The organism is Phycisphaerae bacterium, assembly GCA_041652575.1.
GTDB lineage: Bacteria > Planctomycetota > Phycisphaerae > Sedimentisphaerales > UBA12454 > UBA12454.
In genome coordinates, this window is the sequence record JBAZHC010000019.1 from 1 (window position 1) to 54,018 (window position 54,018).

At 45.0% G+C, this 54,018-nt stretch carries 48 protein-coding genes and 1 tRNA gene; 33 read left to right on the top strand and 16 right to left on the bottom strand.

The features are described from left to right. Window positions 1–113: 113 nt before the first annotated feature. From WC496_11635 to WC496_11650, 4 genes are all read right to left on the bottom strand, one after another. Window positions 114–458 carry a hypothetical protein gene (locus tag WC496_11635; GenBank protein MFA5293666.1) on the bottom strand — a complete coding sequence of 115 codons (345 nt, stop codon included), beginning with the start codon at window positions 456–458 and terminating at the stop codon, window positions 114–116. Between the two features lie 78 nt (window positions 459–536). Continuing rightward, complete coding sequence (locus tag WC496_11640; protein MFA5293667.1) at window positions 537–716, bottom strand: hypothetical protein; 180 nt, start codon at window positions 714–716, stop codon at window positions 537–539. Between the two features lie 30 nt (window positions 717–746). Next, the gene (locus WC496_11645) at window positions 747–4,316 is read right to left on the bottom strand and encodes a carboxypeptidase regulatory-like domain-containing protein (GenBank protein MFA5293668.1); all 3,570 of its coding nucleotides are present in this window, start codon (window positions 4,314–4,316) and stop codon (window positions 747–749) included. Further along, complete coding sequence (locus tag WC496_11650) at window positions 4,313–4,888, bottom strand: RNA polymerase sigma factor (protein ID MFA5293669.1); 576 nt, start codon at window positions 4,886–4,888, stop codon at window positions 4,313–4,315. The genes WC496_11645 and WC496_11650 overlap by 4 nt, the downstream gene beginning before the upstream one ends. A gap of 446 nt (window positions 4,889–5,334) precedes the next feature. On the opposite strand from WC496_11650, the gene WC496_11655 reads away from it, so the two are divergent. From WC496_11655 to WC496_11705, 11 genes are read left to right on the top strand one after another with little or no spacing between them, the layout of a single operon-like run. After that, on the top strand, window positions 5,335–6,858 hold the full coding sequence (locus WC496_11655) for a hypothetical protein (GenBank protein MFA5293670.1): 1,524 nt from the start codon (window positions 5,335–5,337) through the stop codon (window positions 6,856–6,858). Between the two features lie 5 nt (window positions 6,859–6,863). Continuing rightward, window positions 6,864–7,403 carry a hypothetical protein gene (locus tag WC496_11660; protein MFA5293671.1) on the top strand — a complete coding sequence of 180 codons (540 nt, stop codon included), beginning with the start codon at window positions 6,864–6,866 and terminating at the stop codon, window positions 7,401–7,403. Between the two features lie 8 nt (window positions 7,404–7,411). Then, on the top strand, window positions 7,412–7,954 hold the full coding sequence (locus WC496_11665) for a hypothetical protein (GenBank protein MFA5293672.1): 543 nt from the start codon (window positions 7,412–7,414) through the stop codon (window positions 7,952–7,954). Next, window positions 7,951–9,744, top strand: a complete 1,794-nt coding sequence (locus tag WC496_11670; GenBank protein ID MFA5293673.1) for an ATPase, T2SS/T4P/T4SS family — start codon at window positions 7,951–7,953, stop codon at window positions 9,742–9,744. The genes WC496_11665 and WC496_11670 overlap by 4 nt, the downstream gene beginning before the upstream one ends. Window positions 9,745–9,773: 29 nt before the next feature. Beyond that, window positions 9,774–10,889, top strand: a complete 1,116-nt coding sequence (locus WC496_11675; GenBank protein ID MFA5293674.1) for a type II secretion system F family protein — start codon at window positions 9,774–9,776, stop codon at window positions 10,887–10,889. Beyond that, window positions 10,890–11,261: a PilZ domain-containing protein gene (locus WC496_11680; GenBank protein ID MFA5293675.1), complete on the top strand. Its 372-nt coding sequence runs from the start codon at window positions 10,890–10,892 to the stop codon at window positions 11,259–11,261. A gap of 19 nt (window positions 11,262–11,280) precedes the next feature. Beyond that, the gene (locus WC496_11685) at window positions 11,281–13,422 is read left to right on the top strand and encodes a hypothetical protein (protein ID MFA5293676.1); all 2,142 of its coding nucleotides are present in this window, start codon (window positions 11,281–11,283) and stop codon (window positions 13,420–13,422) included. Between the two features lie 6 nt (window positions 13,423–13,428). Next, on the top strand, window positions 13,429–13,890 hold the full coding sequence (locus tag WC496_11690) for a prepilin-type N-terminal cleavage/methylation domain-containing protein (GenBank protein MFA5293677.1): 462 nt from the start codon (window positions 13,429–13,431) through the stop codon (window positions 13,888–13,890). A 3-nt stretch (window positions 13,891–13,893) separates the two neighbouring features. Beyond that, window positions 13,894–14,274, top strand: coding sequence for a hypothetical protein (locus WC496_11695; GenBank protein ID MFA5293678.1), 381 nt, complete (start codon window positions 13,894–13,896; stop codon window positions 14,272–14,274). Further along, window positions 14,261–14,758, top strand: a complete 498-nt coding sequence (locus tag WC496_11700; protein ID MFA5293679.1) for a type II secretion system protein — start codon at window positions 14,261–14,263, stop codon at window positions 14,756–14,758. Before WC496_11695 ends, WC496_11700 begins: the two co-directional genes overlap by 14 nt. A 12-nt stretch (window positions 14,759–14,770) precedes the next feature. Beyond that, the gene (locus WC496_11705) at window positions 14,771–15,181 is read left to right on the top strand and encodes a hypothetical protein (GenBank protein ID MFA5293680.1); all 411 of its coding nucleotides are present in this window, start codon (window positions 14,771–14,773) and stop codon (window positions 15,179–15,181) included. Here the strand turns inward: WC496_11705 and WC496_11710 are convergent. Beyond that, window positions 15,178–16,506, bottom strand: a complete 1,329-nt coding sequence (locus WC496_11710) for an alpha/beta fold hydrolase (protein ID MFA5293681.1) — start codon at window positions 16,504–16,506, stop codon at window positions 15,178–15,180. The two genes, WC496_11705 and WC496_11710, sit on opposite strands and share 4 nt — an antisense overlap. A gap of 466 nt (window positions 16,507–16,972) precedes the next feature. On the opposite strand from WC496_11710, the gene WC496_11715 reads away from it, so the two are divergent. The 3 genes from WC496_11715 to mraY all read left to right on the top strand — a co-directional run bounded on the left by WC496_11715 (window position 16,973) and on the right by mraY (window position 20,909). Further along, window positions 16,973–18,412, top strand: a complete 1,440-nt coding sequence (locus WC496_11715) for a UDP-N-acetylmuramoyl-L-alanyl-D-glutamate--2,6-diaminopimelate ligase (GenBank protein MFA5293682.1) — start codon at window positions 16,973–16,975, stop codon at window positions 18,410–18,412. Beyond that, complete coding sequence (gene murF / locus WC496_11720; protein ID MFA5293683.1) at window positions 18,409–19,761, top strand: UDP-N-acetylmuramoyl-tripeptide--D-alanyl-D-alanine ligase; 1,353 nt, start codon at window positions 18,409–18,411, stop codon at window positions 19,759–19,761. The genes WC496_11715 and murF overlap by 4 nt, the downstream gene beginning before the upstream one ends. 98 nt (window positions 19,762–19,859) lie before the next feature. After that, entirely contained in the window at window positions 19,860–20,909 is a 1,050-nt protein-coding gene (gene mraY, locus WC496_11725; protein MFA5293684.1) for a phospho-N-acetylmuramoyl-pentapeptide-transferase, read from the top strand. Between the two features lie 86 nt (window positions 20,910–20,995). On the opposite strand, the gene eno is transcribed toward mraY, so the two are convergent. From eno to WC496_11740, 3 genes are all read right to left on the bottom strand, one after another. After that, window positions 20,996–22,282 carry a phosphopyruvate hydratase gene (gene eno / locus WC496_11730; GenBank protein ID MFA5293685.1) on the bottom strand — a complete coding sequence of 429 codons (1,287 nt, stop codon included), beginning with the start codon at window positions 22,280–22,282 and terminating at the stop codon, window positions 20,996–20,998. Between the two features lie 127 nt (window positions 22,283–22,409). After that, window positions 22,410–22,655: a hypothetical protein gene (locus tag WC496_11735; GenBank protein ID MFA5293686.1), complete on the bottom strand. Its 246-nt coding sequence runs from the start codon at window positions 22,653–22,655 to the stop codon at window positions 22,410–22,412. A 76-nt stretch (window positions 22,656–22,731) separates the two neighbouring features. Continuing rightward, entirely contained in the window at window positions 22,732–23,238 is a 507-nt protein-coding gene (locus WC496_11740) for a PH domain-containing protein (protein MFA5293687.1), read from the bottom strand. A 167-nt stretch (window positions 23,239–23,405) separates the two neighbouring features. On the opposite strand from WC496_11740, the gene WC496_11745 reads away from it, so the two are divergent. From WC496_11745 to pgl, 10 genes are all read left to right on the top strand, one after another. Continuing rightward, complete coding sequence (locus WC496_11745) at window positions 23,406–24,092, top strand: phosphatidylserine decarboxylase (protein ID MFA5293688.1); 687 nt, start codon at window positions 23,406–23,408, stop codon at window positions 24,090–24,092. Then, window positions 24,076–25,014 (top strand): phosphatidylcholine/phosphatidylserine synthase, encoded by a 939-nt coding sequence (locus WC496_11750; protein ID MFA5293689.1) that lies wholly within the window; start codon window positions 24,076–24,078, stop codon window positions 25,012–25,014. Before WC496_11745 ends, WC496_11750 begins: the two co-directional genes overlap by 17 nt. A 108-nt stretch (window positions 25,015–25,122) precedes the next feature. Then, window positions 25,123–25,965 carry a methyltransferase domain-containing protein gene (locus tag WC496_11755; GenBank protein MFA5293690.1) on the top strand — a complete coding sequence of 281 codons (843 nt, stop codon included), beginning with the start codon at window positions 25,123–25,125 and terminating at the stop codon, window positions 25,963–25,965. After that, window positions 25,966–26,946 (top strand): dihydrolipoamide acetyltransferase family protein, encoded by a 981-nt coding sequence (locus tag WC496_11760; protein MFA5293691.1) that lies wholly within the window; start codon window positions 25,966–25,968, stop codon window positions 26,944–26,946. Window positions 26,947–27,003: 57 nt separating this feature from the next. Beyond that, a tRNA-Arg gene (locus tag WC496_11765) sits at window positions 27,004–27,077 on the top strand. A gap of 233 nt (window positions 27,078–27,310) precedes the next feature. Beyond that, window positions 27,311–28,666 carry an alginate export family protein gene (locus WC496_11770; GenBank protein ID MFA5293692.1) on the top strand — a complete coding sequence of 452 codons (1,356 nt, stop codon included), beginning with the start codon at window positions 27,311–27,313 and terminating at the stop codon, window positions 28,664–28,666. A gap of 18 nt (window positions 28,667–28,684) precedes the next feature. Next, window positions 28,685–29,521: a substrate-binding domain-containing protein gene (locus tag WC496_11775; protein MFA5293693.1), complete on the top strand. Its 837-nt coding sequence runs from the start codon at window positions 28,685–28,687 to the stop codon at window positions 29,519–29,521. A gap of 37 nt (window positions 29,522–29,558) precedes the next feature. After that, window positions 29,559–31,442, top strand: coding sequence for an ATP-binding protein (locus tag WC496_11780; GenBank protein MFA5293694.1), 1,884 nt, complete (start codon window positions 29,559–29,561; stop codon window positions 31,440–31,442). Next, a complete protein-coding gene (locus WC496_11785) occupies window positions 31,411–31,863 on the top strand; it encodes a response regulator (protein ID MFA5293695.1) in 453 nt (150 codons plus the stop codon). The genes WC496_11780 and WC496_11785 overlap by 32 nt, the downstream gene beginning before the upstream one ends. 294 nt (window positions 31,864–32,157) lie before the next feature. Further along, window positions 32,158–32,913 carry a 6-phosphogluconolactonase gene (pgl, locus tag WC496_11790; protein ID MFA5293696.1) on the top strand — a complete coding sequence of 252 codons (756 nt, stop codon included), beginning with the start codon at window positions 32,158–32,160 and terminating at the stop codon, window positions 32,911–32,913. A gap of 8 nt (window positions 32,914–32,921) precedes the next feature. On the opposite strand, the gene WC496_11795 is transcribed toward pgl, so the two are convergent. From WC496_11795 to WC496_11820, 6 genes are read right to left on the bottom strand one after another with little or no spacing between them, the layout of a single operon-like run. Then, complete coding sequence (locus WC496_11795) at window positions 32,922–33,335, bottom strand: LysM peptidoglycan-binding domain-containing protein (GenBank protein MFA5293697.1); 414 nt, start codon at window positions 33,333–33,335, stop codon at window positions 32,922–32,924. Between the two features lie 3 nt (window positions 33,336–33,338). Continuing rightward, window positions 33,339–37,079 carry a protein translocase subunit SecD gene (gene secD, locus WC496_11800; GenBank protein ID MFA5293698.1) on the bottom strand — a complete coding sequence of 1,247 codons (3,741 nt, stop codon included), beginning with the start codon at window positions 37,077–37,079 and terminating at the stop codon, window positions 33,339–33,341. A gap of 57 nt (window positions 37,080–37,136) precedes the next feature. Then, window positions 37,137–37,550, bottom strand: a complete 414-nt coding sequence (yajC, locus tag WC496_11805) for a preprotein translocase subunit YajC (GenBank protein MFA5293699.1) — start codon at window positions 37,548–37,550, stop codon at window positions 37,137–37,139. Between the two features lie 14 nt (window positions 37,551–37,564). Further along, on the bottom strand, window positions 37,565–38,713 hold the full coding sequence (gene tgt / locus WC496_11810) for a tRNA guanosine(34) transglycosylase Tgt (GenBank protein ID MFA5293700.1): 1,149 nt from the start codon (window positions 38,711–38,713) through the stop codon (window positions 37,565–37,567). A gap of 14 nt (window positions 38,714–38,727) precedes the next feature. Further along, on the bottom strand, window positions 38,728–39,999 hold the full coding sequence (locus tag WC496_11815) for a SpoIID/LytB domain-containing protein (protein ID MFA5293701.1): 1,272 nt from the start codon (window positions 39,997–39,999) through the stop codon (window positions 38,728–38,730). Further along, a complete protein-coding gene (locus WC496_11820) occupies window positions 39,992–41,320 on the bottom strand; it encodes a DNA-directed RNA polymerase subunit alpha C-terminal domain-containing protein (protein MFA5293702.1) in 1,329 nt (442 codons plus the stop codon). Before WC496_11820 ends, WC496_11815 begins: the two co-directional genes overlap by 8 nt. 203 nt (window positions 41,321–41,523) lie before the next feature. Here WC496_11820 and ccsA point away from each other — a divergent pair, with 203 nt between their 5' ends. The 7 genes from ccsA (at window position 41,524) to WC496_11855 (ending at window position 49,757) form a co-directional block, all read left to right on the top strand. After that, complete coding sequence (gene ccsA, locus WC496_11825) at window positions 41,524–42,360, top strand: cytochrome c biogenesis protein CcsA (GenBank protein ID MFA5293703.1); 837 nt, start codon at window positions 41,524–41,526, stop codon at window positions 42,358–42,360. 33 nt (window positions 42,361–42,393) lie between these two features. Continuing rightward, window positions 42,394–43,422 (top strand): glutamyl-tRNA reductase, encoded by a 1,029-nt coding sequence (gene hemA, locus WC496_11830; GenBank protein ID MFA5293704.1) that lies wholly within the window; start codon window positions 42,394–42,396, stop codon window positions 43,420–43,422. Beyond that, on the top strand, window positions 43,419–44,336 hold the full coding sequence (gene hemC / locus WC496_11835; protein MFA5293705.1) for a hydroxymethylbilane synthase: 918 nt from the start codon (window positions 43,419–43,421) through the stop codon (window positions 44,334–44,336). Before hemA ends, hemC begins: the two co-directional genes overlap by 4 nt. Then, a complete protein-coding gene (gene cobA, locus WC496_11840) occupies window positions 44,329–45,792 on the top strand; it encodes a uroporphyrinogen-III C-methyltransferase (GenBank protein MFA5293706.1) in 1,464 nt (487 codons plus the stop codon). Before hemC ends, cobA begins: the two co-directional genes overlap by 8 nt. 69 nt (window positions 45,793–45,861) lie before the next feature. After that, window positions 45,862–47,064 (top strand): radical SAM protein, encoded by a 1,203-nt coding sequence (locus WC496_11845; protein MFA5293707.1) that lies wholly within the window; start codon window positions 45,862–45,864, stop codon window positions 47,062–47,064. Next, entirely contained in the window at window positions 47,033–48,001 is a 969-nt protein-coding gene (gene hemB / locus WC496_11850; GenBank protein ID MFA5293708.1) for a porphobilinogen synthase, read from the top strand. Before WC496_11845 ends, hemB begins: the two co-directional genes overlap by 32 nt. A gap of 100 nt (window positions 48,002–48,101) precedes the next feature. After that, a complete protein-coding gene (locus WC496_11855) occupies window positions 48,102–49,757 on the top strand; it encodes a radical SAM protein (GenBank protein MFA5293709.1) in 1,656 nt (551 codons plus the stop codon). A gap of 42 nt (window positions 49,758–49,799) precedes the next feature. On the opposite strand, the gene hisI is transcribed toward WC496_11855, so the two are convergent. Continuing rightward, entirely contained in the window at window positions 49,800–50,213 is a 414-nt protein-coding gene (gene hisI, locus WC496_11860; protein MFA5293710.1) for a phosphoribosyl-AMP cyclohydrolase, read from the bottom strand. Window positions 50,214–50,308: 95 nt separating this feature from the next. Here hisI and WC496_11865 point away from each other — a divergent pair, with 95 nt between their 5' ends. Then, complete coding sequence (locus WC496_11865) at window positions 50,309–51,337, top strand: lysylphosphatidylglycerol synthase transmembrane domain-containing protein (protein MFA5293711.1); 1,029 nt, start codon at window positions 50,309–50,311, stop codon at window positions 51,335–51,337. Window positions 51,338–51,652: 315 nt separating this feature from the next. Here WC496_11865 and WC496_11870 read toward each other — a convergent pair whose 3' ends face one another. Beyond that, entirely contained in the window at window positions 51,653–52,240 is a 588-nt protein-coding gene (locus WC496_11870; GenBank protein ID MFA5293712.1) for an AP2 domain-containing protein, read from the bottom strand. Between the two features lie 515 nt (window positions 52,241–52,755). On the opposite strand from WC496_11870, the gene WC496_11875 reads away from it, so the two are divergent. Continuing rightward, window positions 52,756–53,751 (top strand): sugar-binding domain-containing protein, encoded by a 996-nt coding sequence (locus WC496_11875; GenBank protein MFA5293713.1) that lies wholly within the window; start codon window positions 52,756–52,758, stop codon window positions 53,749–53,751. Window positions 53,752–54,018: the final 267 nt, after the last annotated feature.

Consider the following 54,018-nt stretch of genomic DNA (forward strand, 5'->3'; position numbering starts at 1 on the left):
ACGAGCCTCCATTGCAAAAAGGTTATTGCGAGCCGCAACAAGCGGGAACGCGTTAAATTTTTGGGACGTTGAATAACGATCCCGTATTATAACCGAGCTTGGAGGCTCCGGTTTCATAGCTTATCCGTGGTTTCAAGTTCAAGCAGTATCACCGGTAAATCCCCGACTACATCGACGATATATTTGCGAGCCACAGAGCTCACAGAGGACACAGAGGATTTATAGACGCGATTGCCTGCCGGGTCGTACTTTATGCTAATTGAATTTGCGCCGATGGCTGCGGAGCGGAGTTTGTTATCCCAATTGTATTCATAGTTCTGAGTGCTGAGTCCTGAGTTCTCAGTTTTAAGGTTGCCGTTTTCATCGTAAGAGATGTTATTGCTGTTAAGTGCTGTCATCTCATTGCCCAGGTAAGAGAAGCTGTCGGGACTGCCGGAATTTATTGTCCTTTCATTCATATCCCCGTTTTTCTGGTAATCATAATCTCCTGTCCAGCTATTGCCGCCGATATTGCCTATACTGGCGTAAGTTAACTGCTATAGGCTATCATAACCGAAGGAAAGCGAATGTTCAATAGTGGAGTTGTCGGGTTTTGTAAGGGTTTCAAAGGCTGATTTGAGCCTGCCAAGGCCGTCAATCCTTCCTGGACCTGCGGCATTAAAGCTGAATGTCGGGGCGGTAACGCCAAAGCCGCTTGTACCAAAGCCAGTCAGCATATTATCATTATTGTTGGGATAATAGATAGCTTAGTTGGACTTAAGAATATCAATCAGTTGTTGTGCGTTTATGTCTGAGGCGACAATTTTTCCATCCGGCCCTATCAACACAACAGCGGCAGGGCTGTATCCCATTTTGTAAGCTGTAAAAATTGTATTCTCGCCATAGTCAACAAACGCCTGTTTCCAGGCGCACTGTTTTTCCCGGAGATATTTTTCCGCAATCTCCTGATAAATTTTAGCATATTTTGCTGATATCGATACCGCTATGAATTCGACATTAGCGGTACTGCCATAATTTTTATAGGCATCGAAAATGCCGTCTATTTTAGCCTCGTTTTCAGGACTGTTTAAAACTCCGGAGCAGTTCCAGAAGACAAGAACGACAAATTTACCGCGTAAGTCCGCTAATTTTACTGTTCCCGCTATTGTCGTTTCGAGCGTAAAATCAGGGGCATTACTATCGGCCCGCAGAGCCTGGCTTGCGGAAATTACCTCCAGCGTAACCTGTCCCAAATCCAAAGGCAGGTCGATATTCGATTCGTCAACCTGCGGTATAGTAAAATTAAACTTACCGTTAAGCAATGGATTTTGATAATCGGCCTGTCCGTATCTGCCTTTTTTCTCCATAACATTAACAGTCATTGTATAATCGCCTTGTTCGATGTCTTCGGCCCTGAAACTGCCGTCAGAATCAATTATAACGCCGCTGTAGCTGGTGCGGATTTTTTTATCGCCGGCCTTTTGCATAGCTTCATTTAACTTTGCGTAGTAAGCTTTTCCATCGCTGCTTTGCGACCAGTTCTTGTACCATTCGATAGACTGTTTTGCGGTCATGATATCGAAATTCGTCGGCTTTGGAATTTGTCCGACTAAACTGTATGCCTTTTCCATCAATGCCTGCCGGTTTGCCATCTGCTGCGGCTGGATGTGAGAGATAATTTCGAGCATTTTTTTATAAAACTCCTCGCCGGGCCAGATAATTTTCCCGATAATCGCTCTGCCTTGTCCGCCTAAAACGACTTCAGTCGTCTGGTCGGGCAGAACGTTAATTTCCTGCCTTGCCGCGTTTGTACTCATCATACGGTCTAAATCGCCAGAGTGAATTATTCTGCATACCTGATTTTGGCCGGGAATGACTTTTTCCATAACAAATTTACCATTCTGGTCGGTTGTCGTTCTGTTGGTATATTGGTAATTTATGTTATCACGGTTATTATATTTTGCGGAATTGTTCGCACGGATTTCCTGATTGACGGCAAGTTTAGAGCCGACATAAACAACGCCTTCAATCCTGCCCCATTTTTCAAGATATATGGAAGGTTCCTGCGTAAATTCGCTGCTGTTTACATCCGCAAAACCTTCATCGCTTACTGCCACCAATTTGAATTTTTCATTACAGTCCGGCAAAGTAAATTTTCCCTGTGAATCGGTAATCGCTTTTTCGGTTTGCTGCGGAGAGTCCTGTTTTCCATTTTCCAGATTCAGCCAGTAATTTTTTCTGACTAAATAAACTGTTACTCCTTCACCCGCTTTGCCGTCAGGATTGTAAACGGCACCGGCCAGTTTATTTGCCTCCTCTTTGCCGATAACAAAATCATATTTTACAGTACCTTCATTATTGTCAAATAATCGCGACACGGCATATCTTCCGTCCGCAGTCTCGACTTTTAAAATATGCCTGTAATAGGGACTTGTAATTTGGAATTCATATTTGCCGTCCGTGAAGTGCTTTACGGCATACATATTACCTGTTTCCCAATGTATTCTGTTGTCATTTTCGGAAAACTTCAAACCTTTTGTAATGGTGAAATCTTTTACCGGCTCATTAGTCTGTGCAATTGTAACAGTTCCGGATATTACCAAGGGCGGATATAAAACAATTTCATATTCCTTTTGGCCGGCAGTGAATATATTATTTCTTGAGGACATATACCCCTGTTTATAGAAATCAAATTTAACCGCATCGGCCGGTGCTTCATTCCATACAAATCTGCCGTCATTGTCAGTTTTGCCGTTCCAGTTAACCATTCGATAGCCTCTCCATTCATCGGCATTAAGAGAGGTGTTGGCAACCGGATTGCCGTTTACATCGACAACGCGGCCGCGAATAGTATTGGCCGGTGCAAGAACAAAATCTTCGGCTTGTGCAGCGTCCAGGACATTCAGTTCTTTCATATCCGGGGCGTAACCATTCGCCAGTACAGTAAGAACATTAAATCCCTGTTTTGCGTGGGCAAATTCATAATAGCCGCTGTCGTTGGTTTTTGTTTTGAGGTTGTCCGGGTTGTAGCGGTCTTCGCCGATAAATACCGATGCTTTTGCTATGGGTCTGTTTGCATTGTCTAAAACATAACCGTAAATCGCCGCTCCCTTCTTTACGGTAATAACAAATTCCCTGTTTTGCAGCATTTGAAGTTCCGAAGTATTGCTTTGCCGTATCCAGAATCTATTGTCTGCGTAATCTGAATGGGTGATTCGGAAGCCGATTTGCTGTCCTTCCAGCAATTCTGCGGGCAGCATATCGCATTGCCATTTTCCATCGGCGTCGGTTGTGATGGTGTAATCATTTAATCTCTGCCAGGGGCCGGTTTTCCGATTTTCTTCGGGCGTGTAAAGATTTATTGTGATATGAGCGTCTTTGACCGGCTCATTCTGGTCGTTTCTGACAATGCCCCCCATTACGGTTCCTTTTTCAAGGTAGAACTCATATTCCTTCGGTATGACTCTATCTACTTCTTTGCCCCAGTTGAAATATAACGGTACGAACCCTTCTTTCTCAACAGAAACGGAAAAATAATCTTCCTTTTTCTTCCCAAGTGTTACTTTGCAATATCCATTTGAGTCTGTGACGGATATTTTCTTGCCTGCCCCTTTGACCCTGGCATCTTTAATTGCTTCATCGGTTTGTTTGTCTATAACCCAGATTTCCACGAACGGCCAGTTATTGGGGTCATTCGGGTCGCCGGGATTAATTGTTTTACTGATACTGTTCGGCTCATTTGATTCTTTTACGGCAGGGGCGGGTTTTGCATTTTTTACGGCCTGGATTTTTTTAACAGCTTCGGCAAAGGGATTTTCGCCGCTTTGCTGCCAGTTATCAGCCTCTTTTTTAAGGGCCTCTACGGCGCCGGCGGCTCCCATTTTCGCAAGATAATTCGCGGCGACGACTTTGGTTTCGTTACTGGCGGTGTTAAGAACGGCTATAAGGCCGTTTATATCGCCTGCGGCGGCAAGTTTTGCGACGTCGATAGACGGCACAATTTCATTTTTAGTATCAGCCGTTTTAATTTCATCGGGAAGCGTGATTTGCTTTTTTTCGACTTCTTTCGTGAGGAGTTGCTCCGGAGTGTTTTTGTCCTCCGCAGGTTTATTCAAAAGGCAAATACCGCAAATTATAATAATTATCGCTGCGATTGCGGCGGCGATTTTGAATTTAAATGAAATGACCGATGATTTTCCAGTGTTTTCTTTCATATCAGCGTTCCTCAATAAATTTTCCATAATTTCTTTTTTCGTATCTGCCGGCAGTGATTGTTCCGGTTCTGCCATGCCGAGCAGTTTTTTCAGATTTTCATCGAGATGATTTCGTTTTTTCATAATGTCCGCCTTTCGGAACAGCAGGGACTGTGCAGTGATTTTGAATTTTTCAGGAAAGCTTTTTTAAAGGCGTTTCTTGCCCTGTGGAGAGTGATTTTTACCACAATTTTGCTTTGCCTGTTGTCTTCTGCGATTTGTTTAATCATTTTTTGCCGGCAGTAAAACTGGTTAAGCACATCCCTGTATTTTTCCGGCAGGCCTGCCAGAGTTATCTGTACAAGTTCTGCCGTTTCCTGCTTTTCGATTATTTCATCCGGCAGCGGTTCGTCTGCGATTTTTTCGATAACTGCCGTAAGTTCGCCATCGCCGCTATCCGGCGAGAAATTTGCGAATTTTTCTTTTTGCCTTAGCGCGTTTTTGATATGGTTCCTGCTCAGCAGTATCAGCCAGGTCAGGACAGTGCCCTTTGAAGACTGGTATTTGTTAATATTTTCAAGAGCCTCTAAAAAGGTTGCCTGCAGTACATCAGCGGCCGTTTGCCGGTTTTTTTCAACTCTTGTATAAACAAACGCATAGACACTGTCTGCATAGGTTAGAAACCATTTTTCTATCATTTCCCGCTCTTTATCCATAAAGATTTTCTGCCATTGCTGTTTTATCTTCTGTTGATATTAAATGTAACTGACCAGCGTAAAGGTTACACAAAAAATCGACTTTTTTGCATAAAATTTCCTAATATGTGTTTTTTTTGCTGCTTTTATGTGTACCGACAACGACCCGACGCGAAACTTTGCGGCATTATTTATTTATCGGAACTAAACATCTTTAAAAAAAATCTGGCAATAAATCCACTTTTTTTCGGACCATAGTTTCATTTTTGTTAATTTGGGCAATTTTGAGGGTCTTATAATAATTAAAACTATGCAAAAAACGCATTTTTACTGCAACGGCACAGCATCATGTTAAGTCGTTTTTTTATTGTGTCGATTTAGACGTAACAGCCCATATTGACAATAAGTTACGTTAGTTGGCTGAACGTGTTGTACAACAAATTTTATGGTGCCAGGGAATGAGCCTTATGTCAGGTATACTGGAAAAACTGTGTTGGGGCCGGGCCATCGGTGTGTATTTTCACGGTGACCGTGTAAGTATTACTGATGTTGGTAATACGATCAAGGGTCTGGCTACGCTTAATCAGCAATCATTTGAAATTGGTGACGAGGACCCGGTCCAGTCACTGTCGAACATACTGCAGGAATACATAAAAAATCGCGGCGGTAAAAACACTCCGGTTTGTTTGGGTCTTAAACCTGAACAGGCTTTTTTCATAACATCAGCGGCAGAGTGCGAACAACAGGAACAGCTTCGCGACAAGCTTCTCGATTATGCGGGATTCCGCACAGCAGAAGAACGAAACGAAGTTGTTGCCGACTATTTCAAAATAAACAAAGTGAAATCATCCGCAGGCCAGTTGTGGAGCGTGGGCGTATGCCAAAAAGAAAATTCCAAGGGACTTTATAATGCAATTGGTCAGGCAGGTTTTAAGCATTTTTCATTGAAACCTACGCCGTGGGCCATGGCGGCATTTTCAGCAAAGCTGCCTAAGAAAAGCAAAAGCTGGAAAGTTTTGATACATATATTTCTCAATGAAACCGGCGGATTAGCAGTGCTGGTTGTTGAGAAAAATATTATGTGCTGGAAAATATTCGCGTTTTCGCAATCAGAGCCTATGGACAAAATAGAATCCGCCATAAGAAGCATTTTGATACAAAGTACCGTGACTCTGTTCCGGCCGATGGTTGATGGAATAGTTCTGGAAGGGCCGAAGGCGGGAAAATTTGGCCAGGAAGTTTATGACAGATTTGGCATCGAAACAGCAGCAGTCGAAGGCCCGGAATTTGCCGATTTCCAATTCAGCCACAGCCTGGCGATGTCGGCCCGACACAGAGAGGTAACACAATTTGATATCTTCCGTGAATTACGGCCCAAGCCAACCTTAAAACAGATGTTCCCCTGGAAACTTGCGGCAATGGTAGTATTTGCGGCCTGCTGTATGGCCTTTATGATGTGGCAAAGAACTTCGAGGTTAACCGAGAGCTATATCAATTTCAAGAAACAGAATGCGGCATACAAATGGGCTCAAAAGAAAACTACAAGAGAGCTTGCCAGCGAAAAGTTATCTCTTCTGACAGAGACACAGGCGGTAGAAAAATTTCTTTCGACGCGAATAATCTGGAGCGATTATTTACGTGATTTGCCGACCCGGCTTCCTCCCAACGTGAGTATTTCCAATATCTGGGCGGTGTGTGAATATGCGGATTCGTCGAAGAAAGTGGCCGGACGAAAAAAGATAAACAGGTCCATGTCGCTGCGAGGAATGACTTTATTTGATAAGGGCCGGGCATCACCGGAAGATATAGAGGCTTTTATGGAATCATTAAAAAAAGTTGATTTGCTGCAGAGAGATTTTCCAAACGTTCAATTGGCAGATATAAAATGGCGGCGTCAGGGCGACAGTGACGTAGCAACGTTTACGGTTATGGCTTCGCCGGATAAGTCTGCAAAAGGCAAGAAACAAGAAAAAGGCGGTTCTGAAGGATAAGTATTATGGATCTTGGTCTGGATAAAGAGAAAATTATGCGATACAAGGCTCTGTTTGAGCGGCATCTTGGCAGTCCCGTGAAGATGCGTCTTGCCACAATGGGCGGCTTGCTTGTCCTGACTATAGTTCTGGTTTATATGCCTCTTTCCAAGGAAATCAAGAAAAGCAAAAAACTTCTTTCGTCGGAAAAAGAACGTAATAGCTGTATTATGGAACATGAAAAGCTTCAAAAGCAGGTTGAGATTTTTCATTCAATTATCGGAGAAAAATCCGACACAAATGAATGGGTTCAATATCTGCTTGACGGTATGAGGAAATTTCCGGTCAAACTGAAGGGAATGGAGTCTAAGCAGCAGCGCAAGGTCGGTCCGTACCGGGCCGCGGCCTTGTCGATGGAAATCGAGGGTACTTTCGCCGAACTTAAAAAATATGTTGAGTGGGTAGAAAGTTCGCCGCGTCTTGTTCGAATCGATACGCTGCAGATCGAGCAAAGATCGAGCGGCCTGTTATTGAAAATTCTTGTTCTTGGAATTGTGCCGAAATAATGATGGAAATGCTAAATAGATTTGCGGTGTTTATTATTATCGGGGTTATCGGATACCTTGCATACTCTTCGCTGAATGAGCCTGTATCGACTAAAGCCGCAGAGAATAAGAACATACCAGTTATTACAAAGAAAATGATATCGCCGGTACTTATTGAACCGGAGAATCGTGCCAGCCCGATTGATAGAGACCCGTTTGCATCGAGCTGGAACAATATATCTCCGGTCGTATCCAGACAGGTTGGCGGCAGCGATGATAATAGTAAAAATCCCGCTTTCTCGGAAAAGCTGATGGGAATACTCGGCGGCTCTGATGGTCAGAATCTGGCTTTAATCGGCGGCGAAGTCTATGGCGTCGATTCATCTGTCAATCTGTCGGATTCGGGAGAGCCATGGCAGGTTAGCTCAATAGATGATGAATCAGTGGTTCTGACTCGTGATGGAATTCGGAAAGTTCTAAGAATAACAGACAATTACAATGATACCAATGATAGCAATGATATTCAGGCGGCTATTTCTGCGACTGAAGCGGAAAAGGAGTTCGGGCAATGAATAAAGCCTTTACGACAGACCAGCCGCTTTTGATTCAGCTTCTTATGAAGCGAGGCCTGATTAAACAGGAAGACCTCAACAGTATTCGTGAGGCCATCAATAAGTCAGGCTCCGCAGTAGATGAAGCATTGATTGTTTTAAATATCGCTACAGAAGCTGATATAGCGACGGCCTATAGTGAAGAACTTATGATACCGCTGGCGGATATGAATGAGCCGCTTGTCGCAGACAAGGAAATGGCTGAAAAGATCGGCGAATCGGTTTGCCGGGAGAACCATTTTGTGCCGTTACGCGTGGAAGATGGTACCGTTATGGTGGCCCTTGCGAATCCGACAGATTTTAGATTATTTGAACGAATTCAGTTGTCAACCGGTCTTGTCGCGCAGCCTGTTATAGCGACTTGTTCTGCGATTGACGACTGTCTCGGTGAAATGTTCGGAACACGCGACATTGTAAAGGAAATCGCCTCTGAAGCAAAAGTCCAAAGTGCCGGACAGCTAAAAGACAGCGATGAAGATGTCGAAGAAATCGTGGACCTGGACCACCCGATATCCAAGGGACGCGACAGCCAGGTGATAAGGCTTGTTAACCATGTACTGTCATCGGCAGTAGAGAATGGCGCAAGCGATATTCATATCGAACCGTTTGAAAAGAATTTCAAGGTTCGGTTCAGGATTGACGGAGAATTGAACGAAATTTCTCCTCCGCCAAGACCTATGTACGTTCCGATGATAAGCAGATTGAAAATTCTGGCCAAAATGGATATTGCCGAAAGACGTATCCCGCAGGACGGAGCCATAGCCCTGAAGATGGGCGATAAGAGAATAGATTTGCGTGTTAACACAGTGCCGACGGTTTTCGGCGAAAAGATGGTTATGCGTATTTTGTCCAAGGGCGTAATACCCAAAGACCTGACCAAGCTGGGCTTTTCACAAAAACAGGCGGACGATTTTAAAACCGCTGCCGAAAGTCCTCATGGCCTGCTGCTTGTTACCGGCCCGACAGGAAGCGGAAAATCGACAACGCTGTACAGCGTGCTGAATTTAATCAATCAGCCTGATGTCAACATAATGACAGTCGAGGACCCGGTGGAATATAAGTTCGACGGTATGAATCAGGTACATGTCCGAAGCCAGGTAGGTTTGACGTTTGCCGCGGCATTGAGGGCATTTTTGCGGCAGGACCCGGACATAATAATGGTCGGCGAAGTCAGAGACCAGGAAACGGCACAGATTTGCCTTAGAGCGGCATTGACAGGCCATATGGTTCTTTCTACGCTTCACACAAATGATGCTTTGGCGGCTATAAACCGTCTTGCGGATATGGGCGTTGAAAAATTTCTACTTGCCTCGGCACTTCGAGTCGTCGAGGCTCAAAGACTTGTAAGACGTCTCTGCCAGAAGTGCAAAGAAAAATATCAGGTGGATAAAGAAACTCTCAGGAAATGGCATCTCGACCCCGACAAGGAATATTTCCGCCCGAAAGGCTGCGAGGATTGCAGAGGCGGCGGATACAGCGGACGAGTCGGACTTTTTGAAGTTGTACCTATAACGGCCAAGCTTAGAGATATGATAAGCGGCGGCAGCGCCCTGAACGAACTGCGTGCACAGGCACGAAAGGAAAAATTTATGCTGCTGCTCGACGCCGGGCTGAATAAGGTACAGGAAGGACTGACAAGTCTGGAAGAAGTTTTAAGTACCTGTATGGAGGAGGCGGAAGAAGAAGGTTCAAGTAAGGAAATAGAAGAGGATAAAGTCCTCGAAGAAACAGTAGCTGCGGGTGCAGCGTGAAAAGATATATTATTTCAGGCGGCTTATAAATGGACCAGCAAGTGACAAACAGCTCCGGACTTTCGTGGGTGCAGAAGCACATACGGATATCGTCCAAGCTGCATCCCGGTATCAAGCAGGACGATAAGATGCAGTTTTTCCATCATCTTACGACTCTGTTCGCTGCCGGTACGCCGCTGCTCGAAGCATTGCAGATAGCTTCCCGTCAGACACAAAGTCAGAAGATGCAGAAGGTTATCAGTACAATCGCGGAAAGGGTCTCCGCCGGCACTTCGCTTCACCAGGCGGCAGGGGAATTTCCGAAAGTATTCGAGCGTCAATGGATAGAAGTTATCAAAACCGGCGAACTAAGCGGACAGCTTACACAGGTTCTGACTTCTCTTACCACATACATTGAAGCCAGCAAGGAAATGAGAAGTAAGGTTATCTCTGCTATGGTATATCCGTGCATAATGACCATCGTGGCGATTCTGGCCGTAGTGATAATGCTGTGGAAGGTTGTTCCTGTATTTACCGCGTTCTTTACGGATGCCGGTTCAAAACTGCCGGGCATTACGCAGGCGGTTGTGGATGCATCAGAGTTTCTTCAGAAAAAAGGACTAATGATGTTTGCATGCATTGCTGTTGCAATCTTCTGTATCCGTGCATATTTAAGGACCGACAAAGGCAAACACTTACTGGATCAGTTTATGCTGACAGTGCCGATGATTGGTGAATGCATCGTGTATGTGAATATGGAAAAATTCGCAACCAATATGGTTCTTTTCATGCACAGCGGTCTGCCGTTAATGGAGACGATAAGTTCACTGCAGGGAGTATTTCATAACAATACCGTTTACAGGGAAGCGATGCACAAAATCCAGCAAAGAGTGTCCAGCGGTGTAGGATTGGCGCCGGCGATGGAAGAGTCAAGACTGTTTACATCTATGGTTATCTCGATGGTCAAGGTCGGAGAGGAATCAGGCGAACTGGCAAAAGTGCTTGACCAGGTGTCGATGTATTATCGAACTAAAGTTAAGGATATAGCCGAGCGTATTACCGGAATGATTGAGCCAATCGTGATTCTCGGAATGGGCGTAAGTGTCGCTGTGATATTGACTTCGATTTATCTGCCGATGTTCCAAATGGCCGGAGGAGTCCATTAAATGATAGAGCCGATGAAACAAAATCAAAATGTATCTTTTGTGGAAAGACGTACTTATGCACGTGTGCCGTTTACTCATAAACTTATGGTGCTGGATATGAACACCGGTCATAAGTTCGAGGGTAACGGCATAGATATAAGTGTTATGGGTATAGGATTTTATTCCAGGAAACTTTTTCAAAAAGAACATCATGTTCAAATACAGGTCTGGCTGGACGGCGGCGAGAATGTTGACCCTGTCCTGATTAGCGGTACTGTTAAATGGTCAAAACCTGAACAGGATGGCGGAATTATGGGCGTTCAGTTCGATATGCTTATTAAAGCATCTGACCATCCGGATTTATACGAACAGATTTGCAAAAAGGAAGTTTAGCGGAAATTAAAGATAAAGTGTGAATATAAAAGATAAACTACAATCTGTTATGTCAACGAAAGACGGTAAACGAAAAGTCATAATTGCTGCGGCAGTTGTACTGTTGGTTTTGACCGTTGCGCTGATTTTGTATTCAACCCCGGCCAAAAAACCTGTTCTGTCTGCTTCATCTAATATAAAGACTAAAAAGACTGTTAAAAGCAGCAAGCCTGCAAAGAAGAAAACTAAAGTTACCGATAGTAACCATGTTTCAGACGGCAACCGGCCGGCAAGTCTGCCGAAATTATCCGCTTCTTCGACCTTGTCCAATACCGGGAATAAAAAATCTGTTAAGAGCAAGAGCAGTAAGTTGGTAGATAAAAAAGTTAAAATTGCCGAGGATAGCCAGATGACGGTCGACAGTAACCAGGTAGCCGCTATAATAGAAGCCTTCAAATCGTCTGCTGCGGCTGAAGCCAATGACAATAATGAAGTTTCCAATAACAGCCGGATTGCGAGTGTTGACAAACCTGTAGAAAATAACCCTATCGAGCCAGATGAAGAATTGATAATAAAAGAAGCCTCGGATATAAAGCCTAAATCCGCCAATCTGTCTCCGAATCTCGGCAGTATTCAATCTAATATACAATCGCTGATATTTATGAGAAATATGCCGATATCCGATGCTCTGCAACTTTTGGGCGTCAGGTACGGCAAAAATATTGTTCCAACTTCGAAAGTTTCGGGCAATATCGCTTTCACGAAGCTGAATAATGTGAGCTTCGAAGAGGCGATGAGCGCGATTCTCGGAGAAGAGTTCGAATATCAGGAGCAGGGGAATCTAATCAAAGTTTATACTGCCGGGGACAACAGTAAAGTTAAACCGGACAGCAGCGGAATGGTATGTAAAGTGTTTACTTTATATTATATTACCGCAGCCGAGGCCAAAAAAATGGTTACGCCTGTAATGAGCAGCAGCGGCAAAATAGAAATAACGACCGCTGCGGTGACGACTATGCCGGACAGTGATACAATCGGCGGCGTAGGCGGAGGAGACGCCCTTGCCATTAATGATATGATGGTAGTTTACGACTATCCTGAACAAATAACGCAGATTGAACAAATAATAGCCGCCATAGATATCAGGCCCAAGCAGGTTCTTATCGAAGCGACAATTATGACGGCAGCCCTTACAGATGGCACGCAGTTTGGAATTGACTGGAGAAATCTCAAAAATGTAGCGTTGGAATTGACTCCCGGGGCTCCCGACATTTTCGATTTTTATGGAACTGACACAAAAATAGGCTCGAGCGCTCTTACGGGCGGATTGTCGGTCGGAGTTGTAAGAGACGATGTTGCGGTATTTATCAGGGCAGTTGAGGAAATTACCGATGTAACTATACTGGCCAATCCGAAAATACTTGCGACAAACAAGCAGCTTGGACAGGTTTATATTGGAACAAAAGTCGCATATCAATCTGCTGTTACGCAGACGGATACATCGACTACTCAAACAATTGAATTCCTTGACACGGGTACGAAATTATCATTCAGGCCGTATATAGGAAATGACGGCTACATACGAATGGATATTCATCCAAAAGACAGTTCCGCGGTAATCAGAAATATAGGTACGTCATCGGTGCCGGATGAGACATCAGCCGAATTAGTTTCGAATATTATAGTTAAAGACGGCGAAACAATAATAATTGGCGGACTTTTTAGAAACACGGTTAGCAACAAAAAAACACAGGTTCCTTTGCTCGGCAATCTTCCTGTTGTAGGCACTGCTTTCAGCAGTACTGCCGATGAAGGAAGGCGCGAAGAGGTTATTGTACTTTTGACTCCGCATATCATTGGCGAGCCTTCGCAGACTATGGGCATTGAAAGGTCGGAAGACGTTGGACGGAAAATCAGCGGCGCTAAAAAGCAGCTTAATCCATTGAATAGAATGAGATTGGCCCAGGATAGTTATGAAAAGGGCGCTGTAAATTATGCACAAGGCAGAAACGCCGCGGCGCTCAAAGAACTGGAGTCTGCTTTGGAATTATATCCGGATTATACGGAAGCTATTGAGCTTAAAGAGAAAATATACAGTGAAATAGCACCTTCGCGAAAACCCGTCAGGGAAATTATTGACCAGATTGAACAGCCAAAACTGCACAAATGGCGCAAGAGGTAAAGAGTTGTGAAATGCGCAGACTACAAAAAACCAAAAATCAAAAATGGTTACACGCTCGTGGAAGTGTGCATCGCGATGGTTATCATTTGTATTTTGGCCGCTATGGCAGCGCCGATATATACCAAGGCGATCGAACAGGCCCGGCTGGATTCTGCCGCGGGGAATTTAAAAACAATCTGGTCGGCCCAAAGAGCGTACTGGCTTAAAAATCATACATTTGCCGCCAGTCTGACTACGCTCGAAGATGAGGATTTAATAAGTTCATCACTTGCCCGGACGCAAATTGACCCGAATTCCATATATGTTTATGATATTGATTCCGCAGGGATCAGTTCTTTTGCGGCTTCGGCTACGAGAAGCGGCAGCGGTGTATGGAGCGGGCAGATTCAGGTAGACGAACTGGGAGAACTGTCCGGCCAAATAAGCAAAGATGACGGTTTTACCCTTTCACCTCTTACGCTGGAATAAACAATGAGACGGCAAAAATATAAATATCATACTATAAAGCGTTTCGGCCGGGCTTTCAGTTTTTTAGAGCTGCAGGTAACTATGGTAATACTGGCAATCGGGCTTTGGGGTTTTGCCGGCCTGTTCAAAGTTTATTCGCGGCAGGTCGACTATATTGAACAGAGCAGTTTGCCGGTTTCGACTTATTATATTGTAAGTCAATCCAACCAATGGATGAAACAACTTGGATCGCCGGCGGAAATAAAGCAGACTCCCGGCCAGGTTCCCTGGACGCCGCAGGTAGACGGCAACGATGTGGGAGATTACAGTGTTGCGATGACATCCTCGCCTGCTATGGATTTCGACCTTAACACGGCAGTTGTCAATATTCATGTGGAGCAGTGATATTAATAAAACGCTATCGACATTACGATGTGGGCGCAGAAAAGGTTTCACGATTATGGAACTGCTGGTTGTGTCCGTCCTTATGATTATCGTAATGATGATTGTCGCCCAGTTCTGGAAATGGTTTTCGCCGTGTATTACAGATTTGATTGCCAGAGAACGTCTGCTGCGTGAAGGACGTTTGACGATGCAAAATCTGTCTTATGATTTTGGTTCTGCCACTGAAATTTCCGGCGGCAGCCAGCTTATTATTAACGGGAATATATATTATTACCGTGAAAGTCCGGATGACTCCAATCTTTATCGCCGTGACGTTTCGGAAGGAACAGATTTCGCTATTGCCGATTGCGTATCAAATTTTTCAGTGGAAGAGAATCCGGAAGGCTCAAATCTCTGGCAGATTACGCTTGAATTTTCGGCGCGTAGTTACAACAACGACCAGCCTTTCAGCCGTGAACTCGTATTTCGCTGGAGTCCTCCGTAAGAGGAACGAACTATGAAAAAAAAATACAGATACAAAGGATATGCGCTGGCGGGAACTATGATGTTTCTTCTGCTTGTACTGATTATGTGGATGGGCGTTACCCGGCAGATGGGGACAAATTTAAGGCTGGAAAAACATCTTCAGGCTCAAAAAACATATTATGACGGCAGTGTCCGGGCGCTTTCATGGGCACTGACACTTTCTGAAACGGGTTATCCGTACACAGGTTTTGCTTCCAAGTCTTACTGGGTGCCGGTTGGTGAAGACGGCGATGAAAAATACGTAATAACTTATACGAGAAAATCGGATTATTTTACTCTTTTCCCTTTCAAGTGGTTGTATAACTACACCGTAACTGTACGTCCTTTTGTTGCGGGGTCAGACGATGGTATACAGCGTGCGCCGAACACTTTCGGCAGTTAGCCGTTTCTGCTGATTCTCCAGCGGCCTGACTGCTGTTTTGCTCTGCCGAATTCGAACAGTTCGAGAATATTCTGAAAATATTGCTGTTGAGTGCCAATATTAAAACCTTCTTCTGTCTGCGGAGGAGTCAGCCACAGCATTTTGGGATTCTTTGCCTTCGTATAGAGGTCGACAGTTTCCTGCCGGCCGGATTTATCGCTTTTAAAACTGTTTGCGACGAGAACAGGGCAGGGGCTTATCTGGGAAATCTTTTCATATAGTCCCTCTGTTCCCAATGCAGACTGACCGATATCGGCAAAAACAATCGACCTGATGGTTTTCGATAAAGTCTTTTCCATCCAGCCCGGCAGATAATCTGACACCCATTCCGGTAAAGAGACATCGTAACCCGAAGCGTTGTCGATTACCACTCCCGTGAAACGTTCATCTTCGGACGCTGCGGCGATAAGAGCGGATGCGCCTTCGTTGATGCCGAATCCAAAAACGTATCTGCTCGATTCCGGGCGGTTGTTTTTAAGATAATCAATCGCACCCAGGACATCGCCGGCTTCATCGATTCCAAAACTGTATTTGTGTCCGCTGCTGTTGCCGTTGCCGCGAAGGTCGAACAAAAATACATTGTAGCCGGTGTCGCTGAGTATTTTTGCATAAGACAGGAAAAGATTTTTCGTCGGACTTCGTCCGGGGACGATTATTACCGAGGAATCCGATACACGCGTTGATGAAGGAATGAACCAGCCGTCGAGCCTTGCGCCGTCTTTGGCGTTAAAGTAAACCTGACGGTATTCCATATCCATCAGCTTTTTCGGGCTGGCGGCATCCGTAAATTTTATCCAGTGAGTTGTAAAAACCGCGACCAGATATGGTATTACCGCGAAAATCAGAATGGCAAAACGAAAAACAGTTTTCGCAGTGTTTTTTGTTATTTTGTTTTTTTGATTTGTTCCGAGAACGATTAAGAGAATCCGGTTGATGAATTTGTCCAGCAGCCACAGAATCGCGTAAACAGAAAGCAGAAAATACACCGCAATAGGCAGCTCGGCCCAGTTAATCCGCACATGAGGCATTGTTTTTGAAAAAGCAATCAGATAAGCCGTCACAAGCAGGGTGATAAAGATGAATAAAAAACCATAAGGCATAAAACTTTTTTTGATATTTGGCGGTCGGAAAATCAGCAGATACGACAGAACCAGCGGAATAGACGAAAAGTGAACCAAATCAATGACTGAGTTCATGGCCAGAAAAAACCGGCCTATGAAAAGCCATATTGCCAATGAAACGATAAGAAGAGTGTAACGCAGCAGCCCGCCTTTTGAATAAAACATATTTTACCCCATCATAGTAGTTTTCTTTTCCCCTATTATAGCAGAATTTGCGGTTTTTTTAAAGGCTAATGCCTTAATAGATGCATTAAAAGATGATAAAAACTGAAATTGGGTTTCAATGCGCCAAATTATAGGGCGTGCTTATAAAAAATTTACCCCGGCAGGCTGTGAAAAATCGATTATTTTGGCCGACAGGAGGTTTTTCTTTATTATATGTGCCGCGAGATTGAACCATCGCTTTGCGCCGTCAGGAACGACATTGTCGCCGGGAGGGGATATTTTCCCGACAGAACGGAAGGCTGTCCTGCGGATGAGAGCCTCTATGTTTTCTCTTGTCCGGCATAATTTTTAATTATACATTCTTTACTATTGATATTGAATAAAATCATTTGTTAAAATACAGACTTGTGTTATTCTTTCGGCTGCGTTCAGTACCGGTTTATTATCTGGATTTGAAGGCGGAACAGTGACATTAGAACAGTTATTGAAACTTGTAGAGAAAAAACCTCTGGTCTGGCGGCCCAGGGTTTGTGCCGATTCGAGAAATCTTCGGCAGGGCGACATCTTCGTGGCGGTAAAAGGCACGCGCACTGACGGCCATGACTTTATCGGCCAGGCTGCTGTCGCAGGGGCCAGATATATCGTATCGCAAAAGCCGGTAGCCGTTGCCTCGGCCGAGGTTATACAAACAGAAGATACGACAAAAGCTCTGGGCCTTTTGTCTCAGGCATATTACAACTATCCGAACAGCAAGCTGGTCAACCTCGCCGTTACCGGCACCAACGGCAAAACGACTACGACATATATGGTTCGCTCGATTGTAACCGGTACCGGCAAAAAGTGCGGCCTTATAGGGACTGTAACAGTCGATATGGGCAGCGGCGAAGATAAAATCGAAGCATCTATGACGACTCCGAACGCCCTTGAGCTTGCCTCGCTTGCCGACAAAATGGCAGGTGCAGGTTCGGAATATATGATTATGGAGGCCAGCAGCCACGCGATAGAGCAGAATCGGCTTGCGGGAATAGATTTCGCCGCCGCGGCGTTTACGAATTTTACAGGCGACCATCTCGATTATCACAAGACAATGGAAGCGTACCTGGCGGCCAAGCTGAGGCTGTTCGAGAATCTTTCGCCTGAAGCGACAGCGGTAATAAACAAAGACGACCCGGTATTTGAACAAATTGCCGCCGCCACAAAGGCGAATAAAATATTCTATTCGCTTTCGACAGAAGCCGATTTGACCGCCCGGATGATTTCGATGGATATAAACGGTACGGTTTTCGAGATTTCATTCAGAGGAGAAAAGGTCAAGCTTTCTTCTCCTCTCATCGGCGAACATAATCTGAGCAATCACCTTGCCGCGGCGGGACTGGCGATTGGCGCAGGATTCGACCTTAAAACAATCGCAAAGGGACTGTCAAAACTTGCCAAAGTGCCGGGAAGACTGGAAAAAGTTTCCTGCTCGAAGGACTTTACCGTACTTGTGGATTATGCCCATACCGATGACGCCCTGAAACATGTCCTTTCGACGCTCAAACCGTTGTGCAGGGGCAGTCTGATAGTTGTTTTCGGCTGCGGCGGCGACAGGGACAAGACCAAAAGACCGCGAATGGCACAGGCCGCCCAGCAGTTCGCCGACAGAATTTTTGTTACCAGCGATAATCCGAGAACTGAAAAAGCATCGGCGATAATAGATGATATACTTACAGGTTTTGTCAACCCGCAGGCTGATGATATTACCGTTCAGCCGGACAGGGAAAAGGCAATCGCCGAAGCAATACAAAACGCCAAGGCGAACGATATAATTCTTATTGCCGGTAAGGGACATGAAAATTATCAGATTATCGGTACGGAAAAACTTCACTTCAGCGATATTGAAACGGCATTAAAGTTCCTGCAGTGAAACCACTATCCATAAAAAAAATTGCTGAAATCATAAATACAGAGACATCTGAAATTTCAAATCTGAAATTTCAAATCTCAAGTGTGAGCATCGACTCGAGAAAAATACCGCAGGGTTGTATGTTTTTCGCGATTAAGGGAGCAAATCACGACGGCCATGATTTTATCAGCCAGGCTTTCGAAAACGGCGCATCCTGCGCGACGGTACAAAAACAAATCTCCGGCGAAAAACCTTTGCTGCCTGTCGATGATACGATTGCAGCTCTCGGAAGTCTTGCGCGGTATGTGAGAGAAAATTCGTCGTATAAGGTTATAGCTGTTACAGGCTCGGCGGGAAAAACGACTACAAAGAACATAATCAATCATGTTCTAAAAAATAGTTTTAAATGTTTTTCATCGCCGAAGAGCTTCAATAACAATATCGGCGTTCCGCTTACGATATTGGATGCCCCCCAGGATGCCGAAATCTTGATTTCAGAGCTTGGCAGCAATCATCCCGGCGAAATAGAGCAGCTTACAAAAATAATCCAACCCGATATTGCCGTTATAACAACGATATGTCCTGCTCATCTGGAAGGTTTCGGAACCATAGATGTTATAATAAAGGAAAAGGTTTCTATAACGGCAGGTTTAAGAGCAGGCGGAAAATTTTTCATTAACGGCTCGATAAAAAATCTTGTCGATTATTGCCGGGATAAAAAATTATCCTTTGAAACTTTTGAGATGCCGGATTTTAAGCTTTCGGGCGATAAAAGCATTTTTGTTATCGATAATGTTACGGTGAATTTGCCGCTTGCCGGCAGGGCGAATGTTGAAAACGCTATGGCGGCATGGGCGGTCTGTAAAAGTCTCGGCGTTTCAGCTTCTCAGTTCGCCGATGCTCTTGTCTCGATAAAACCTGTCGATATGCGGCTCGAACTTTTGAAGCTTGGCGAATGCTCTGTACTTTGCGACTGTTACAACGCCAATCCCGGCTCGATGGCCAACGCACTCGAAACCCTGTCGCTGATGGCCCAGCAGCAGGGGAAAAGAGCCGTCTTTATTTGCGGAAAAATGGGCGAACTCGGCGGCCAGAGCGAAAGACTTCACGCCCAGCTTGGCGAAAAAATCGTTCAGTATAAAATACCTGTCCTGCTGACTACGAAAGGCGACTGTGCCGTCGCCGGCCGGACTGCCGAAAAACACGCCGATTATGACATTTCGGTCGGCATATTCGAAAATACCGCACAGCTTTGCGATAATCTGCATAAATTTATCAAACCTGACGATATAATACTGGTCAAAGCTTCTCGCAGTGAGCGTTTTGAAGCGGTTATTGACAAGTTAAAGGGACTTTTTATCGGACAATAATAAAGAATATGATTTACCATTTACTTTCATTTTTAGAAGATTTCGCAACCCGTTCACTGGGTTTTTACGCTTGGCAGGAAGTGCTCTTCAGGTGCATAATGGCGGCTCTTACAAGTCTTGTAGTCGCGTGGTTTTTGGGCCCGAAAATTATCCGCTGGCTGATGCGGAAAAAAATCGGCGACAGACCTGAGTTTCATCACGAAAAACTGAACGCGCTCAACAAGGAAAAAGAAAATACTCCCACGATGGGCGGACTTATTATTCTCATAGCCGTTATGGCGGGAACTCTACTGTGGGCCAAACTAAATAATCCGTTTGTGCAGAAGGCGATAATCCTGATGATATGGTTTGGCGGAATAGGCGCCGCCGACGACTGGCTTAAACTGACGAGCAAAATCCGTCAGCGCAGCAGGAACGGCCTCAAGCCGTGGGAGAAACTGGCGTTCCAGTTCGGCGGGGCGGTTCTTATCGCGACGTTTTTGTATTTCGACGTTCAGAAAATACCGGATGCGACACGGTTCTGGCTGCCGTTTTACAAATACGGCATTCCAATAACCGGCTGGCTGTTTGTTCTTATCGCGATATTTTATATTTCAGCGACGAGCAACGCGGTTAATTTGACAGATGGAATGGACGGACTGGCGGCCGGCTGCGTCGCGATTGCGAGTATAACGCTGGTACTGCTTTGCTATATGGCGTCGGAGTCGATGACGAGAACTTCGTCAATGACATGGGCCGGTTATCTTCTCCTGCCGCATATTCCGCACTCAGGCGAACTAAGTATATTCTATTCGTCTATCCTCGGAGCGACGATGGGTTTTCTATGGTTCAATTGTCACCCGGCTCAGGCGTTTATGGGCGATGTCGGCTCACTGCCGCTTGGCGCGGCGATGGGCTATGGCGCCCTGGTTACAAGAAACGAAGTTTTGCTTTTAATTATCGGCGGCGTGTTCGTGATGGAGCTTGCGAGCGTGGTTTTGCAGGTTGGATATTTCCGCTACACCGGCGGAAAAAGATTGTTTCGATGCGCACCGATTCATCATCATTTTCATCTTGGCGGCTGGTCTGAGCCGCAGGTTGTGGTGCGATTCTGGCTTTTGGCCGCGGCATTTGCGGCCCTTGCCCTGGCCACTATTAAAATCCGCTGAAAAAGATTTTATTGTAAATACAAATAAAAACCCCCGGTTTATTGACCGAGGGTTTTTGTGTTTTTTAATTTCCGCGTAATCCGCGGTTACTCAAACAGGAACGAGCCGTACTGTGCCGCGCTGCCGAGTTCTTCGTGAATCCTGAGAAGCTGGTTGTACTTACAGATTCTGTCGGTTCTGCAGGCCGAGCCTGTCTTAATCTGGCCGATACCGGTTGCTACCGCTAAATCTGCGATTGTGCTGTCTTCCGTTTCGCCGCTGCGATGGCTTATAACTGCCGTCCAGCCTGCTCTCTTGGCCATATTAATCGCTTCAAATGTTTCTGTCAGAGTGCCTATCTGATTTAATTTGATAAGAATCGAGTTCGCTGCGCCCATCTTGATGCCTTTGGCAAGACGCTCGGTGTTGGTAACGAATAAATCGTCGCCTACGAGCTGGCATTTGTCGCCGACAGTCTGGGTCAGTTTGGTCCAGCCTGCCCAATCGTCTTCGGCAAGGCCGTCTTCAAGGCTGACGATCGGATATTTGTTAATCCAGCCTGCCCAGTGCTTTGCCATATCGTCTGATGATATTTTCTTATTCGGAGCTGATTTGAAGAATTTATATTTCTTTGCGCTTTCGTCCCACAGTTCTGTTGCCGCAGGGTCGAGAGCAATGGCTATTTGTTTTCCTGCCTTGTAGCCTGCCTTCTTTATTGCGTCGAGAATTACCTCGATTGCCTCATCGTTTGACTTCAGCGACGGTGCGAATCCGCCTTCATCGCCGACAGATGTGTTATAGCCTTTTTTCTTCAATACACCTTTAAGGGTATGGAAAACTTCAGCGCCCATTCTCAGTGCCTCGGGGAAATTTACTGCGCCGATAGGCATAACCATAAATTCCTGGAAATCGACGTTGTTGTCGGCGTGCTTTCCGCCGTTGAGGATGTTCATCATCGGAACAGGCAGAACGTTCGCGTTGCATCCGCCCAGATATCTGTAAAGCGGCAGGCCGACAGAAGCTGCGGCGGCTTTGGCGACTGCGAGTGAAACGCCGAGGATTGCATTTGCGCCGAATTTTGCCTTGTTCTTTGTGCCGTCAAGCTCAATCATGAGCCTGTCGATTTCTTCCTGGGCCAGGGCTTCGCAGCCGATAACTTCGGGAGCGATTTTTGTATTAACATTATTCACCGCGCCGAGTGTGCCTTTGCCCATATATCGTTTGGCCTTTGTATCGCGAAGTTCGACCGCCTCGTGGGCTCCTGTACTTGCTCCGGACGGAACGGCGGCTCTGCCGAACGAGCCGTCTTCGAGCGTAACATCGACTTCTACGGTCGGATTGCCTCGTGAATCGAGGATTTCTCGTGCTCTAACGTCAACTATTGTCGTAAACATCTTATTATTCCTTTCTTATTCAGGGGTTAGGGTATAGGGTTTAGGGGGTAGGAAACCGAATCTCTAAACTTATACCGAAAACTATTTCTTTACGGGAAAAAGAAGGTAACTATTTTGCCCCAATTAGTCAAGTCCTATTTGCGGATGCGCCACCGCCTCCAAGCGTGCTTGATACTCCAATCAGGAAACCAAATTCATACCATCTGCCATTGTTGTTCGTTTCATACATACTGACATTCGAATTGAACAGACTGATGATGAAAGTAATGGGCGCTATCAGCCCATGCCATAATCCTGCCCAAAATCCTGCAGGGTTTGCACCAGGCTGTTTGTATTTTGAGTTCGTTCCTGCAACTGCGAGGTAATTTGCCATGAGATTCCTTTCTATTATTTATATTATTTCCCGCCCATTTTTTTGTCAGTGGATTCTAATTCCAGTCGGTTACATTTTATAACCGACTAAATTCCTTGATTTTCATTACGAATTTTTCAGGTTCATTCGGTGTTACTACTATGGTACGATTCGGAAATCTTAGAATCACGGCTTTTTTGAAATCGGTAGCGAATGCTCTGTAAGAGCCAAGTTTTTTATTGTAAAACAATCCTGCGAAGCAGAACATGCCTCCGTTGCCAAATGTTCGCAAGGATTTTGCCATTGCTGTCGGGTCGATTTCTGCTGATTTCAATTCGGATAAATTTATTTTTGTATTCCAGCCGAGCCGCTGAATTAACAGAGTGTTATCAGTTAATATATATCCGCGGATAATGAAAAATGATGAAATGATGAGAATTGCCAGCGGCACAAAGATTGTGACGATACTGCCTTGTCGGCCTGAAGAAAAACCTATATAAGAAATTCCGATGAGAATTATTGTCAAAACAGCAGTTAGTATTTTAAGTAAAGTTCCCCATGGTGCAGTGAATTCTGAATTGCCTGATTTGTTGGAACTAACCATATCTACTCTTAGCTAAAAATAATACAATGGGGATTATACCTCGATAAATATCATAAATCAATCCGGAAATTGTTTCTATGCCTTGTTATTTTTGATTTTTAATGTATATTTCTCTGTGGCCTCTGTGAGCTCTGTGGCTATAATAATATTTTCTCTGTGGCTAATTTATGAGAATACCAATAACAAAATATGGTTTGCCGCAGGTTGCGATTTATCCCGGCCTGTGCGCTGTTGCGATGGTCATAGCAATCGCTTTGGCAGCGGTCAATATTGTCCTGTTTTGGATAATTGAAGCTGTTTTGGCGGTTGTTTTAATCTGGATGTTGTCCTTTTTCCGCGACCCGTATCGCCGGGTACCGGCAGGGGACGATTTAATCCTTTCGCCGGCCGATGGCACGATAAGCGATATCGAAATTGTCGATGAGCCGAGCTTTATCGACGGAAAAGCGACCAGAATAGGCATATTTTTGAGTATTTTCAGCGTCCATATCAATAGAACGCCCTGTGCCGTCAGAATAGAAAATATTACCTATCACAAAGGCAGGTTTATAAACGCCCTTAATCCCGATAGCGGTAAAGTCAATGAGAGCAACAACATAGCAATGACCCGCCAGAAAAACCCCAATGATAAGATGCTTGTCCGTCAGATAAGCGGGGCAATCGCAAGGCGAATTGTCTGCGACGCCGAGCAGGGTCAGGAATTTACTGGCGGAGCCATTTTCGGAATGATAAAATTCGGGTCGAGAACTGAACTTTATTTGCCTGCCGAAAGCTCAGCTAAAATAACCGTTAAAAAAGGCGACAAGGTAAACGCGGGCTTATCGATACTTGCTCAATATGACAGAATCGGTTAACAAATCAGAACGACCCAGACGCGGCCTATTGCGGAACGTCCGCAGGCACAGGCTCAAATATATCGCCATATTGCCTTCGCTGGTTACTCTCATCAACGGCACCTGCGGTTTTGCCGCGATAGTCTTCGCAGCCAAGGCCGGTCAGGCCGACCTTTCCGGTCTCGATGTCTATCATAAACAATTTCCGTTTTTCTCGATGGCAGGCTATATGATTTTTTTCGCGATGATTGCCGATATGCTCGACGGTCATTTGGCCCGTATAAGCCAGAGCACCAGCAGTTTCGGCGGTCAGCTCGATAGTCTGTGCGATGTAATCAGCTTCGGCGTAGCGCCGGCGTTTCTAATGCTGCGGGTAGTCGAAAGCAGGGTCAGCATTCATCCGGCCTTCGATGTTTTTGTTTATAGATTCCTGTGGCTGGCCGCTGCGATATATATCAGTTGTGCCGCCATTCGTCTTGCGCGTTTCAATGTTGAAAACGAAGAGGACGAGGCGAGCCATATGAATTTTTCAGGTCTTCCATCGCCTGCAGCGGCAGGAGTAATTGCCAGCCTTGTCATTCTCAATCAGGATATAATAAAAAAGCTCAGCGAAGAATACACATTTTTTGCCGGGCTTAGCCATAACATTATCATAGCCGTTCTTCCTTTCGCGGCACTGGCCGCTGCGATTTTAATGGTCAGCCGGATTAAATATCCTCATCTTGTTAATCAGCTTGTTCGCGGCCGAAAGCCCTTTGCCTATCTTTTATGGTCGATAGCGATTGTGGTAAGCATAGTTTATTGTTTTGAAATCGCATTAGCTTTTGTTTTCTGCGGCTTTGCGGCCAGCGGCTTCGTCAAATGGTTTTACTGCCGTTTCATTACTCATAAACAAACCGGCCAGGAAATTGAAGAACCGCCGGTTGTTACAGTTTCGCAGTGATTGTGAAATTCCGCTTTTTTCCGTCTGCAAACAGCTATCGGGCTGTTTTCCCTTGCGGCTTTTTACGAAAATGCTATCATTATCCGTTTAATTAAAGGAGTACGACTTTTGAAGGAAAGCAAGAAACACATATCGCGTGAAATAGGCCTTGAGATTGGTCATATTGTCGGCAAGGGTCTGTTCCAACTTGACCATTTGCATTACGGCCTGTGGAAAAAGGGGATTGAACCCTGCATTCTCAATCTTCATATCGCCCAGGACGAGTACTGCAAATTTATAATTTCGCATATTCCGGCCGAGGTGAAAACGATTCTCGATGTCGGCTGTGGCACGGGAGCTTTCTCGAAGAAGCTCGTCGATATCGGCTACAAAGTCGATTGCGTCAGCCCAACGCCGTATCAAAACAAGCTGGTTGAAGAACTGCTCGGCGATACGAGCGAAATTTTTAAATGCAAATTCGAAGACATTCAAACCAATAAAAAATACGATATGATACAGTTCTGCGAAAGCTTCCAGTATATAGACCTTGACAGGGTTGTCGATATAGCGGGGGGCCTGTTAAATGACGGCGGTTATATGCTTATATGCGATTTCTTTAAAACGCAGTCTCAGGACAAGTGCGGCCTCAAGGGCGGCCACAAATTTGAAAAATTTAAGACTATTATGCAGGCCTCGCCTTTCAAAATAATTGAGGACATAGATATTACCGCCGAAACCGCGCCGAATATGGATATAGTTGACAAGGCTGCGAAAGAGGTGGTGATTCCTATTGCCGACGCTGTTGACAGATTCCTGCAGAGCCGGCATCCATTACTTACGAAATTGGCAAAATGGAAATACAGAAAAAAAATTGAAAAAGCTCAGCAGAAATACCTGTATGGAAAAAGAACCGGCAAAGATTTTGCCGAGGCCAAAACATACCGGTTGTTTGTATGCCGAAAGGTAAAATAAATGGCTAAGGAAATTAAACTGCCGCAGATGGGGCAAACGATGGAAGAAGGCACTGTCGTAAGCTGTAAAGTTAAGGCAGGACAGAAAATCAGTAAGGGCGAAGTTATCTTTGAAATCGAAACTGATAAAGCCACTCTCGAAATGGAATCGCCCGCCGAGGGTATTGTAAAAAATGTTCTTGTCCGGGAAGGACAGACGGTGCCGGTAGGTGAAGTGCTCCTGACTCTCGAGGATGAAAGCGTAAAGAAAGAGACGCCTGCTGAAAAGAAAACAGCCCCTGCGCCGCAGAGCGGGCCTGCCTATAAGCCCGGCCAGAAAATACCGCTGAGCAAATTCGGCAAAATCATCGCTGAAAAGATGCTCCAGTCCAAACGCGAGATACCGTGCTTTTATCTCAATGTTGTTGTTGATGTTACGGAACTGATTTCATTTCGTGAAAAACTGAACGCCTCTGCCGGCGTTAAAATATCTTTCAATGATTTAATAATCAAGGCGCTTGCTCTCGGAATGACGCAATGGCCGATTATGACGGGCCGGTTCGAAGGTGATTCTATCCAGCTTGCCGATTCCGCAGGCGTAGGACTTGCCGTTTCTGTAAAAGGCGGATTGGTTGCTCCGATAGTAAAAGACGCTGATAAAAAAACCATTGAAGAAATTGCACAGTACAGTGCCGCTCTTATCGAACGTGCACGTGCGGGAAAATTATTACCTACCGACCTTGAAGGCGGCTGCATAACCGTAAGCAATCTTGGCACATTCGGCATCGATTCGTTTATTCCTATCGTTGTTCCCGGCCAGTGCAGTATTCTCGGCGTTGGAAAAATAACCGATACCTGCATGTCGGAAGACGGGAATATTGTCGTTAAAAAACTTATGAAAATGACACTTGCCGTCGACCATAGAACAGCAAATGGTGCCGAGGCCGCGCAGTTTTTGGACTATGTGGCTAAACTGCTCAGGGACCCGACGAAACTGGCGTAATAAGTAATAAGACTGGACAAATCTTTTAGCTCAAGGGATAATTAATTAATCCGATAAGTCCCCGTAGCTCAATTGGATAGAGTGCTGGCCTCCGAAGCCAGAGGTTTCGGGTTCGACTCCCGACGGGGATATTTTCTGCGAAGCGTATCATATATAAATCATGAGATTGAATGCCCGATAATATTGTACTTAAAAGATATTAATGCCTCAAATCAGCCTTTTTCTCGAATTATCGGCGGTATTTAATACTATGGTAAAGGAGAGTAATAATATCGCCGAAAAACTTAACGTAACTATAGGAATATTCTAATTTAAGGTTGTTACGGAACAGCAGCCATTATGAGGGAAAATGGGAAAGGTAAGTATGATAAATAAAAAACTTATCTGTGCAGCCATTGTTTTCAGCATTTGTTTTACTCACTCTGTCAAGGCGGTTTCACAGGACGCTAACAGTTCAGCCGGCGGAAAGTTGTCACAGTTGAAGAATCCGGCTGACTGGATTGAACTGAGCGCGGATTTAAGGCTTCGCGCCGAATATGACAACAACAGAAAATTTGAAAAGGAAATCGCAGGGCATGAGCGGGTTGTTTTTCCGCGTTATCGTATCAGGGCAGGGGCTAAACTAAAATTAACCGATGATGTTGATTTCAATATTCGATTTGCAACAGAACCTCGCTATTATATCAAACCCAAAACACAGGACCCGCAATTTATTAAAAATGAAGTCCTGATAGACAGGCTTAATCTGACATGGCGGAACGCATTTGATTTGCCGCTTACCATCGTCGCGGGCAGACAGGACATCATACTCGGCAGCGGCTGGCTCATCTGCGACGGTACACCGCTCGACGGCGGAAGAACGGCATTTTTTAACGCCTTAAGATTTACTTATAAATGGGACGCTTCAGATACCACAATGGATTTTGTATTGACGCAGAATTACGCCGACAGTGGAAAATGGTTCAAGCCGTTCCACGACAGGGACGATGACCTTGCCGAACAGGACGACTTTGGCGCGATTGCTTATTTATCCCAAAAAACAAGTGAAGATGCGGGCATAGATATATTCTTTATTTATAAACACGATAAAAACAAAGTGACAAGCAGCGGCTACGAGGGTGAAATTTATACGATAGGCGCGAGAAAATACGGCAGATTGAACGAGCGATGGCAGTACAGTACGGAGTTTGCGCCGCAATTCGGCCACAGGAACGGCAGGCACCTTCAGGCCCTCGCCTCAAATAGTCAGCTTATATATAATTTTAACGACGAGAAGAAAAATAAAATATATCTCGGCTACGAGTATCTTTCCGGAAATGACGATAAGCAAAAGAATTTCGACAGACTTTACGGAAGAGTGGATACATGGAGCGTGCTGTATCAGGGTAACATAGATTCCATCGACGGCAGAGCGTATGACAACTCAAATATGCACAGGCTTTATGCCGACTGGGAGACGAATCCGACGAAAAAACTAAATCTCCGATGCGGTTATGCGATTCTTTTTGCCGAGCAAAACACTTCTGAAGGTGGAACAAAGGGAATGAGCAAATGCGGCAAATTCAGAGGTCAGTTGCTGAAAACTATGCTCAAGTACAAAGTCAGTAAAAATGTTGAGCATAGAATAGAGGGCGAGTTATTTATTCCGGGAGATTTTTATAACGACAGCAAAAACGACCCGGCTGTTTTTGTCAGGTATGGACTTCATTTGACATGGTAATGAGGAAAGGGAATTAAAATGAAAAAGATATTGTCACTGATAATCGCACTGGTTTTGTTAATGTCACTTGCTGCGGTAAATGCGAAAGAAGCAAATGAACCCAATGCTGTTTCTATGCCGAGGATAGTTATCAGCGGCACAGGCGACAGTCACGACCTTCTGCTGGCCATTGCCAATGCTATGATGGCTAAAGTCGGCGGCGTACAGATAGAACTGCTGGAAAGTATCGGCTCTACCGCCGGCATAAAGGCGGTTGCTGCTGGGAAAGCCGACCTGGCAAGAGTTGCCCGGCCACTGAAAGAACACGAAAAAGAATTTGGCCTTACCCAGCAGGTGTTTGCCAATACGCCGGTAGTTTTCGCCGCAAGTCCGGACATAAACGGCATCGATAATATTACCACTGAGCAGATACTCGGAATATATTCCGGCAAAATTACCGACTGGAGTCAGCTTGGTGCCAAGCCGGGCAAAATATATCCGTTAACCAGGGAACAAGGCGATTCGGCACTGCGGATTCTTAATGAAATGCTGCCGGGATTTGCAGATATTAACAATCCAAACGCAAAAGTGATGTACCTTACTCCGGAAACTGTTGCTACTCTGCAGGAACATAAGCAAACTATCGGCTTTGTGCCGTTATCGGCGACGGTAAATGCCAATCTGAAGATACTGAATATTGATGGCATTGAGCCGTCAATTAAAAAGGTACTCAGCGGTGACTATAAATATTTGATTCCTCTTGGCGTTGTCTATAAAGACCAGCCGAAAGGACTTGCGAAAGAATTTATTGATTTCCTTTATAGCGAAGATGCGAAGAAAATTATTAAAACGATGGGTGCTGTTCCTGTAAAATAGAATATTTACAGTTGAACGGGATTTTTCGGAAAATAAAATGTTTAGATCGATAAAAACAAAAATTCTGGTTCTGCAGATTGGACTTGTCCTTTCTGTGGCTGTTAGTCTGGGAGTTGTCTCGTACCTGATAACATTCTCTTCGCTCAGGGCCAGTCAGCAGCAGAATCTCAGGTATTTAGCCGCTAATATCGGCGAAGAAATAAGCGTATTAATTGACAGCAAAGGACGATTGCTTGAGAAAATAGGCACCTCTGAAACAGTGACAAATTATGCAAAAAAACAGCAGGAAAATTTCCTGGTCGGCTATTTCGAGAAGTTTATGCCTGAATTCGACACACTTTCTTATGTGGATGACAAGGGTATGGAGGAGTTGAAGGTAATTGACGGCAGGATATCGACAGCACTTTCCAATGTAAGAAATTCCATAATTTTTCAGCGTGCAGTCAACAACCCCAATAAAACTCTAAATTCATACACCGCTTTTTGTCCCGAACTAAACGGTCCATGCATAGAATTCGGTTTCATGGAGAAAAACTTTTTTGATGAGTTTGTAGGGTTTCTTTTGGGCAAGGTCTCTGTAACTGTACTGGCTGAAAAAATTCGCGGATTCAAAGAGAAGTCAGATTTTGCTATTCTGCTTGATTCCTCCGGAACCATTCTGGCCTGTCAGGACAAGGATAAAATACTGAAGAAAGTTGTCATTGAGGGAGCAGGTTCGGAACATATAGTTTCCGGGATAAAAACTATGGGGTCAGGCTCGGGACGTGCGGTAATTTCAGGAATTGACAGCTATTTTGCCTACTCGCCTGTTCCGGGTCAACACTGGTCAGTAGTTACAATCATGCCTTATCAGCAGTTTATCGCCAAATTAAATGCCCTGCGAAATACGGTGCTGCTGGTTGGATTAACTATTCTTATCGCCGGCATTGCCTTGTCATTATTCCTTGCTTCAGATATCACACAGCCTATTGCGGAACTGGTTAAAACCACCGGCTTAATAGCCACAGGAGACTTTTCGCAAAGGGTCAATATCGATTCAACAGATGAAATCGGGACTTTGGCCCAATCTTTTAATGGAATGGCGGAAAATCTGCAAAAAACCACGACCTCTATGGTTAATCTGAATCGGGAAGTTATAGAGCGAAAAAAAGCTGAAAATGCGCAGCAAAATCTTAACGAAGAACTGAAAGAAACTGTCGAGAGTCTGACTATCGCCAACCGTGAGCTTGCTGATTTCGCTCACGTGGTCGCACATGACCTTAAATCGCCGCTGAGAGGAATCGGAAGTCTGGCAGGAATAATATTAGCGGATTACAGGGACAGGCTGGATGAGCGGGGACGCCAATATCTTGATATGCTTGTGGGAAGAACGGAACGAATGAGCGAACTTATCAGTGGAATTATGACATATTCTGAACTCGGACGTGTTGCGGCTCAGCAGCCAATCGACCTTAACGAAGTTGTCCAGGAAGCTATTGCTGAAGTTGCTCCGCCGGAAAATATTAAAATAGTACAGGAAAATGATTTTCCAACTATTATATGTGACAGAACACATATGATACAGGTGTTCCAGAACCTTTTGGGTAATTCTGTAAAATTCATGGATAAGCCCCATGGCCTTGTCCTGTTGAATTGCGTCGAAGATGATGACTTCTGGAAATTCAGTGTTGCTGACAACGGCTGCGGCATAGAAAGTAAATATTTCGAAAAGATCTTCAGAATTTTCCAGACTCTCATCAGACGCGATGAGGCGGAAAGTACAGGTATAGGTCTTTCTGTGGTTAAGAGAATTATTGAAAAATATGACGGAAAAATCTGGGTTGAGTCAAAACCAGAAAAAGGCAGTACGTTCTTTTTTACTTTACCGAAACAAAAAATGGAGGTTAAAAATGAGAAATTCCAGACCAATTCTATTAGTTGATGACGATGATGTGGATGCAATCATCACGCAAAGGGCTGTTAACGACCTTAAAATTGCCAACGAACTGGTACGCAGGGTCGACGGCGAAGACGCCCTGAAGTATTTGAAAGATGAAAGCAACCCCAGGCCGTGTGTTATTCTTCTTGACCTGAATATGCCGAGAATGAACGGCTTTGAGTTTCTGAAAGTTGCCAAGGTGGACGATATGCTGAAAAGAATCCCTGTGGTGGTTTTAACTACATCCGATGTGGACCAGAATATCCTCGACAGCTTCAATCTCGGCGTTGCAGGTTATATCGTCAAACCGGTTGACTATAAACAATTCGTCGAAGCTATGAGGACGATTAATCTGTACTGGACGCTGAGTTGTTTGCCGGAAGAAAGCTATAACTACGCTGTTTCATCGTCTCAATCAGTATAAAATGCGGTTCTCGGTATCGACTGGGCCGTAACATTTAAAAGACGTACAGGCTCTTCTTATTAGGGGAAAACCTTCGTTGGCGTATATGTATACAACTCGTTTTTAGAAAACAAGTTGTAGGCATAATGCCATTAATATATTTAACAATTTTTGGAATTTAGTGGCCTCACTGCCTTTTAATAATCATAATATATGTTAGGATTTAGAGACTGACAGGAGAAAAAGTAAAAACCTTTTATTATCGGGGCGTGTACTTAAGAGTAAAAGGTTTTGAAAGGTAAAAGGGATTATGCAATGAAAACCTTAAACAGTGATAAGCTCAAAATCATCGATGTGCAGGACCCTGTTGATCTGGCACAAAGGGCTTTTGAATTGTTTAAAGATGCCGCTCAAAGAGCGGTCTCGGAAAAGGGGGTCTTTCATCTGGCCATATCCGGCGGAAAAACTCCGCGGCAGTTTTACCAGTTACTCGGCAAAGACAGCCAGAGCATGAATCTGCCGTGGGACAAGATAGAATTGTTCTGGGTGGATGAGCGATGTGTAAAGCCTGATTCGCCAGACAGCAATTATAAACTTGCCGCCGATACTTTTTTAAATTCTGTTCCGATTCCCAAACAAAACATTTACAGAATCACCGGCGAAAAGGATGATTACAGTATCGCTGTCGAGGAATATGACCTTTTCCTGAAAAAGACTTTCAATCTCCAGCCCGGCCAGCTTCCGGTGTTTGACCTGATGATACTCGGAATGGGTCCGGACGGGCATATCGGTTCACTGCTGCCTAATTCTTATGCGCTATTTGATACAGAGGATCTTGTAACAGTTGTATACCAGATGTGTCAGGGACATAACCGTATAACGCTTACTCATCCGGTTATGTGTGCCGCTCAGCAGTTGATTGTTATGGTCAGCGGAGCGGAAAAAGCCGAGATAGTGCGCGATGTCCTGCTCGGCGGACCGGATGAAGTAAAGTATCCCGTCCATACATTATGGCCGATTCTCGATAAGGTTGTCTGGCTGATTGACCGGCAGGCGGCGAAATATCTGTAATACCATTTCTATTGAGGGATGATTAATTTCATTCCTGTCCTGATAGTATCCGCACCGCGGGGGAGCAATTCTTTATTAGCCTCGTAAATTTTGTTCCATTTACCGCTCGTACCGTAATAAGCTCTTGAAATATCGCTTAAGGTTTCTCCCGACTGGACCGTATGTACTCTTACAGACGCTGCATCGCTGACAGGCGGGGGAGTTTGTGGTTTATCCTGATTTTTATCGACCAGTTCCTGCGACCCGGTATCTTTTGGTTTAACCTGGGTCGCGGTACCTGCTGCGAAAAGATTTCTATTTTGCGACAGCAGCTCTTCTATTTGCGGTTGTTCCACCACCTGCTGATGCATGCAGAACCACACAACGGCAATCAGACACAATCCTGTGCCGATGAGCATTCCTGTCTTGACATCTTTTCTCATGGGCTATTTTTTGTCGATAACAGCCTTTGTTTTTTTGCCGAGTATAAGTATAGGAGCGGCAATAGCTATAGACGAGTAAGTTCCAATCACAACGCCGATGAGCATCGCAAAGGCGAAGCCGCGTATAGCCGGGCCTCCGAGAATATACAGTATGAGCACTGCCAAAAAGGTGGTAAACGATGTCAGTATAGTTCTCGAGAGTGTCTGGTTTATACTTTGGCTGATAAGCTCAGGCGTCAGTATTGAAAGTCTGCCTCTCCTTTCACGGATACGGTCGAATACAACGATGGTATCGTTAATTGAATAACCTATAATTGTCAGAAATGCCGCAATCATTGCCAGGTCGATTTTGAAATCGCCTATAAGCAGTTTCTGGCCGATAACTGTGCCGGCAATATATGTACATGCGACCACGGCGCCGATTGTGATACAGATATCGTGACCGATAGGAACGATAGCTGCCACGCCATAGCGAAGAGTTCCGAATCGGAACCAGACATAAATACAGATAGCGATTAGAGACAGTACCGTAGCTACGATTGCCCGTGTCTTTGCCTCGTCGCCGATTGACGGCGCAATCTGTGTAACTCGCGGCAGAGAGCTTTGCAGCGAAGCGGCTTCGGTAAGTTTTGTGGTTTCGTTGTTTACAAATTGTTTCCATTCATCTTCGTTGAATTGACGGAAGCCTGCTTCAGGCTCAACACTGTAATAAACAAACGTCGTATAAGGTTTGTCCGGCAGAGATTCCAGCGTTGGGCCTGTGAGCCGATACTGGAACCACTGAATATGCGTCAATTCCGGCTTATATCGCAAATCATTAAGCCGCTGAACTATCTGGCTTACCATCACTGGTTTCTGCACGGTAAATTCGATTTTGACGCCGCCGAGAAAATCGCTTAATTCCGGATAGGCGTCAACCGTCGCGTTATCAATCTTCGTGACCGAAGCGATATTCGGCTCCAGATTTTCGAGCATCTCCAGTTTGCCTGCAAAGGCATCCTGTACGGCGCCGGTAACTATTTCATTGACAACCGGTTCGCCCGCAACGGCATTTTCACCGAATGTTTTATTCAGAATCCGGGTAACAATCGGAGTATTTGTCTGGGTAGTGGCGATGACAAACTCCAGAGGATTATTAGAATCCTGTGTTACCGCAAGGCTCGAAAGTATGCCTCGCATTGTTTTTTGTGTTTTGGTAATCGCATCGGTTACGCTCTGAACAGTCTGATTCTGACCGGCGTTGAAAACTATCGGAACCGTGGTTTTATTTGTTTCTGTAGTTGTGATTTCATACTGCAACTGGGATGTCTTATCTCCCACGCGATAAACTTTAGCCATCGCTATGCCGGGGTTATTGAGCCTTTTGCCTTCCATGCGTATTATGTTTTCGACCTCGCTTCTTTCGAGCGGATTGTCAGACTTTAGATTAATCTGGAGACTGGTTCCGCCGGTGAATTCAATGTCGTATTTACTGTTTGCGGCTTCATCTCTGTAGAAAAACACGAATAACCCGCCGGCTACAAGGAGTAACGATGCTGTTATGAAGACAGGTCTTAATCCCATCCAGTTAACATTCGCATTTCTGATTATACGCATCATCGTCAGTTTGTCGTGGATAATTCCCATGTTAAGCAGAATGTGAAAAATAATACGGGTTACAAAAATCGCGGTAAACAGCGAAGATATAATACCGAACATAAGTGTTATCGCGAAACCCTTGATTTCTTCCGATGCAATCATATACAAAATAAGGGCCGGGATAAACGTTGTTAAGTTCGAATCGAAAATAGTCAAAAAGGCCCTGCTGAAACCGTTGGAAATTGCGGTGCGTATGCCTGCGCCTCCATCCAGTTCCTCTCTGAGCCTCTCGAAAATCAGGATGTTCGCATCGACACTCATACCGATGGTAAGCACGATACCGGCAATGCCGCCCATAGTAAAAGTCGCACGGGTAATAGCCATCATCGCCAGGATGAAAAGAATATTCAGGCCCAGCGCGATACATGCGATAATTCCGCTAATCCTGTAATAAAGAATCATGAAGCACATAACAACAGCCAATGCTATTTTGCCTGCCTGGATTCCCATATTACGGTTGTCGGCACCGAGGCTTGGTCCGATGGTTTTTTCGGATACCGGCGGTTCAATCAGTCTGGCGGGCAGTGAACCGGCGTTGAGTTTGTCAATCATATCCATCTGTTCAGTCTGGGTATAACTGCCTTCGATTATACCACTGGAGCGAATGGCGCTTCGGATGTTCGGGGCGGATATCGCAATATTATCGAGAGTTATGCATAACGGTCTTTGAAGATTGTTTCTGGTCAGGTTGTAAAACAGCGAAGCTGCGACTTCGTCAAAAGTGAAACTAATCGCTCTTTTGCCGAGTTCATCGACCGTTGTGCCGGCCTTCTGCAGCTTCCACGGCTTTTTGCCTGTGTTCTTGAGCATACACTCGTCTTTCAGATTGCTTGCGAGCACATAGTATTTCTCCGCAAATGTGCCTGTAATAATCTGATGACTGTCGCTGCTCTGCCAGGTACTGTCTTTGGGATTCTCTAATTCGAGCCATATATATTTGCTGTCAGAAGCAAGCTTGGGTCCCTTTGTTTTCAAAGCGTCTGTGTATGCAAGCAGTTCGTCTCTGTTTGTTCTGCCGTCGTTAAGTGTCGGCAGAATGCGAAATTCAAGTACGCCGCTGCCTTTGAGCATTCTTTTGACATCTTCAGGTCCGTCGATTCTGCCTCTCATCGGCCGGTATTCGCCGAATGCTTTTACCAGCGTGTCTATTCTATCCACTCTCGAAGGGAATCTGTTTTTGAATTGCTTGATAAATTCTGCGCGGGTTCTGGATTTCTCCGGCATCTCAAGTACTTCTGTCAGCGTTTCTGTGCCGAGGTTAAAGTCCTTCAGCCTTAGCTCTGCGTCCCTGTAAGCGGTATTAAGTCCGGTTTCAGGCATCGTCAGTTCGTTAACGACATCTGCCCATTGTCTGTAAAGTGCAAAATACTGTTCAATTGACAGGAGTTTTTCTTTTGTCTGTTCGGCGGTAGATTTGGCGGCAGGTTTATTGTCTGTGCCGTTGACATCGGCAACCAGACGGTCAACCGTGGCTTTTTGCTCGTTGGGGTCCATTGCGTCCCATGACGGCGCGAGCATAGCGAGCGTTTCTTTATTTACACGGGCTTTTTCAAGTTGTCCGGCTATCGTATCGAGCTGAAGTTTATAATTATCTCTTTTCTCCTGTGCCGCTTTTCTCGCATCGTAAGTCGATGCGAGGTTACTGAGAATTTCCTTTCTTTCATTGCTGTCGGCGGCGAATTCCGCGAATATCGCTGCTCTGTCATTGGGGTCCTTGACCAGCGTCCTCTTGATTATCGCAAGATTGATATTGTCTTTTTCCAGTGCGTTCAGAGCGTCATCATAGGCCTGACGTTTCCTGTACGTATCGGCACTTGCCAGCGGAACCTGAATTTCGATTCGCGTATCGCCCTGGGGACGCATGATAATATTCTGAATATTACCGGGGTCGATTCTTTTCATTAGAATCGGCACCAGCTTCTGGGAGAGACTGTCTGTCTCATTCTCACGCAGACCGGTTGTGTCGATATCGTAAGTAAGACTTGTACCGCCCGCAAGGTCGAGTCCGGGCTTTAGTGTCTCATTCGGAGGATAAATTTCCGCTGCCGCGAAGATTACAAGTATAATTACCGCTACAAGTCCAAAACGCACAACATTTCTATCCATTGCAGTTTCCTGAAAAAATATTAATTAAATTACAAATTTTTATCCGCCCAAGCGGGTTTATCTTTGTTCGATTACCTTGCCGATTGCCGAAGGAAGTATCTTTATTTTTGTATTGTTGGATTCGTCAATCTTGAGTGTAATTTCAGTATCGCTTACTTCGAGAACCGTGCCGAAAATTCCTCCGACAGTCTGGACTCTGTCATTTTTCTTCAGCGACCTGACCATCTGTTCCTGCTGTTGCCGCTGTTTCTTGGGACCTCTGAACATTAAAAAGTACATAACTCCGAAGATAAGAACGATGAATATCAGCGACTGCCACTGACTCTGTGGATTTTTTTTAGCTGTTACAACACCGGAGTTCGGGTCCGCTTGTTTAGTAGTAGCTTCGGAAATGCTTTCCTTTGAAATATCTTCTGCCTTGATTACCTGACTATTCTGGTCGGCCTGTGCCAAAACCCATCCGATTTCCATAATTATCCCTTTCTTTATTCAATATTTTCCGTGTCGGTATTTGTCCGACTGTTTCTGGCGAACGCGGGACTTTGCAGTGCCTGCGCCGCCCATTCAGCGAACGTGCCATTCTCTATATTTTCTCGTATTTTGTCCATTAAATTATGATAAAAAACGATATTATGTAACGATAGCAGGATTGGCCCGAGCATTTCCCCCACATTAAAATAGTGCCTTATCGCCGATCGGCTGAAAGTTTTGCAGCAATAGCACTGACAGGTCGAGTCAATCGGCTTTTTATCGTCTGTATAAGCTGAATTTCGCAGTCTTATAGGACCTTCGGATGTGAAGGCCAGGGCATTTCGGCCATTTCGGGTCGGCATTACACAGTCGAACATATCGATTCCAGCCTCGACCGACTGGATAATATCCGCAGGCGTTCCTACGCCCATAAGGTATCGGGGCTTGTTTTCGGGCAGCAGAGGGGTTGCGAAACGGACAGTTTTCAGCATTTCTTCCGTGCCTTCGCCTACGCTCAAACCGCCCAGTGCGTAGCCGGGGAAATCCATTTTGGCAAGTTCTTCAGCGCAGCCTTGCCTGAGATTATTGTCAGTCTGCCCCTGTACGATTCCGAAAAGTAACTGGCGGTTATTGGAATGGGAATCTTTGCAGATTTTTGCCCATTTAATCGTTCGTTCAACTGCTTTTATTTGTTCTTTCTCCGGGGCGTCGAAAGCGGGGCACTGGTCGAAGCACATTATTATATCTGCGCCGAGCCTGTTTTGAATATTTGTTGCCCCGGCCGCATCGAGCTTGATTTTCGCGCCGTCGTAAGGACTGGCAAATTCTGTGCCGTTATCATCAATGCTGTTTATTTCGCTTAACGAAAAAACCTGGAAGCCGCCGCTGTCGGTAAGTATCGGCTTGTCCCACGCCATAAAGTTATGAAGTCCGCCGAGTTTTTCAATTACATCCACGCCCGGCCGAAGCATCAGATGAAAAGTATTGGCAAGGATTATTTGCGAACCTGCCTCACTTAGCTGTTGAGGTAATAGACCTTTGACCGTTCCTCTTGTCCCGACCGGCATAAATACCGGTGTACGGATTTTTCCGTGAGCGGTTTGTAATGTACCGGTTCGTGCTGATGTTTCAGAGCTTTTTGTGTTTATATCGAAGACGTTCATTATTAGCGGACAGCTTAGTATAGGGTCTTTATTCGGTTGTCGGGATAATAGAAGCTCAGGATTTGTTCTGCGGTATTACCTTGTCTGGCCATCTCTCTTGCCCCGTACTGGCACAGTCCCACGCCGTGGCCGAACCCTTTACCTGCGACGAAAAGAAATTCTTTGTCCAGGCTCACTATCGTACAGCAGGCGCTTTGAATTTTGGTCCCGCTCGAATCGATTGCAAGTCGCAGGTCCTCGGCTCGCAAAAAACCTGTTTTGCCTGTCGAGCCGGTCAGTTTAACGCTCGTAATTCTCGTGAATTTATTCTCGTACTCGCTTTTTTTCACGGCTTCTATTTTCTCTATGGTTCCCAATTCCTTCAGGGATGGATACCTTTCGAGGATATTATCGCTTACGGTTTTTTTATCGAATTTGACGTCCGGCCAGTAGAATAGGCTCGGCCTTGTAGTTGTTCTGCAATAGGCGCAATTGACGCCTTTAAGCGATTCGAATTTATCGCCGAAAACATTTTCGCTGTCTTCGGTATGACCGCCGCAGGCGGAACTGTAATAAGCTGGAAACGGCTCGCAGTCCCCTGATTCCTGCTGACAGCATAATACCATCCCGCAGGTACTGTTGACCGCATCGTTTGTGCGTACCGTCTCGGCGTTGACGCCTTTGTAAACCTGGTTTGCCTGTGTGGTTTTGACGTCCCAGTTCCGGTTTTTGCCGAACTTCGTTTTTATATACAAACAGTAAGTTCTTGCCGCTATCGCCTGTGCCTTTAAGGCTTCCATTTCCCAGTAGCTGGGCATTTCAGACGCCACGACGCCGGCAAGATATGTTTCCATCGAAACATTATTAATGACCGTCATAGTCCTGCTGCCGGAATTTATAATCAGTTCGAGACCGCCGCGGTATTTCTGGTTGTCGTTAATCGCGAAAGGCTGGTTGTGCTTGGGCTGTATAATCAGGTGTTTGGTTTTGAAAAGCTGCTGGCCTGCCCATATTCCGTTGCTGTCTGTCGCAGGCTCAATTACGCAGGCGGTACCCTCAGCCTTGAATATCTCCATTGTATCGTAGTTTACAATCTCGTATTCATCGTCAATCTTGAACTGAATTTTTTGTGCGCTGTCGTCCAGCAGAACCCTTACGCTGGACAGGGACGGGCTTTGCGTTATGACCGGCTCGGAACCCTGCGGCTCGGCGACGCAGCCGCCGAGGAGAACGGACAATCCTGTGCAAAGAATTGCGATATTCCGGAATATTTTTATTCTTGGCTGCATAGCGGAATAATTAATCAATTTTTCTCAGGCTGATGCCCAGACTATCAAGAATCTTATTTATTTCCACAAGGCTGGTAGCGCCGAAATTCTTGACGCCGAGCAGTTCGGCCTCGGTTTTGGAGACAAGGTCGCCTATGGTTCTGATATTCAGATTCGCAAGGCAGTTTCTTGCCCTGACGGACAGCTCGAACTCGTCCATGCTCCTGCTGAGATTTTCGTTGTCGATATCGTCATCGGCTTCCTGCTGCTGCATACCTGCCACCAGTTGCATCTCGTCGGGGAATTTGCCTTCGGATGCCATACCGAGCCTTAAGCCTCTCGACTCGAGCATATGTTTTATCTCGGTAAGGCTTGTTTCGCCGAAGTTCTTATATGCCAGAAGTTCTGTTTCGGTTATTCTCAGTAAATCCCCGAGAGTATTTATATCCATTTTCTTAAGACAGTTTCTGCTTCTTACCGAAAGCTCGAAATCGGAGATAGGAGTTTCGAGTATCTTGGTCTGTTGGTCCTTGTTTTTCTCGATTTCTTCATCGTAGAGCATTGTTTCGGAACTGTTAATGTCCTTTTTGAAGAGGAGGGCGCGAGGGTTATTCGGATGGTATTTAAGCACCTGCTCAACGCACTTTATCGCCTTGTCGTATTGATCGGCATCTTCGTGAAGAACCGCCAGGTTAAGCAGGGCGCTTACATAAGGCGTACCGTTGTTTACGAGCTGTTTGTAATAATCCATCGCCGCTTCGTCATTGCCTCTCAGATCCAGCAGAAATGCCAGATGGAACAGTGCCTTTGAATAAAGCGGGTCAATCTCTACCGCCGTCTTATAGTTTTCAATCGCCTTATCGTAGTCTCCTTCTCTCTGCAGATGCCTGCCGAGAGTGTAATGATAAAGAGCGCTTGCCTTCTGATAATTTTCACAGGCCTTGAGAGCCTTTGCCGCGTTTTCAAAATCGCCTTTGACGCGATAAACCGCAGCCTTAGCGCAGTTGACTGCCAGCGCGTCTACTCCGGCCTTTGCGGCTTTGTCGAGCGACTCGATTGCCTTGTCGTATTGTCCTGTCTTTCGCAGGCAGAAAGCGAGTTCGAGGAATTTTTCCTTGCTGTCGTCGGCCTTTTCGAATATTTCGATTGCCTCCCGGCATTTGCCGACCATGGCAAGAGCCGCGCCAAGTGCCAGGTAATTTTTCCTGCCGGGCTTGGACAATTCCTCTTCTGTTTTTTCTGCGAATGCAATTTTGTTTCGCTCGCTCGAATTTACAAACTCTGATACCGAGATAATATCGTTGATGGTAATGGTTTCCGCGACAAATAAATCGATTTTCGGCTGACTTACTACTGACATTGTCTTTTGCTCCTAATATAACTGTTTAATTATTCTAAATTTAGGGTTTTGTTTTTTAACTCGACGCGTAAAGGAGCATTATAGCGCAAAACAAAAGATTTGCAATAGCATTTCAGGGGGTCACTTTTGCGGGCTTTAGTGCCGAAATTTAATGCCAAACCGCCGAAAATCTGCTATTCTGTGTTTGTTTCAAGGGATTGTTTATGGATAGGTTAAAACAGCTTTGTCTTCTTACCGGTATAATAATGCTGATGTCTTTGGCGGCGTTCAGTATTATCGGTGCGGTAATGGGTGCTGACTGGTCGAGATCGTTTTTTACTTCACCGGCGGGCGGTTCGCTTTGGATTACTGTCGGATTGTTGATTGTCGCCGGCCTGTTTCAATTCGGGATAATTTACAAGGCGAAATGGCCGCTCATTGTTTATCTCGGCGTTTTGCTTGTTCTCGCCGGTTCTTTCGGCAGGTGCAATTGTACTGTTTTTATCGGTTTCGTTTTGGGCTGCATCGGTCTTTTCGGCCTCTTTCGGATTAAACCGTCCGTTATGGATATTGTAATAGCCGTTCTGTTATTTCTTGCGATAGTGTTTATTTTTTATTTTCGCATAGTGCCGCGGCATTCGCAGCTTAAAAGTATTTTTTTTGTGCCTCATGTTTTCGCTTATCTGCTTTCGTATGTTTTTATGGCCAGGGCGGCTTTTTTTGCCGTCAGTCAATTGTTCGGCAAAACGCCCCAAAGCGAAACTTCCGCATACAGGTTTGTTTGTATGGGTTTTCCTCTTATGACTGCCGGCCTTGTTCTCGGCAGCGTATGGGCGGCCTCTGCATGGGGTGATTGGTGGAGCTGGGACCCAAAGGAAATGTTTTCCCTTGCCGTTTGGCTGGTCTTCGCCGCGTTTCTGCATTTCAGATATTTATACCGGCAAAGATTTTTGCGTTTGAACAGTATTTGGATTATAATAGGTTTCATATTGATTATACTTTGTTTTTTGTGGGTAAATTTCTCGAAAATTTTCGCGGGCCTTCATAGTTATACCAGTTAAGCCTGCCCGCCGCGGATGGAGCCGGGATTTGTTATGAATATCGTTTTTCAGGGTGTTGATTTTAGAAATTGTCCTGCCGATGCTGCCGGAAAGCTTGCTCTCGACCTGCAGCGGCAGAAAAATTTCCTGCATTCCTGCCGGCGATTCCCTGAAATAAGCGATGCCATCGTATTGAACACCTGCAACAGGCTTGAGTTTTATTTTTACGCGAAAAAGCAGTTCGACATCTCCGCGTTTGTCGATGATTTTATTTCACATGATTTATGGAATGAGCACAAACAGACTTTATACGGCCTTGACGCTGCCGGGCATCTTTTCAATGTCGCCGCCGGCCTCGAATCGCAGATTATCGGCGAAAATGAAATTTTTTCGCAATTAAAATCCGCCTACAGCTTCGCCCTGCGCTGCGACAGCGTAAAATTTATGTTCCATCGTCTCCTCCACAGTTCGTTTCGCGTCGCGAAAGCCGTAAGGACTCATACCGATATAAATACCGGTGCGCTGTCTGTCGCACAGGCCTCCGTCGAACTTGCAGCCGGTAATTTTTCCGCCTGTGGTGAGTTTGTCGAATCCATCGGCAAAATGAAAGTCCTTGTAATCGGCTCCGGCTCGAACGCCGAACTTATTGTAAAACATCTAATCAGAAAAAATGTTGCCGATATTACTGTCGCCGCCAGGAACAAGGAAGCAGGGGTGCGATTAATTGAAAAAACATCGGCAGGTAAATTTTTACAGTTAAATGAATTGAAAAGCTGTCTTCCGGATATTGATATTGTTTTTACCGCTGCCGCCTCTCAAAAGCCTTTAATAACGGCAGAAACGCTCGATAAAAACCGGGCTAAGCCCCTGATTGTAATAGATTTGTCTGTGCCGCCAAATGCCGAGCCTGAAGTTGTGGAAATAGATAATATAAAACTTTTCAATATTGATAGTCTAAACGAAATTATCGATAGTAATAACCGCAAACGCCGAACCGAGATTCCCAAAGCAAAGGCGATAATAGATGAGCATCTGCAATTATTTTCCCGCTGGCTCGAAGATTCGAAAGTGGCGGTTCGATGAATATGATACGAATAGCAACTCGTTCGAGCTGTTTGGCTCTTATCCAGGCGCAGATTGTCGTCGAGGCAATCTCGAAACATAAGCCCGGCATTGATTTTGAAATTGTCGAGATAAAAAGTCAGGGCGACATCGACAAAAAAAGTCCTCTCTGGAAATTATCCGAAACAGGTTTCTTTACTGCTGCCGTCGAAAACGCTCTTTGCGAAAACAAAGCCGATATCGCCGTTCACAGTTACAAGGATTTGCCGATATCGGAAACCTCCGGCCTTGTTACCGCCGCCGTTCTGGACAGAAGATTTTGTCAGGATTGTTTAATCGGCAAAGGGAAAATTAAATCGCTGAATGATTTGCCCAAAGGCGCAAAGATTGGAACTTCAAGCCTCCGCCGTAAGGCTCAGCTTTTACATAAAAGACCAGATTTGATTTGTGAGCCGATAAGGGGCAACGTGCATACGAGAATAAATCAGGTCGAAAAGGGCCAATTTGACGGCACCGTCCTTGCTTATGCCGGAATCGAAAGACTTGGATTAACTGAAAAGATTTCTCTTTGCTTCGACCCCATAGATTTTATTCCAGCGCCTGCTCAGGGTGCCTTAGCCGTTCAGGCAAAAGCCGGCGACAATGAAATTTTAAAATTACTTGCTGAAATTGATGATAAGATTTCCCGAATCACTTCTGATGCCGAGCGCCTCGTTTGGCATCATTTAAAAGCGGGCTGTCACGCCCCGGCAGGCGTATTCGCGCAGATTACAGGCGACAATATGACAATTTACGCCTTTGTCGCCGACGAAAACGGCCGCAAATTTATCAATCGCAAAAAGCAGGGCCACGTTAAATCCGCAAAAAAAATCGCGCAGGATTTGGCATCTGAACTTTTAAACTCAGGCGCGGGAGAGTTATTGAAGAATGGCTAATGGAAAAGTTTATATTGTTGGCGCCGGCCCCGGCGGCAGCGGCCTTATCAGCGTTCGCGGCAGCGAGCTTCTCCGCCGAGCCGACTGCGTTCTTTATGACAGACTCATCGGCGAAGAATTGCTGAATCTTGTTCCGAAAAAAGCCGAAACGATTTACGTCGGCAAAGAGCATAAAAATTCCATCAAACAGAAAGACATAAACAAACTGATTATCGAAAAGGCCCGCGTTTATAAAACAATCGTAAGGCTCAAAGGCGGCGATGCCCTAATTTTCGGCAGGGCGACAGAGGAATTAAAATGCCTTGCCGATAACAAAATTGATTTTGAAATTATCCCCGGCATTACCGCCGCTTCTGCCGCCGCCGCTTGCGCAGGCGTAGTTCTTACGGACAGAAACACCGCCTCATCGGTAACTTTTATAACGGGTCATACCGCCGATGGCAGGGAAGTTAATATCGATTTTAAAAGCCTTGTAAAACTCAAAGGCACAATTGTTTTTTATATGGCCGTTGGAAATTTAAATCGCATCTGCAAAGGATTGATTAAGGCGGGCCTTGCGGCCAATACCAATACTGTTGTCGTGGCAAACGCCTCGCTGGCAAATCAGAGAATCGTTAAAGGCACCGTTTCCGATATCGCCGAAAAATGTGCGGAGAATAGAATCGAACCGCCTGCGATTGTAATAATTGGCAAAAATTGTTTCCCCTGGCTGGCCGATAAACCGTTATTCGGGAAAAAAGTTTTAATGACCCGTGATTCTGCCGGCAACGCCGACTTTGCCTGCAAACTTACCGCACGCGGCGCAACCGCCGTAAGCCGGCCGACCTTTGAAATTCAGGACTTCACCGGCAAAAAGGATTTTAAACGGGTTGTTGAAAAGATAAAAAATTTCGACTGGGTCTTTTTTACAAGCCCGACAGGCGTAAAATTATTTTTCAATGCGTTGGAAAGATTGAATAAAGACGCCGGCGTTTTTGCCTCCGCTAAAATCGCATGCATCGGCTCGGAAACCGCCGGCGCACTTGAAGATTTTGGCATAAAAGCTGATTTTGTACCGAAAAAGTTTACCTCGAACGACCTGGCGAAGGAATTTATAAAAAAATATAAACCGAGCGGTGAGAAAATACTCCTCTTGCGTTCGGCTCTTGCTGGAAAACTGGAAATAACCGGTGCGAAAACTGAAAATGTCGCGATTTATACCGCCAAAAAATTAAAAAATAATAATTTGGAGCCTGCTGACTGGATAACCTTTGCGTGCGGTTTTGCCGTCGAGTGTTTCTTTAAGGATTTCGACCCGAAAGATATACGAAAAACAAAAATCGCCTCCATCGGCCCGGTTACTTCCGATACTCTGAAAAAACACGGCATAAAACCGACTGTCCAGGCAAAACAACATACAATCGACGGTCTGATTGAGGCAATGGAGAAAGTGACAGAGCCGCGACAACTTGTTTAGCCGCCGCCACTTGGGGCGGCGAGTTTAACCCGCCAATACTTTGGCGGGTTTGTTGAAAGTTTTTAAGTTATGATAAATATTTCAAGATTATATCTCGGCATTGAAAGCTCTTCGGATAATATCCGTTACCATTCCAATGGCAACGGCCCTGTTGTTGTTTATAACTGTACTAATAAATGCAGTCAGAACTGTTTGCACTGTTACAGTAAAACCGGATTGGCCGCCAGAGAGCTTGATACGCAGCAGGCAAAGGAACTTTTGAATCAGCTTGCCGAAATTAAATGTCCCGTTGTCCTCTTCAGCGGTGGTGAGCCTCTTGAAAGAGCCGATATATTTGAGCTTCTCGATTTCTCGCACAAACTCGGCCTGCGCACCGTTCTTTCGACGAACGGAAATTTAATAGATTCTAAAGTAGCAGGGGAACTCTTTGACCTCGGCGTAAATTATGTCGGCATTTCAATCGATGGCACAGAAAAAACTCACGACAGTTTCCGCGGCGTCCCCGGCAGTTTTGCAAAAGCCCTGAACGCCGTAAAATTTTGCGAAGCGGTAAATTTGAAAGTCGGCCTGCGTTTTACGATTACAAATCGCAATTTTAATCAGATAGCCGATATATTTTCCCTTGCCCAAAAGCTGAATATTAGAAGAATCTGTTTTTATCATTTAATTTCCGCCGGCCGGGCCGTAAAAAACAATCTCAAATGCACCGCAGAGCAGACAAGACAGGCTTTGGATGATATTCTCGATTGTGCGAAAAAATTTGCCGCAAAAGGCGTAACTGAAGCGCTGACTGTCGGCAATCACGCTGACGGGGCTTTCGTTTTAAATCGCTTAAAGCAGGAAAATTCGCCTTTTTATGAAAAAAGTCTGGAACTGCTCCAAAAATTCGGCGGCAACAAAATCGGCACGAAGATTTTCGCTGTCGATGCATCCGGCAATGTCCATCCCGACCAGTTCTGGCAAAATTTCTCATTGGGAAATATTACAGAAATAAAACTTGCGGAAATTTTCAAAAAATCCTTGAATATATTCAGTGACAAAACAAAATTTGCTCCGGACAGATGCAAAAATTGTCGCTGGCTCAAAATTTGCGGTACTAATATGCGGTTTTTCTCTCTATGTCATTCCCGCGAAGGCGGGAATCCAAAAGTAGACTTGTCCGCCGAAGCTTTAGCGAAGGTGGAATGGATTTTAGAGCCGGATTGTTACTTAAGCGACGAAGAAGTAGAAGGAAAACAAAATGAATTTGCCAGTCAGAATGCGAAGGCTTAGAAACAGCGATTCGATGCGCAGACTTATCAGGGGCGTTAGTCTCTCTGCGGATAATTTTATTTATCCGTTGTTTGTCTGCCCCGGCAATGGAATTAAAAAGCCGATTGAATCGATGACCGATTGTTTCCGTTTTTCGCCGGATAAAATTGCCGACCAGGCAAAAGAAGTTTTCGCACTTGGAATACCTGCTGTTCTGCTCTTCGGCCTGCCTGAAAAAAAGGATTCGAGAGGCTCCGAGGCCTTCAGCGATAACGGAACTGTTCAGCAGGCGATAAGAAATATCAAAAAAGCCGTACCGGATTTGCTTGTTATCACAGATGTATGCCTTTGTGTCTATACCGACACCGGCCATTGCGGCATAATGAAGGATAACAAAATTGATAATGACGCAAGCTGTGAATTGCTTGCCAAAGTTGCAATTTCTCACGCAAAAGCCGGCGCAGATATGGTCGCCCCTTCCGATATGATGGACGGCAGGGTAGGCATAATCAGAAAAACCCTCGATGAAAATGGTTTTACGGATACCGCGATAATGTCTTATTCAGCTAAATACGCCTCTGCATTTTACGGCCCGTTTCGCGATGCCGCCGATTCCGCTCCCGCCTTTGGCGATAGAAAAACTTATCAGATGGACCCCGCCGCATCGGCGAAACAGGCGATGCGTGAAATCGAACTGGACATCGCCGAAGGCGCAGATATCGTTATGGTCAAACCCGCCTTGCCGTATCTCGATATAATTTATCAGGCCAAACAGCGTTTCGATGTCCCCGTTGCCGCCTATCAGGTCAGCGGCGAGTATATGATGATAAACTCCGCAGCGGCCCGCGGTGTTTGCGACAGAAAATCCGCTGCTATGGAATCGCTCCTCGCAATCAAACGTGCCGGCGCCGACATTATTATAACTTACTTCGCAAAAGAAATGACCAAATGGATTTAAAATTTTTAAAAATAATTTTCTCTGTGTCCTCTGTGTTCTCTGCCTACCCGTCCGTAGTCCCTTATGGACGAAGGCGGGTGGCTAAAAAAATATGAACTCTGTGGCAAATATCAAAAAACCAAGAATTGTCGCTTTCGAAGTTACTCGCAGATGTAAAATGAACTGCGTCCACTGCCGCGCCTCTGCCAGGGCTGATTTCCCGGATGACCTTACAACTGCCCAATGCAAAAAAATCATAAAAGCAATCGCCGATTACAATCGCTGCGTCCTGATTTTCACCGGCGGAGAACCTTTCGAACGAGACGATATATTTGAATTAATTGAGTACGCAAATTCCTGCCGATTAGCTGTTTCGCTTGCGACCTGCGGCTATGATTTCGATAAGGAAAGAGCCGAAAGACTGAAAAAGGCAGGCGTTCTTACACTTTCCTTTTCGCTCGATTCTGACAACGCAAAAGAACACGACAATTTCAGGCAAACTTCCGGTGCGTATGCAACCACACTGGCGGCAATCGACATCGCAAAAACCGCTGGCCTGAAATTTCAGATTAATACGACCGTTACGAAACTTAACGCCGACAAATTACCTGCCATCGCCAGACTTTCTGAAAGTTTGGGTGCGTATTGTTTCAATCCCTTTATGCTCGTCCCCGCGGGCCGAGGCAGCGAACTTGCCGATATCTCATTATCTCCGAAAGAGTATGAAAAAGTTCTGCATACCGTTGCCGATTTGAAAGCGGTCAGTCAAATTGATGTTCGTTTTACCTGTGCACCTCGTTTCGCCGTTGTCTCCGGTCGTTTAGCCCCCGCCGCTCGAGGCGGGGTTAAAGTGGGCGGCTGCCTCGCCGCATCTGATTTTGCGTTTATAAGTCACGCCGGCGATGTGCAGACCTGCGGCTTTTTAAAAATTTCCGCAGGAAATATTTTACAAACCGGAGATTTCGCTTCCATCTGGGAAAATTCCGATTTTTTAAATTCGATTCGACAAATGAAATTCGGAGGCAAAGGAGGAAGCGAAGGCGGGTGCGCCAGTTGCAATTTCGTACAAATCTGCGGCGGATGCCGGGCAAGGGCCTATGCCCACTGTGGCGATTATCTCGCCTCCGACCCTTTATGTTGTTTAGCCCCCGCCGCTCGAGGCGGGGCCGGTCATTGCGAGCGGCTCGTCCTTCGTAGCTTTAGCGAAGGACGAAGCGAAGCAATCTCAAGTACCCTTATTGCCGCCCATATCGAAGATGATAAAATTGCTGCCGCGACTGATGCAGTAAATGCTTTACCGGGTGTTTCGCATAATTATTTGAGAAGACATCATTATAACTTGTGGTTTACATTAAAATTGCCCATTTGTCATTTCGACCGGAGTCCCGATTCATCTGGACGTAGTGGAGAAATCTTTTCTATCGAAGAAGTTATCAAAGAACTTTCTGCAAAATTTAAAACTGAATTTCTTTCTTTCCCGTCAACTGTTCGTTATAAACTCGATTCGAACGCGATAAAGAAGCACAACCCGCCTGAAACTTTTAACGCGTTATTATGTTTCCGGGCCGGCGGGGCGGCGGCGGAATATTTGTGCCAGTTGCCGCAGGTAAGTCATTGTTACGAACGGCAGACTCTGACCAATTGGCCATATAATATTTACGCGATGATTCACGAAAAAAGTGTTGAACGAATCGAGCAAATTGTTACGCAGGTCGTCAGCGAATTTAAAATTTCAAAATTTCAAATCCTGCCAACCATTCGGTCGTTGAAAAATTAGATACTAAATCTTATATCTCCGCGAAATCCGTGCAATCCGCGGTTATTTTTTCTTATAAGCTTCCGCCGGGTCGTAGACTTTTTCAGCGATAAATTCCAGTTCCGATGTGCCTTTTTTCAATGCCCTGTAAAAACAGCTTTGAAATCCCACATGGCACTGGCCCTGGTCAACTTCGACTTTCAGGATCAAACAATCCTGGTCGCAGTCGGCAAGGATTTGTTTCACTTTCTGAACGTGTCCGCTTTCCTCGCCTTTTTTCCAGAGCTTCTTTCGGCTCCTGCTGAAAAACACTGCGTTGCCGGTCTGTATCGTCAAATCCAGTGCCTCTTTATTCATATATGCTACCATCAGGATTTGTCCTGTTTTCGAGTCTTGTGAGATAGCCGTAATAAGTCCGTTAGAGTCGAATTTCGGCTCAAAATTAGTTCCAAGTTCAATTTCTTTACTTGCTGACAATTTTTTTTACTCCTTTTAAAGTACAAATTTATCTGCTTGCTGAACAACGTTTTACACGTTATTATGTCCGAACTCAAGTGTTTTTTAAGGATTAAATGAGTAAAAAGACCAAACACATTTCGCACCTTATAAGGATAGTGGTAGCCGTCGCCGCATTATACTTCGCCTTCAGGGGCGAAAGCATAAAGGATATCGTCGGCAATTTCAGCAAATTGAGTATCTTCGTCATCTTCGCATCGATTGCCCTTAACATCGCCGGCCAGCTCGTTTTCGTATTCCGCTGGCTCGTCCTCCTCCGCGCCCAGGGCATCACAATAAAATACTGGTCCGCGTTAAAACTCCACTTTCTCGGCCTCTTCTATAACAATTGTCTGCCCGGCGCCGTAGGCGGAGATGCGCTGCGGGCGTGGTATGTTACTATGCACACCGATAAAAAAATCGAGGCCGCGCTGAGCGTTCTCGTTGACCGTGCAATCGGAATGGCCTGCACCATAGCAATGATATTCCTCGCATATTGGCTCATACCCGCCGGCGACAGCGGAACACACCTGCAATTCGGCACGCAATTCAACCTCGTATCCCTTATAGTCAAACTCACCCTCGGCGTTTTAATTCTCGTTGTACTCGCCGCGATAATCCTTTTCATTATGTTCAAAACCAGAAAATTCCGGCCGATACTCTTCAAATATATGTTCATCTTTATGCTGAAATATAAAATGTGGATAAGCAGAGTTGTTACCGCCGTGAAACTATACTGCAGCAAACCGTTTACCCTGCTTCTCGCGGTAATCCTCAGCTTCACCTGCCAGGCTCTTCCCGTCTATGGCTTATATTTAGTCGGCAGAAACCTCGGCATCGAGGCCCATATCAAATACTACTACATCTTTTTCCCGCTTTCGTGGATTATCGGCATTATCCCGATAAGCGTCGGCGGCGCGGGCGTTATGGAACTCGGCCTAAAGGGCCTTTTCGGCCAGGTCGCACAGGTTACTACCGAGCAGGGGCTCGGCCTTGCTCTGGCCCAGAGAATTATTTGGCTTTTGACTTCAATCCCCGGCGTTATTATCCACATCACCGGCAAGCATCTTCCTAATGCAGACGGCAAAGTTCCGAAGGAAGAATAAAAATCCGAAGTTCTAAGCACTAAATCCTAAACAAATCCGAATTACCGAAACTTAAATGTTCAAAACAGTTTTAGGCATTTGAAAATTATATTTTTGAATTTGTTTCGAATTTCGATATTCGTATTTCGTATTTTGTTCCTTATATCTCTGTGTCCTCTGTGTTCTCTGCCTGCCCGTCCGTAGTCCCTTATGGACGAAGGCGGGTGGCTAAAATCTCTGTGGCTAACCAAAATTTAGTCTCGCAAATTCTCCTCGAAGCGAAGCGGAGACCCCCACGCTTAGTTTTCTCGTTTCGAGGAAACTGTGGGGGGCAGATCATCCAGACGCATCGGGATGGTTCAACTTAGCAAATTCTCCATACAGTTCTTTTGCCGCCTCGTCATAAGCCTTTGCCGCTTCTATTTCATCGTCGAACATACCGAGGTGTATTTTTTTATATTTGTAATAGATAATCGCTCGCCATTTATTGGTTCTTTTATCTATGGACACTCCTTTATATTGTGAGCTTAGCGTACTTAGGCTTTTTCTTTTGTTATAGTTATTTTCTGCTATTGTTACTATTCGCAGATTATCTCTTTTGTTATTTAGTCCGTCTCCGTCCTTATGGTCGACGCAGTATCCTCTCCCCGGCCGCATAATTTCCCGGTGCATACTCACATTTACGCCGGCACCGTTTTTTCTGTGTGCGTAGAAACGGTTTATGCATCTTTTGGCGTACCATTTATATTCCTTTAATTTTTCATAATCTTGGCTGTCGACTATTGCGTATTTATTTTGGGTAAGTTTGATTTTCCTGAAGGGCTGTCCGTATCGCCATTTGCGATAACGCAGCAGAAAATATACAGCGATACTTTCGATGAATGTTGGATAGTGGAAATTAAAATTGATATTTATTTTGGACATAATGATTTCTCTTTTGAAATTATTAAGATTGAATTTATGGATGGTTACGAAAAATGTTCTTTTTGTACCTAACTATACCGGTATTTTACCATATTTTTAATAAAAGTCAAGAATAAACCTCATTTTTTTGATAAAAATGTACATTCCCCTGATTAACCTCAAAACTGGAGTTTACCCCGTGAGATGTCCGCCCGCAGGCGAGACTTATCTCATCGGGGCAAGTTTTTTCTTGCGCATTTGTTGCTATGTGGACAAGATTAGCCGGAATTGCGCACAGATTTCCATGGTGGTTAATTTGCCTATTTTAACATGCTTCGGCATATCTATAGAAATTTTAGCAATATTAATTTTTCTATAAACAAAGAGATAATTTGATACGTATTATCTCTGTAAAGTCGGAGAAAGAGAATGAGAGAGCGGAGTAAAGACATCTCTGTCAATGGTTGCCTAATAGACGATAATTATATAACGTGGATTTTTTCAACAATTTAAGTGTCAAACAAAAGGAGAATAAAATGAAAGAGGAATTAATGTTTGCACAGTTTGGTAGACTTTTCGAACTAACCGCACGGATGGCCAGCTTAACTAAACTGCCGTGTATTCATATCGTACCTGCGGAACTAGTAGGACGGGACGTGTGGGAGGCAACGGAAAAAGATGGTGTAAATGAGTTTAATGCCATGTTGGGTGCGGCAGCCTCTAGCATAATAAGTCGCGAATTACAAACAATGTTTACACTAAAATCAGCAAGAGAGGGATTGTTTCCTAATAGACATGAGCCGCTTAGAATAGGTGTTGCTGGAGGCCAGGCAACATATTTTACAATTGACGGTATGCCTGTATTGGATGCTGGTTCATTTAAAATTAAGATAGCCCCTTTAGTCATAGGCTCAGTTCCACAACATAGATATTCTGCTGGAGCAAATGCGGAAATGATGGCTTCTAAAATAACATACCAGGCCACAGATCCTGGAATGCCAACAATCAAACGATTCGCATCAGTTGATGGAATAGAAGAATGGTCAGAAGAAGGAATGTCTTCCTATAATGTTAAAATTAGACAAGATATTTTGAAGGAGCGAACCGGATTGGGATTGGAGTTAACAGGCTTTTTTGATTTGGATTATGTACTAGTTGGTATTGGCCAGCACAGTAATGAAAAACATCTGGTGACAAATCTTTCCGAGCATATTAAAACATTGTATAATGGTAAGGCTCCGGATGACTTGATGGGAGATGTTTGCTCCCGTTTATTTAATTCAAAGGGCAATGAAATAGACTATGATAGGCAGGACAGATTTGTAACAATATCATTTAGGGCATTAGAGCTTCTTGTTCAGAGAAAAACTCCTGTGATTGCTGTTGCCGGTGGGCTGAGCAAGGTAAAAGCAATAAATACTATAGCAGTAGTAAGAAATAGCCCTCATTCTATTATAAATGGCTTGATTACAGATGAACTTACTGCGATGCAATTGCTGAATATAAATAGCAGGGGGCATGGATACTGTTAAAAACTTTTTTGAATGATTGTTTAAGGCAAACGGCGACGCAGCCGCCCAAGGCGGTAGTTTCACACATATATTTAATCCCCACCATCAGAATCTCCTGAAAAAACTCCCCATGAAAAAATATCTAAATATTTAAATATCTAATACGCATTCCAATAAATTTTCGCGCGCCAGAAAATAAGACTTGCGCTATCGTATAACTTATGGCATAGTTGTCCTAAAAAGGAAATTTGCCATGAATGTACAGCCGCATACACCAACAGACATCGC

What these genes read in the sequence shown, in the direction of transcription:
- WC496_11635 (MFA5293666.1), bottom strand. Translation starts at nt 458, where the DNA reads ATGAATGAAAGGACAATAAATTCCGGCAGTCCCGACAGCTTCTCTTAC.
- WC496_11640 (MFA5293667.1), bottom strand. Translation starts at nt 716, where the DNA reads ATGCTGACTGGCTTTGGTACAAGCGGCTTTGGCGTTACCGCCCCGACA.
- WC496_11645 (MFA5293668.1), bottom strand. Translation starts at nt 4,316, where the DNA reads ATGAAAAAACGAAATCATCTCGATGAAAATCTGAAAAAACTGCTCGGC.
- WC496_11650 (MFA5293669.1), bottom strand. Translation starts at nt 4,888, where the DNA reads ATGGATAAAGAGCGGGAAATGATAGAAAAATGGTTTCTAACCTATGCA.
- WC496_11655 (MFA5293670.1), top strand. Translation starts at nt 5,335, where the DNA reads ATGTCAGGTATACTGGAAAAACTGTGTTGGGGCCGGGCCATCGGTGTG.
- WC496_11660 (MFA5293671.1), top strand. Translation starts at nt 6,864, where the DNA reads ATGGATCTTGGTCTGGATAAAGAGAAAATTATGCGATACAAGGCTCTG.
- WC496_11665 (MFA5293672.1), top strand. Translation starts at nt 7,412, where the DNA reads ATGCTAAATAGATTTGCGGTGTTTATTATTATCGGGGTTATCGGATAC.
- WC496_11670 (MFA5293673.1), top strand. Translation starts at nt 7,951, where the DNA reads ATGAATAAAGCCTTTACGACAGACCAGCCGCTTTTGATTCAGCTTCTT.
- WC496_11675 (MFA5293674.1), top strand. Translation starts at nt 9,774, where the DNA reads ATGGACCAGCAAGTGACAAACAGCTCCGGACTTTCGTGGGTGCAGAAG.
- WC496_11680 (MFA5293675.1), top strand. Translation starts at nt 10,890, where the DNA reads ATGATAGAGCCGATGAAACAAAATCAAAATGTATCTTTTGTGGAAAGA.
- WC496_11695 (MFA5293678.1), top strand. Translation starts at nt 13,894, where the DNA reads ATGAGACGGCAAAAATATAAATATCATACTATAAAGCGTTTCGGCCGG.
- WC496_11700 (MFA5293679.1), top strand. Translation starts at nt 14,261, where the DNA reads ATGTGGAGCAGTGATATTAATAAAACGCTATCGACATTACGATGTGGG.
- WC496_11705 (MFA5293680.1), top strand. Translation starts at nt 14,771, where the DNA reads ATGAAAAAAAAATACAGATACAAAGGATATGCGCTGGCGGGAACTATG.
- WC496_11710 (MFA5293681.1), bottom strand. Translation starts at nt 16,506, where the DNA reads ATGTTTTATTCAAAAGGCGGGCTGCTGCGTTACACTCTTCTTATCGTT.
- mraY (MFA5293684.1), top strand. Translation starts at nt 19,860, where the DNA reads ATGGCGGCTCTTACAAGTCTTGTAGTCGCGTGGTTTTTGGGCCCGAAA.
- eno (MFA5293685.1), bottom strand. Translation starts at nt 22,282, where the DNA reads ATGTTTACGACAATAGTTGACGTTAGAGCACGAGAAATCCTCGATTCA.
- WC496_11735 (MFA5293686.1), bottom strand. Translation starts at nt 22,655, where the DNA reads ATGGCAAATTACCTCGCAGTTGCAGGAACGAACTCAAAATACAAACAG.
- WC496_11740 (MFA5293687.1), bottom strand. Translation starts at nt 23,238, where the DNA reads ATGGTTAGTTCCAACAAATCAGGCAATTCAGAATTCACTGCACCATGG.
- WC496_11745 (MFA5293688.1), top strand. Translation starts at nt 23,406, where the DNA reads ATGAGAATACCAATAACAAAATATGGTTTGCCGCAGGTTGCGATTTAT.
- WC496_11750 (MFA5293689.1), top strand. Translation starts at nt 24,076, where the DNA reads ATGACAGAATCGGTTAACAAATCAGAACGACCCAGACGCGGCCTATTG.
- WC496_11760 (MFA5293691.1), top strand. Translation starts at nt 25,966, where the DNA reads ATGGCTAAGGAAATTAAACTGCCGCAGATGGGGCAAACGATGGAAGAA.
- WC496_11770 (MFA5293692.1), top strand. Translation starts at nt 27,311, where the DNA reads ATGATAAATAAAAAACTTATCTGTGCAGCCATTGTTTTCAGCATTTGT.
- WC496_11775 (MFA5293693.1), top strand. Translation starts at nt 28,685, where the DNA reads ATGAAAAAGATATTGTCACTGATAATCGCACTGGTTTTGTTAATGTCA.
- WC496_11780 (MFA5293694.1), top strand. Translation starts at nt 29,559, where the DNA reads ATGTTTAGATCGATAAAAACAAAAATTCTGGTTCTGCAGATTGGACTT.
- WC496_11785 (MFA5293695.1), top strand. Translation starts at nt 31,411, where the DNA reads ATGAGAAATTCCAGACCAATTCTATTAGTTGATGACGATGATGTGGAT.
- pgl (MFA5293696.1), top strand. Translation starts at nt 32,158, where the DNA reads ATGAAAACCTTAAACAGTGATAAGCTCAAAATCATCGATGTGCAGGAC.
- WC496_11795 (MFA5293697.1), bottom strand. Translation starts at nt 33,335, where the DNA reads ATGAGAAAAGATGTCAAGACAGGAATGCTCATCGGCACAGGATTGTGT.
- secD (MFA5293698.1), bottom strand. Translation starts at nt 37,079, where the DNA reads ATGGATAGAAATGTTGTGCGTTTTGGACTTGTAGCGGTAATTATACTT.
- yajC (MFA5293699.1), bottom strand. Translation starts at nt 37,550, where the DNA reads ATGGAAATCGGATGGGTTTTGGCACAGGCCGACCAGAATAGTCAGGTA.
- tgt (MFA5293700.1), bottom strand. Translation starts at nt 38,713, where the DNA reads ATGAACGTCTTCGATATAAACACAAAAAGCTCTGAAACATCAGCACGA.
- WC496_11820 (MFA5293702.1), bottom strand. Translation starts at nt 41,320, where the DNA reads ATGTCAGTAGTAAGTCAGCCGAAAATCGATTTATTTGTCGCGGAAACC.
- ccsA (MFA5293703.1), top strand. Translation starts at nt 41,524, where the DNA reads ATGGATAGGTTAAAACAGCTTTGTCTTCTTACCGGTATAATAATGCTG.
- hemA (MFA5293704.1), top strand. Translation starts at nt 42,394, where the DNA reads ATGAATATCGTTTTTCAGGGTGTTGATTTTAGAAATTGTCCTGCCGAT.
- hemC (MFA5293705.1), top strand. Translation starts at nt 43,419, where the DNA reads ATGAATATGATACGAATAGCAACTCGTTCGAGCTGTTTGGCTCTTATC.
- cobA (MFA5293706.1), top strand. Translation starts at nt 44,329, where the DNA reads ATGGCTAATGGAAAAGTTTATATTGTTGGCGCCGGCCCCGGCGGCAGC.
- WC496_11845 (MFA5293707.1), top strand. Translation starts at nt 45,862, where the DNA reads ATGATAAATATTTCAAGATTATATCTCGGCATTGAAAGCTCTTCGGAT.
- hemB (MFA5293708.1), top strand. Translation starts at nt 47,033, where the DNA reads ATGAATTTGCCAGTCAGAATGCGAAGGCTTAGAAACAGCGATTCGATG.
- WC496_11865 (MFA5293711.1), top strand. Translation starts at nt 50,309, where the DNA reads ATGAGTAAAAAGACCAAACACATTTCGCACCTTATAAGGATAGTGGTA.
- WC496_11870 (MFA5293712.1), bottom strand. Translation starts at nt 52,240, where the DNA reads ATGTCCAAAATAAATATCAATTTTAATTTCCACTATCCAACATTCATC.
- WC496_11875 (MFA5293713.1), top strand. Translation starts at nt 52,756, where the DNA reads ATGAAAGAGGAATTAATGTTTGCACAGTTTGGTAGACTTTTCGAACTA.